This is a genomic window from Burkholderia sp. COPS (assembly GCF_019425585.1).
Lineage (GTDB): Bacteria > Pseudomonadota > Gammaproteobacteria > Burkholderiales > Burkholderiaceae > Burkholderia > Burkholderia cepacia.
This window is the reverse complement of record NZ_WIXR01000021.1, coordinates 53658-109833: the sequence shown is the minus strand read 5'-3', so window position 1 is coordinate 109833 and position 56176 is coordinate 53658. Positions and strand designations below refer to the sequence as shown.

Genomic DNA, 56176 nt, shown 5'->3' with positions numbered 1-56176 from the left:
TCGCACCGACCGTGCCGCTCGCGCTGCGCGGCACCGTGCAGGCGGCGTCGTACGCGCCGTCCGGTTTGCCGGCCGCGCCGGACGACCTGCTCGCGCGCGTGTCGGCGCTCTACGAGGCCGACGCGCAGCTCGGCCCGTTGTGGCAATCGGCGATGGACGCGCGCGGCCTCGCCGGCGATGCGCATGCGCGGCAGGATCCGGCGGGTGTCGGCAAGCTCGCCGCGACGTTCCTCGCGCGCGACGACGGTCCGCGCATCGCGATGATCGAAACGGGCGGCTGGGACACGCACAGTGCGCAGAACGCACGGCTCGCGAATCAGCTGAAAGCGCTCGACACGATGCTCGCCGCGCTGCGCGACGGCCTCGGGCCCGCATGGCAGCAGACCACGGTGCTGGTGGCGACCGAGTTCGGCCGCACGGCCGCCGCGAACGGCACGGGCGGCACCGATCACGGGCAGGCGTCGGTCGCGATGCTCGCGGGCGGCGCGGTCGCGGGCGGCCGCGTGATCGCCGACTGGCCGGGTTTGCGGCCCGGCGACCTGTACGAAGGGCGTGACCTGAAGCCGACCGCGTCGCTCGACGCGCTGATCTCGGGCGCCGCCGCCGAAAGCCTGCGGCTCGATCCGCACCGCACCGCGTCCGCGCTGTTCGCCGAAAGCGGCGCGATGCGGCCGATGAGCGGGCTGATTCGCGGCACGGCGTGATGCACCGGGTTGCCGCTTCCGCGCCGATTCATTCACGACACAAAAGGGAGAATGCAAGATGATGAAGATCCGCTCCGTTTCGCTCACCGTGCTGGTAGCGGCCAGTGCGACGTTGATGTCCGCCTGCGTGGTCGAGCCCGTGCGGCCGCCGCAGCCGGCGCCGGTCGTCGAGGTGCCGCCGCCGATGCCCGCGCCGGGCTATCGCTGGGCGAAGGGGCATTACCGGTGGGCCGGCAATCACTGGGCGTGGGTGCCCGGGCACTGGGTGGGCGTGTACTGATCGGGCGTGACGTGCCGCGCGGCGTGCGGCGAGGGTGCGGGGAAGCGGCGCTGCGTATTGAACTGCGATGCGCGTTGCCCTAAGCTGCCGGATCGTGGCGACGGGCAACCGGCGACGGGCATCCGGCGACGCGCATTCCCGTTCGTCCGCCACGGCGAGCCGATCCGCGGCCGCCGGTTTCTTCGTTACGGCACCCACATGAAAGCATGGCTCGTTGCGCTGGCCGTCGTCGCCGGCATGACCGGCGCGCACGCCGCGTCGTTCAACTGCACGAAGGCGTCCACGTTCGTGGAGCGTGAAATCTGCACCAATCCGACGTTGTCGCGTCTCGACGATGCGCTCAACGCGGATTTCCAGCACATGCTCTACGACTTCAGCAACTATCCGGTCGAGGATCCGCCCGAGTACGAGCAGTTCATGGCGACGCAGAGGGCGTGGCTGAAGACGCGTAACCGCTGCACGACGACGCAGTGCCTGATCGACAGCTACCGCAAGCGCATCGACGTGCTGTGCGGCCAGATCGACGTGCCGGCGAAAAGCGACCGCGCGAAATGCCGCAGCAACAACGGCCTGGGCGGGCTCGAACTCGATCACTGAGCGCCGGCGTGGCGTGCGAGCCGGGAGCCGCCAGGCCGGTGCGCGCCTACCATCCGATCCGGTGCTTCTCCTCCGTCTCGCGATGCCGCCAGTCGTCGTCCGCATGCAGGTACTGGCTCGTCGTCGTGAGCGACACGTGGCCGAGGTTGTCGCGCACGAGTCGCAGGTCGACGCGGCCGTCGGCCATGTGCGAGCCCGCGCTGTGGCGCAGCCAGTGCGCGGATGCCTGTTCGAGCACGCGTGCCTGCTGCTCGCCGGCTTCGCCGTTCGCACGCAGCCGGTCGGCCGCTTGCCGGAACACCTGCTTCACGATCCGGTGCAGCGCCGCGCGCGTGAGCGGCTTGTGCGCCTGGCCGACCGGCAGCACGAGCGGCGTGGGCTCGCCGTCGGACGGCAACGCGGGCAGGCCGTGCGCGCGCCGGTAGCGCGACAGCTCGGTCATCATTTCGTCGGTCGCCGGCACGAGCCGCTGCCGGCCGCCTTTGCCCGTCACGTCGAGCCACCAGCGGTCGCGCCCGTCCGCGTCGCGCCGGCAGAAGAACTGGCCCATCGTCGTGTCGGCCGCTTCGGTGATGCGCAGCCCGCCGAGATACAGCAGCGTGAACAGCCACCGCGCGCGGTCCGCATGGAAGCTCGCCCGCGCGTCGTCGCGCGGCATCGCGGCGATCGCTTCCTTGACCGACTGCCACAGCGGTTGCGCGAGATGGCGCGTGACGCGCGGTGCGGGCCGGCGTTGCCGCTGGCGCGACAACGCGAGCGGATTGCCGGCCAGGTAACCGGCCTGCACGAGCCACGAGAACATCACGTTCAGGATCACCAGCGCCTGCCGCTGGCTGGCCGCCGACAGCGGCCCGTAGAACGGCCGCCAGCGCGGATCGTCGCGCGGATGCTTGCGTCCGCCGTTCGCGCACCACAGCTCGGCCGGCGCGGGCGCGAGCAGGAACTGCCGGTAGACGATCAGATCTTCGTGCGTGAGCGACGACAGCGGCTTGCCGCACGCGATCAGGGCCCACAGCAGCAGGCGCTCGGCTTCCTTGCGGTAGTTCTGGAACGTGGTCGGTGTGTCGACGAAGCGCGCGAGCCAGGCGCGCACCGCGTCGAGGTCGTTGGTCGCGGCAATCTGCGGATGCGTGCCGGTCGAGCGGTTGGTGCCCGTGCGTCCATCGAGCGCGGCCGGCACGGTCAGCGCATCGATCGGCAGCGGGCGCAGCGCGGTGTCGGACGGAACGGGTGAGGTCATGCGAAGCGGGGTGCGCTGAGCGGATCGTACGCGTGGAGGCGGGCGGACGAACGCGGCGCGATCAAGCCAGTCGGGAAGCGTCGATGGTACACGATCATCACACGATGAACCCGCCGTCGACGGCGATTGCCAGACGGGCAATGAAGCGCGCGGCGGGCGCGCACAGCCGCGTCATCGTTTTCGCGATGTGGCGGTGACTCGCCGCGCCGCGCCATCGGCATGGCTGGTGTGCGTTGCGCGTTGTCGTCGCGGTTTTCCGGGCGGCCGGTGCTCGTCGAACGGGCGTTGCCGCCGTGGCACACGCGGAAACCGCACTCGATTCCGTCGGGCTTGCGCAGGCCCGTGCTGGGCTTGCGCAGGCCCGTGCTGGGCGAGATACGACGGCGGGGCCGCGGGCGCCGTGGACATCCGGGTTGTCTCCTGTTGCGGGCACCGGGCCGGCAGGGCTGAACAGGCCGCGTCGCCGCCCGGCGTGCACGTGCGAGCCGCTGGCGGTGATGCGCGCGGCTGAACCGGATCACGGTAACGTACCGGCGCGCGCGCGGCGTCCCACGAATGAAGGTGGCGGCCCGATTTCTGTAAGGTGTTTGTGAACTTTCTTGCGGCGAGGGTTTCTAATCGGCCCGCCAACGCTCCCTGAGGAACATCAGATGATTCGCCAATCCAGAACGCTGCTCGGCGCGGCCGTCATTGCCGGCAGCACGCTCGTCGCCGGATGCCAGACCGACGCGGTCGCCACGGCGCCGAACGCGGTGCGCCCGGCCGACGACGGCAAGCCGGTGACCAGAACCGTCCAGGTCGCGCCGCAATCCGCGCGATGCACGGGCGTCGCGCCGATGGAGTGCCTGCAGGTGCGAAACAGCCCGAACGAGCCATGGAGCCTGTGGTACGCGGGCATCGAAGGCTTCGCGTACCAGCCCGGATACCTGTACACGCTCGAAATCGACGAATACCGCGTGGCTCAGCCGCCGGCCGACGGCTCGTCGATTCGCTGGGTGCTCAAGCGCGTCGTCGGGCGCCGTCAGGTGAACTGACGGCCGCGCTCACGCGGACGGGCGCGCTGCGGCACCGGCCGCTGGCGCGACCGTGTCGATCCGCCGGAACACGACGGACGACAGCAGCGTCACCCCACCCATGCACGCGAACGACAGCATGAATCCGTGCGCCATCGAGCCCAGACGGGCGCCAAACAGGCTGACGAGGCCGCCGCCGATCGACACGCCGAGCCCCATCGCCAGCATCTGCATCATCGTGAACAGGCTGTTGCCGCTGCCGGCGTCGGCATGCGACAACCCCTTGAGCGTCACGCCGTTCATCGCCGCGAACTGCATCGAGTTCGCGGTGCCGAACACGATCAGCAGCGCGCTTTCCAGTAGCGGCGCGGGCCGCACCGACACCAGCGCGAACCCCGCGATCGCGCACCCGACGATCCCCGTATTCACGACCAGGAACGTCGCATAGCCGAAGCGCTTCACGAGCGGCGCGATCCAGCGTTTCGCGATGACCCCTGCGATCGCGGCCGGCAGCATCATCAGCCCCGATTGCAGCGGCGTATAGCCGAGCTGCACCTGCATCAGCAGCGGCAGCATGAACGGCACCGAGCTCGTGCCGATCCGGCACAGCAGGTTGCCGAGCAGCCCCGAACCGAAATTCGGCTCGCGGAACAGCCCGAGCCGGAACAGCGGCTGCGCGCGGCGCCGCGCATACGGCAGGTACGCGAGCGCGCTCGCCAGCCCGAGCGCCGCGAGCCCGGCCGCCCATGCGGCGCGATGCGCGGGCATCGGCGGGTCGATCGCGAGCGACAGCGCGATCATCGCGACCGACAGCAGCGCACAGCCGACGAAATCGAAGGGCGGCGGTTGTGTCGCCTGGTCGTGCGGCAGGTAGCGCTGCACGGTGAGGAAGCCGACCACACCGACCGGCACGTTGACGATGAACACCCAGTGCCACGAAATCGCCTGCGTGAGCCAGCCGCCGAGCGTCGGCCCGACGATCGGGCCGAGCTGGCCTGCGGTCGACACGAACGCGATCGCCGCGACGTACTGTTCGCCCGGCACGCGGCGCAGCACGGCGAGCCGCCCGATCGGCAGCAGCATCGAGCCGCCGATGCCCTGCAGCGCGCGCGCGGCGACGAGCTGGCCGAGCGTATGCGACGCCGCGCAGGCGATCGATGCGAGCACGAACACGAGAATGGCAATCGAGAACACGCGGCGCGTGCCGAACCGGTCGGCCAGCCAGCCGGACGCCGGCGTGAGCATCGCCATCGTCAGCGTATAGACGACCACGACGGGCTGCATCGCGAGCGGCGACGCGTGCAGGCTTTGCGCGATCGAAGGCAGGGCGGTGTTGACGATCGTCGTGTCGAGCGACTGCATGAAGAACGCAGCGGCGACGATCCAGAGCAGCGCGGAGTGTGTGGGTTCCCGGGACATGGCGAATTCGATGGTGCAAAGGCCGGCGCGGGCGGCGCGTCGGCACGGCGCCAGCCGGTCTTCAAGCGCACGATGGTACCGATTCCGGCGGTCATCGGGAAGCTGCCTGATGACGTTGACTGTCATCGGAAACAACGATGACAATGCGGGATGCTCAATCCCGTCTGGCTCAAGACGTTCGCGACCGTCACGAACTGCCGCAGCTTCACCGAAGCGGGCCGGCAGCTCGGGCTCAACCAGTCGAGCGTCAGCGAACACATCCGTCGTCTCGAGGAAAGCGTCGGGCGGCGTCTGTTCGTGCGCGACACCCATTCGATCGCGATGACGGCCGATGGCGAGGCGCTGCTCGTGCATGCGAACGTGATCCTGCAGGCGCTGAACCGCGCGGAATCGCAATTCCGCAAGCCGAGGCTGCAGGGCCTGGTGCGGCTCGGCGCGCCGGACGATCTCGCGCTCGTCGCGTTGCCGGACGTGCTGGCCGGGTTTCGCGCCGCGCACCCGGACGTCGCGCTGGAGATCACCACCGGCATGACGAGCCGGCTCTACGAAGGGCTGGACGCGGGGGCGCTCGACCTGATGATCGGCAAGCGGCGGCTCGGCGAGCGGCGCGGCACGCCGCTCCTGCGCACGCGGCTCGAGTGGGTCGCGCGGCCCGGCACCGTCGTCGATCCGGAGCGGCCGCTGCCGCTCGTGCTGGTCGCCGAGCCGAGCGTGACGCGCGCGATCGTCCTGAACGCGCTCGCCGAGAAGGGCATCGGCTGGGAAGTCGTGTGCTCGAGCAGCAGCCAGCCGGGCTGCATCGCGGCCGCGCGCGCGGGGCTCGGCTTGACCGCGACGTCGCACTATTTGTCGACGGGCGGGCTGGCGCCGCTGGTCAACGGCGGCGCGCTGCCCGTGCTGCCCGACATCGAATTCATCGCACTGGCAGCGAAGCGGCTCAGCCAGCCGGCGCGCACGCTGCTCGAATTGCTGGAAGCGAGCGACCTGAGCACGCCGGGCGCGAACGCGTAACGGGCTCGCCACGCGCGACGCGCCCGGTTCCGGCGCCCGCGCAACGCGATGTGATGTGCTCCGTCACGCGGCCATCATGCGACCGTCATGCGGCCCGCTTCTGCGAAATCACCAGCAGCGCGCCGTTCTTGTCCTCCAGCACCGCGCGGTATTCGTGCGGCCCGGCCTGCACGGGCACGCGCACCGACGCGCCGGCCTTCACGACCCGCGCCATCGCCGCATACAGGTCGTCGTCCTCGTCGACGCGCAGCGTGAGCGCCGCGCGCTCGACGATCTGCTCGTCACCCGCGACCAGCGCGATCGTCAGCGGGCCGCCGTCGAGCGCGCAATAACGATCGCCGTCGCGGAACTTCACGTTCAGGCCCAGCCCGTCGACGAACAGCGGCAGCGCCGTGTCGATGTCGTCGACGGGATACAGCAGCATCGAAACCTTCATCCCGGATCTCCCTTGTCTTGATGTGGGCGGCGTGCAACGTGCCGCCGTTCGATGCTAGCGCGCCGTTCGCGCGCTCACGCAGTCCGATCGGATGACCGTGAAACCCCTCTGTCCCCGCACGCGTGCCGATACTCCGAACAGACGATGCCCGCGCCCGGCCGCGCGCCGACACTCCCATCCGTGGACCGTCGCTATTCGTCCGTATCGTGCGGGCGGGCTGCGCGACCCCGACTCGTCCAACATACATGGAGACGCACGCAATGAAGTTTTCCCTCATCTACGAAGCCCAGACCACCGACGCATCGCGCGAGGGCGACCACCGGGTGTTCAAGGAGACGGTCGAACAGGCGCTGCTCGCCGAGCAGGTCGGCTTCGACACGATCTGGTGCGTCGAGCACACGTCGCTGACCAACTATGCGCACATGAGCGCGCCGGAAACCTTCCTTGCGTACCTGGCCGGCCGCACGACGCGCATCGGCCTCGGCCACGGCGTCGTATGCCTGCCGCCCGCGATGAACCACCCGATCAAGGTCGCCGAGCGCGTCGCGCTGCTCGACATCCTGTCGGGCGGCCGCGTGCATTTCGGTGTCGGCAAGGGCGGGAGCCAGCAGGAAGCAGGCGCGTTCGGCTACGACCTCAACGAGCTGCAGCCGATGATCGACGAATCGATGTACCTCGTGCCGAAGATGTTCGTGCAGGACGAGATCGAGCACGACGGCAAGTACATCAAGATCCCGAAGCGTCCGATTCACCCGAAGCCGTTCCAGGATCCGCACCCGCCGATGTACCTCGCGTGCACCAACACCGACGCGCTGCTGCGCGCCGGCCAGCGCGGGATGGGTGCGCTGGTGCTCGGTTTCGGCGGCCCCGATGAAGTCGCGAAGAAGAACGCCGTGTATCGCGAAGCGTGGGCGAACCGCAAGCCGGAAGACCAGGTCGGTTTCCGCCCGACCCAGCACCTCGCGGCGCTGTGCCCGACGGTCGTGATGGCCGACGGCCAGGCCGCCCGCAAGATCGGCATCCGCGGCCAGCGCTACTTCATGGAATCGCTCGCGTACTGGTACACGGGCGGCGAGCGTCCGGACCCGGCGAAGTGGGGCGACGACCTCGTGCAGGCCGACACCGGCGAGATGGTGATCCGCTCGCGCTTCGCGTCGGAGGAAGTCGTCGTGAACTTCGCCGATCCGGCGCTCGCGATGATGAACCCGAACCACGCGTACGGCACGGTGGACGACTGCATCGGCTATGTCGGCCGCCTGCAGGAAGCCGGCGTCGACGAAGTGCTGTTCCTGTGCCAGATGGGCACGGTGCCGCACGAAGCGCAGATGGAGACGATCCGCAATATCGGCGAGCACGTGATCCCGTTCTTCAACAAGGAGAAGGAGCGGGCCTGCGCGTAAGGCGGGGCGGGCCGCGCCCGTCGTCCCGTCCGGTCGGACGATGCGGCGCGGTCGCGCGAAGCCGACCATCGGTGGTGGCGAGCATCGCCCGCGGCCAGGCCGCGCAGAACAACCATGAACGAGAGCGGGGCGGGCGCCGCGGCGCAGCCTCCGTTCCACAGGAGACATTCGTGCATCGCGACAACGATTCGAACGCATTGGCCGCCACGCTGGTCGCCCGGGCCGAGGCGCTGGCGCCGACGCTGGCCGGCCGCGCCGCGCAGGCGGAAGCGCAGGGCCGCATCCCGGCCGAGACGATCGCCGACATGCAGGCCGCCGGCTTCTTCAAGGTGCTGCAGCCGAAGCGCTACGGCGGCTACGAGCTCGATCCGCAGGCCTTCTTCGACATCCAGATGGCACTCGCGCGCGGCTGCATGTCGACCGCGTGGGTGTACGGCGTCGTCGGCGTGCACAACTGGCAGCTCGCGCTGTTCGACGAGCGCGCGCAGCAGGACGTGTGGGGCAACGACCCGGCGACGCTGATCGCGTCGACCTACATGCCGGTCGGCCGCGTCACGCCGGTCGACGGAGGCTTTCGCCTGTCGGGCCACTGGAAGTTCTCGAGCGGCAGCGAACTGTGCGAATGGGTGTTCCTCGGCGCGCTGGTTCCGCCAGCCGAGGCTGGCCAACCGCCCGAATACCGCACCTTCCTGCTGCCGAAATCCGACTACCGGATCGAGCAGGACTGGGACGTGCTCGGCCTGCGCGCGACGGGCAGCCACGACATCGTCGTCGACGACGTGTTCGTGCCCGCGTACCGCACGCACAAGGCCATCGACGGGATGATGGGCACGAGCCCGGGCCTGGCCGTCAACGACGCGCCGCTGTTCAGGCTGCCGTTCGCGCAGATCTTCGTGCGCGCCGTGTGCACGTCGTGCATCGGCGCGCTGCAGGGCGCGCTCGACGATTTCATCGGTTATGCGGCCACGCGCGTGTCGGCCAACAGCGGCGCGAAGACGACCGACGATCCGGGCGCGCAGAACGCGTGCGCGAACGCGGCCGTCGCGATCGACGAGATGAAGGTGCTGCTCAGGCGCAATTTCGCGGAACTGATGGCGTCGGTGACGGGCGGTCCGGCCGTGTCGATCGAGCGCCGCGTGCATTTCCGCTACCAGTCCGCGCAGGTCGCCGAGCGCTGCGCGCAGGCGGCGAACGCGCTGCTGCGCTACGCGGGCGGCAACGGCATCTATCACCGCAATCCGCTGGTGCGCCGCTTCCTCGACCTGCATGCGGCCCGCGCGCATTACGCGAACAACGTCGACCGTTTCGGCCAGAACCTCGGCGCCGTGATGCTCGGCCGCGAGAACACCGACTTCTTCATCTGACGGAGACGCGATGAACGACCCGCAAGCACAGCAATACGTGTTCGACGTGGTGGTCGTCGGTTCGGGCGCGGGCGCGCTGCTCGCCGCGTGCCGCGCGGCCGACCGCGGCCTGTCCGTCGTCGTGATCGAGAAGACGGCGCTGTACGGCGGCACGTCGGCCGTGTCGGGCGGCGGGATCTGGGTGCCGTGCAACCACCATATCGCCGAGCTGGGCGCGACCGATTCGCGCGAGGCCGCGCGCGGCTACATCGAAGCCTGCGTGGCCGGCGCGTCGACGCCCGAGAAGCTCGACACGTATCTCGACCGCGCGCCGGAGATGCTGCGCTACCTCGAATCGAAGACCCCCGTGCGCTACCAGTCGCTGCCGAAGTACGCGGACTATTTCCAGAAGGTGCCGGGCGCGATGCCGGGTTATCGCGCGCTCGATCCGCTGCCGTTCGACGGCGCGCTGCTCGGCGACGAGCTCGACCGGCTGCGGCCGCCGTCGCCCGGCACGCTGATCGGCGGGCGCGTGGCGGTGACGTCGAAGGAAGCGCACACGCTGTTCTCGCGCGGGCCCGGCTTCATGAAGCTCGCGATCGCACAGTTCGGCCGTTACTGGCTCGATATCGGGATGCGCCGCCGCACGCGGCGCGACCGGCGCCTGACGCTCGGCAACGCGCTGATCGGCGGGCTGCGCCGCGCGCTGCTCGAGCGCAACGTGCCGGTGTGGCTCGACACGCCGATGCGCGACCTGCTCGACGTGGACGGCCGCGTGACGGGCGTGCGCGCGCAGCGTTTCGGGCAGCCCGTGACGATCGCCGCGCGACGCGGCGTGATCCTCGGCGCGGGCGGTTTCGAGCGTAACCAGCCGATGCGCGAACGCTACCTGCCGCAACCGACGCAGGCGCAGTGGAGCGCGACGCCGCCTGCCAACACCGGCGATGCGATCGCCGAAGGCCATCGGCTCGGCGCCGCGCTGGCGCTGATGGAGCACGTGTGGGGCGCACCGACGGTCGGGGTCGCCGGCGAGGAGAAACAGCGCGCGCTGTTCGTCGAGCGCAACCTGCCGGGCTGCGTGATCGTCAACAGCCTCGGCAAGCGCTTCGTCAACGAAGCCGCGCCGTATTCCGAATTCGTGCCGGCGATGTATCGCGACCATGCGCGCACCGGTGCGAGCGTGCCTGCATGGATGGTGTTCGACGCGCGGTTTCGGCGCAAGTATCCGTGCGGGCCGATCATGCCGGCGTCGATGATGCCCGATGCGCGGATTCCGGCGGCGTTTCGCGACGTGCTCGTGAAGGCCGACACGATCGACGCGCTGGCCGCGCGCATCGGCGTCGACGCGGCCGGGCTGCACGACACGCTGCGCGACATGGCGCGCTACGCGGCGACCGGAATCGACGAGGCGTTCGGCAAGGGCGACAACGCGTTCGACACGTACTACGGCGATCCGCGGAACGAGCCGAACCCGTGCCTCGGGCCGGTCGACCAGGCGCCGTTCTACGCGGTGCGGATCGACGCGGGCGACATCGGCACGAAGGGCGGGCTCGTCACCGACGCGCTGGCCCGCGTGCTGCGCGCCGACGGCGAGCCGATCGCCGGCCTTTACGCGATCGGCAACACCAGCGCGTCGATGATGGGCGCGAGCTACCCCGGTGCGGGCTCGACGCTCGGCCCGGCGATGACCTTCGGTTTCATCGCCGCCGATCACCTGGCCGCGCACGCGGCCGACGCCGGCGGCCAGCCGGCCCGGCCATCCACGACTGAACTTGACGGAGTCCAAAGATGAGCGATCTCACCCCCCATCCGCTGCGCACCGACATGCTGCTCGCGATGCGCCGCCTCGCGCGCTCCGTCACGGTCATCAGCAGCGCGCACGACGGCCGGCGCTACTCGATGTCCGCGACGGCGGTCGACTCGCTGTCGACCGATCCGCCTTCGCTGCTGATCTGCATCAACCGCACCGCGTCGCTGTATCCGCCGCTCGATGCGGGCGCCCCGTTCTGCGTGAACGTGCTGTCGGCCCGCCACGAAGGCATCGCGATCGACTGCAGCGGCCGGCTGAAGGGCGAAGCGCGCTTCACGACCGGCGACTGGCACACGTCGCCGCACGGCGTGCCCTATCTGCGCGATTCGCAGGCGAGCCTCGTATGCGAGCAGGACGGCCGCTTCGAATACGGCACGCATACGGTGTTCATCGGGCGCATTCGCGAAGTGCTGATGTGCGGTGACGTCGATCCGCTCGTCTATCTCGACGGCGCCTACACGACGCCCGGCGCGCCGGTGGCCCGTGCGGCCGCGTGACGTGAGGAGCCGGCGATGAGCGATTCGCGCTTCCATCGGCTGACCGTCGCCGAAGTGATTGCCGAAAGCGACGACGCGTGCTCGTTCGTGTTCGACGTGCCGGCCGCGTTGCGCGACGCATTCGCGTACCGGCCCGGGCAGTTCCTGACGCTGAACGTGCCGTGCGCGGACGCGGCCGTTGCGCGCTGCTATTCGCTGTCGAGCGCGCCCGGCATCGACGCCGCGCCGAAGATCACCGTCAAGCGCGTGCGCGACGGCCGGGCGTCGAACTGGCTGTGCGACCGAGTCCAGGCGGGCGACACGCTCGAGGTGCTGCCGCCGGCCGGCGTGTTCACGCCGCGCGCACTCGACGGCGACCTGCTGCTGTTCGCGGGCGGCAGCGGCATCACGCCCGTGCTGTCGATCCTGAAATCGGCGCTCGTGCACGGGCGCGGGATGCTGACGCTGATCTACGCGAACCGCGAAGAGCGCTCGGTGATTTTCCGCGACGAACTTCAGCAGCTCGCGCAGCGCCATCCCGGGCGCGTGCGCGTGATCCACTGGCTCGACAGCGTGCAGGGCATTCCGCAGCAGCGCCATCTCGAGGAACTCGCGCGGCCGTTCAGCCGGCAGGAGACGTTCATCTGCGGGCCCGCGCTGTTCATGGAGAACGCGCTGGCCGCGATGCTCGGCCTCGGGCTGCCGCGTGCGCGCGTGCATGTCGAGCGGTTCGCGTCGTTGCCCGATGCACCGGCGCAGGCCGCGACTACAGCGACTACGGCGGCAACCTCGTCGCCCGGCGACGGTGCGGCGATCGAGACGGTGCTCGACGGCGACGCGTTCGCGTTCGACAGCGCGCCCGGCGAAACGCTGCTCGACGCGATGCTGCGCGCGGGTGTGCCGGCGCCGAATTCCTGCCGGATGGGGCAATGCGGCGCGTGCATGTGCCGGATCGAGCGCGGCGAGGTCGCGCTCGACAGCAACCACGTGCTCGACGACGACGAGATCGCGGCCGGCTGGACGCTCGCCTGTTGCGCACGGCCCGCGAGCGATGCACTGCGCGTGGTGTTTCCCGACTGAGCCGACGCGCGCCGGCGGCGCGCACGGCCACCCTGATCTATGACGATGGACAACGAAATCCTGACCACGCCCGCGCTGATCGCGCGGGCAGCCGCGCGCCACGGCGCGCATCCGGCGATCGAGTCGGAGCACGGCCGGCTGACCTACGCGGAACTCGACACGGCCCGCCTCGACGCAGCTCGCGCGCTGCTCGCGAGCGGCATCGAGGCCGGCGACCGCATCGCGGTATGGGCGCCGAACCTGCCGCAATGGATCGTCGCGGCGCTGGCGATCCACACCGTCGGCGCGATTCTCGTGCCGGTCAACACGCGGATGAAGGGGATGGAGGTGGGCGGCATCCTGCACGACGGCGGCGCGCGGCTGCTGTTCTGCTGCGGCACGTTCCTCGGCGAATCCTATCCGGCGATGCTCGCGCCGCACCGCCCCGCGACGCTCGAACGTGTCGTCGTGTTCGATGGCGAACCGCCGCGCGGCGCGCATGACGAGACCTGGAACGCGTTCCTCGCGCGCGGCGCCGAGGTGCCGCTGGACGCGGTGCGCGAACGCGAGGCACAAGTGACGCCCGACACCGTGATGGACCTGATGTTCACGTCCGGCACGACGGGCCGCCCGAAGGGCGTGATAACCGCGCACGGCCAGAACCTGCGCGCCGCGCAGGCATGGGCGGCGATCGCCGGCGTGCGTCCTGACGACCGCTACCTGATCGTCAATCCGTTCTTCCACACGTTCGGCTACAAGGCGGGCTGGCTCGCCGCGCTGTCGAGCGGTGCGACCGTGCTGCCGCATCTCGTGTTCCAGCCGGCCGACGTGCTGCGGCGCGTTGCCGTCGACCGCATATCGGTGCTGCCCGGCCCGCCGACGCTGTACTACGCGCTGCTCGACGCGCCCGATCGGGCGACGCACGACCTGTCGTCGCTGCGGATCGCGGTCACGGGCGCGGCGGCGATCGCCCCGAGCCTGATCGAACGGATGCGCGCCGAGCTCGGCTTCGAGACGGTGCTGACCGGCTACGGGCTGACCGAATCGTGCGGCTTCGCGACGCTGTGCCGTCAAGGCGACGATGCGCAGACGGTCGCCTGTACGTCCGGCCGGCCGATGCCGGATGTCGAATTACGTATCGCGGGGCCGGGCGGCACGCCGCTCGGGCCAAATGAGACCGGCGAGATCTGGGTGCGCGGCTACAACGTGATGCGCGGCTATTTCAACCAGCCGGACGCGACGCGCGAAACCGTCGATCCCGATGGCTGGCTGCATACGGGCGATCTCGGCTGCGTCGATGCGAACGGCAACCTGAAGATCACCGACCGCATCAAGGACATGTTCATCGTCGGCGGCTTCAACTGCTATCCGGCCGAGATCGAGCGGCTGCTCGCCGCGCATCCGGCGATTGCGCAGGTCGCGCTGGTCGGCGTGCCCGATACGCGGCTCGGCGAGGTCGGGCACGCGTATGTCGTGCTGCGGCCGGGCGCGCATGCCGACGCCGACGAACTGAACGACTGGGCGCGTCGCAACATGGCGAACTACAAGGTGCCGCGCTATTTCACGTTCGTCGGGCAACTGCCGACGAGTGCAGCCGGGAAGGTGCTGAAGTACCGCCTGCGGGCGGGGACCGAGGCGGCGGCCTGAACGCCGCCGCCGTACACGAACGGGATGAACGCATGAACGACAACGGGTTTCCGCAGGGTGCGGTGCTGGTGTTCGGCGGCAGCGGCGGGATCGGGCAGGGTGTCGCGCTCGAGTTCGCGCGGGCCGGCGTGCCGGTCGCGGTGGGCTACCGCAGCAAGGCCGACGTGGCCGAGCGGGTCGCGCGCGACATTCGAGGCGAGGGTGTCGCGGCCACCACGCACTGCGCGGACGTGACCGATCCCGCACAGGTCGACGCCGCGCTCGCGGCCGCGATCGGCGCGCATGGCCGCGTGCACACGGTGGTCTGGGCGGCCGGGCCGTTCGTGAACCAGCGTCATATCGGCGACATGACGCACGACGACTGGCGCCGCGCGATCGATGTCGAGACGATCGGCTTCTTCGTGGCGGCGAAGGCCGCGCTGCCGCACTTCCGTGCGTCGGGCGGCGGATCGTTCGTGACGCTCGGGTCGGCCGGGCATCTGCGCTGGCCCGACCGCGACGGGCTGTCGGTCGCACCGAAGGCGGCGAACGAGGCGCTGGTGAAAGGGCTGGCGCGCGAAGAAGGGCGCTACGACATTCGCGCGAATTCGATCCTGGTCGGCGTGATCGAGGCCGGGATGTTTCCGGTGCTGCTCGAACAGGGGCAGTTCGACCAGGCGTGGATCGACGAGACGCAGAAGATGCTCGCGCTCAAGCGCTGGGGGAAGGCGCACGATGTCGGGCGGGCGGCGGTGTTCCTGGCGTCGGATCGGGCTGGGTACATTACCGGGCAGCAGTTGAATGTTTCCGGTGGGTATGGGTTGTAGCGGCATGCCGAAGCGGCAAATTCATTCGGACAACCGTATCTGAACGGTCGGTAGTTTTGCGCGCGGATATCGCGCGCGCCAACCCTTCCGAAAATCATCGACGACGCAGGCCGATATACCGATCGGCTCGCGTATCGCATCCGTGCCGGACACGGACAGATGGATGCGCACGCATCGGTATTCACCCTGCCTCGTCACGCACGATCGCACATCGGCATCGCGTGCGCCCGCCCAAAGGTCACACTTTTGCAACGCTTTTCCGACGTATTCCTCTGCACACGATTGATCGTCATGGCGACGCGCGTGCGCTGACGGCCGTCCGGCCTCGTTCCGCAGGCGTTGCGCGATCGACGCGCAATTCCGCCAATCGCGCCTTTCGGCCCGGCGCGCCGGATACGGATACGTTCCTGAAACATTTCCCCACCATTGCGCCCCGCGTCGCCGCCCGTGCGACGCGGACACGCTTTTCCCGCTTCGATTCGCGCCGCATGGCACGTGCCTTGCGGTTGACCCGGTGCCGCTGGCGCAAACGAATTTCGCGAGAACGACGAACGCGTCGGCGGCATGCAACGACATCGAAACAAACGGGGAATCGGATCGGGCCGCGGGCGTCGCCTGTCGCGGCGTACCTGCCGCGCATGTCGTATCGGTCATGCGCATGGGCAACGTGTTCCCGATCCGTCGAACAGCAAGCGTGCTTGCGAGGTGTCGTGCCGGGGTTCGCATCACGCATGACGGCGCTGGCCGCATGCGTTGGCGAGGCGCGCCCGGCACATGTCGGGGGAGGCGCCCGTGAAAACGACAGTGAACCAATGGGCATTCGTCGCGGTGGTGTTCGCCGCGAGTGCGCATGCGCAGGAAATCTACCTGCAGGGCGGCACGCAGGGCGTCGGCATCGGCGCGGCCGTGAGCTTCAATTCGATGCTCGGTGCGCATGCGGATTTCAATGCGATCGATCTTTCGCATGACTTCACGGTGGCCGGCAATCGCTATCAGGACGACCTGAAGCTGCGCCAGGGCGGCTTGTACGCGGACATCTTTCCGTGGCGAGGCAGCGGCTTCCGCGCGACGCTCGGGCTACGCTTCAACGACGACGAGCTTCGCGGCGTATCGGTGCCGACCAATGGCACTTATGTGTTCGGCGGCAAGCGTTATCCGGCGATGCCGGGGATGTACGCGGTGGCCGAAGCGCGCTATCCGACCGTGATGCCGTACTTCGGGATCGGCTACGGGCACCGGCCGGCGTCGAAAGGGCTGGGATTCGTCGCCGATCTCGGCGTTGCGTACGGGATACCGAAATGCTCGTACACGCTGTCGCCGGAACTGGCGGCCGCGGCCGGGCCCGCGAAGAGCCAGATCCTGGCCGCGAGCGGGCTGGATTCGCTGCGGCAGGTGATGTCGCGCTACCGGTGGTATCCGGTGTTGCAGATCGGGATTTCGTATCGGTTCTGAGCGGCGGGGCGTCGTTGCGTGTGCCGGGCGGGGAATGGCCGGCATCGCCGATCAGGCCGGGCCAACGGATGTCGGCACGCGAGGGCCGACGACCCTCGCGAGCACCGCGCGCGGAGTCGGTGAATGCATCCGTCCCGCATCGACCGGCGCGCGCCCGCGCAGGCCGTTCAGCCGTGAATAGCCGATCGGCCGTCTTTCCTGCCGTTCCGATCCGGCTTACCTTTCAAACAGCAGTTCGACGTGTCTGGCGAGCGGCGCATGCCGAAAGGGGGCATGCGGTTCGTTGCCGTTCGCTGACGCCGACCACCGTCCTCCTTCCGTTGCTGGCGATGATAGCAATGATTGCAATTCCCGGTCATGGCGCTATCATTGATATCAATCTGGATGGAGGGAACCATGGCAAATCTACTGGTACGTAACGTGGATGACAATATCGTTCAGAGCCTGCGTGAGCGGGCTGCGGCAAATGGCCGGAGTGCCGAGGCCGAACATCGGGCCATTCTGGCCGATGCGCTCGGCAGGCCGAAGCGAAAGACATTTGCGCAAGTGCTGATGAGCATGCCCGATGTCGGCGAAGACGCGGATTTTCAACGTATTCAGGATTCCGGCGAGGCCAGGCGTGTATTTGATTGATACCAACGTCATCAGTGAAATCAGGAAGGGCAAGCGAACCAACCGTGGCGTGCGGGCGTTCTTCCGGCAGGCCGCGGCGGACGCCAGCCCGCTTTACCTGTCCGTCGTGACAGTTGCTGAACTTCGCCGCGGCGTCGACCTGATCCGTCATCGCGGCGATCACCCCCAGGCGTCGGCGCTCGAGGCCTGGGTGGCAATGATCCTGGCCGGCTATGCACCGAACATCCTGCCGGTCGACATCGAGATCAGCCAGACGTGGGGGCATTTGCGCGTGCCCGATCCGACGCACGAACTCGACAAGCTGATCGCGGCCACCGCGCTGATCAACGATCTCACCGTGGTTACGCGCAACGTCGCGGATTTCGCCCGCACCGGCGTCAGGTTGCTGAACCCGTTCGACTGATCCGGGTTGCCGCGTCGCGGCACCCTGTACCGGCTTCCCCTCTCCTTCCGCATGCATGGCCCGTTCCGCCGGGCTGCCGCGCGCGTCTGCGCCGCTCCGATTCCCCGCCGCCTCTCGTCCCAACAGACGATGTAACACCACCCCCGACCGGCCAGAATCCTTTCACGAACAACGGATTCTGAACCAGGAGGAGGCCGACATGATCGATGTCCGTGCGCTTGGCTATGTCGTCGTCGAGGCGACGCGCGTCGATGCGTGGCGCCGCTACGCGGAAGACGTGCTGGGCATGCAGGCGCTCGACGCGCCCGACGGTGCGTTGTACCTGAAGATGGACGAGCGCGATTTCCGCTACGTGATCGTCCCCGGCTCGACCGACCGCTATTTCGCGTCGGGCTGGGAACTGCGCGACGGCGCCGCGTTCGACGCCGCGCTTGCGGTGCTGCAGCGGGCCGGCGTCGAGCCGATCCGCGCGACGCCCGCCGAAGCCGCGCTGCGCCGCGTGCAGGCGATGGCGTGGTGCACCGACCCGTCCGGCAACCGCCACGAGCTGTACTGGGGCGCGCGCTGCGATTTCCGCCGTTTCGTGTCGCCGCTGGGTGTTGCGCACTTCGTCACCGGCGACATGGGGCTCGGCCACGCAGTGCTGCCCGCGCCGCAGTTCGACGCGACCGATGCGTTCGTGCGCGGCGTGCTCGGCTTCGAGCTGTCCGACATCTATCGCGTGAAATTCACGCCCGATCCCGCCGAACCCGAAAAGCGCATCCACTTCATGCACTGCCGCAACGCGCGCCATCACAGCCTCGCGCTGTTCGAGATGGCCGTGCCGTCGGGCTGCGTGCACGTGATGGCCGAAGTCGACTCGATGGACGAAGTCGGCCGCGCGCTCGACCGCGTCGCCGCGCACGACGTGAAGATGTCCGCGACGCTCGGCCGTCACTGCAACGACCAGATGATCTCTTTCTACATGAAGACCCCCGGCGGCTTCGATCTCGAATACGGCTTCGGCGGCCTCACGGTCGACTGGTCGAAGCACGCGGTGTTCGAGGCCACCAAGGTGAGCCAGTGGGGCCACGATTTCAGCATCGGATACCGGTAAGCCAGCACGATGACGATGAAACCTCTCGACAAGACGATGTCCGCGCGCGACGTGGTCGCGCAACTCGCCGACGGCATGACGATCGGCATCGGCGGATGGGGGCCGCGGCGCAAGCCGATGGCGCTGGTGCGCGAAATCGCGCGCTCGAACCTGAAGGATCTGACGATCGTCGCGTACGGCGGCGTCGATGTCGGGCTGCTGTGCGCGGCCGGCAAGGTACGCAAGGTGGTGTTCGGCTTCGTGTCGCTCGACGTGATCCCGCTCGAACCGCAATTCCGCCGTGCGCGTGAACAGGGCCGCATCGACGTGCTGGAACTCGACGAAGGGATGCTGCAGCTCGGCCTGCGCGCGGCCGCCGCCCGGTTGCCGTTCCTGCCGACGCGTGCCGGGCTCGGCACCGCGCTGCTCGATCACGCGCCGCAACTGCGCACGGTGCAGTCGCCGTACGACGACGGCGAAACGCTGCTCGCGATGCCGGCGATCGGCCTCGACGTCGCGCTGCTGCACGTGAACGCGGCCGACCGGATGGGCAACACGCGTATCGACGGCCCCGATCCGTTCTTCGACGCGTGGATGGCACGTGCCGCGCAGCGTTGTTACGTGTCGGCGGAAACGGTCGACGCGTCGCTCGCGAGCGAAGACCTCGACGCAGCGAAACGCAATCCGTTCGAGCGCTCGCTCGTCACCGGCGTCGTGCACGCGCCGGGCGGCGCACACCCGACGTCGTGCGGGCCGGCCTACGGCTGGGACCTGCCGCACCTGCGCGCGTACTGCGCCAGCGCGGAAGACGATGCGAAGACGGCGGCGTACCTGCGCGACGTGGTCGGCCAGGACGAACGCCAGTACCTCGAAGGCGTCGGCGGGCTGTCGCACGTGACGACGCTGCCGTTGCCGATTCTGTAAAGGAGCGCCTGTGAGCGAATCTCTCGACCATTCCCTCGCGGAACTGATGATCGTCGCGTCCGCGCGACTCTGGCGCGACGACGGCGAAGTGCTGGCGACCGGCATCGGCACGGGCCCGCGGCTCGCGGCCGGCCTCGCGCGGCTTGCGTACAACAACGGGCTGATGCTGACCGACGGCGAAGCGTATCTCGTCGAGGAGCCGGTGCCGCTCGGCCCGCGCCCCGACGGCTACCGCGTGAAGGCGAGCGGCTGGATGACCTACGAACGCGTGTTCGACTGCCTGTGGCACGGCCGCCGCCATGCGCTCGTGATGCCGACGCAGATCGACCGTTTCGGCCAGGCCAACATCTCGTGGCTCGGCGACGACTACGCGCGCCCGAAAACCCAGCTGCTCGGCGCGCGCGGCTTCCCCGGCAACACGACGAACCACGCGAACTCGTTCTTCGTCAGCGGCCACGGCAAGCGCACGTTCGTCGAAGGCGAAGTCGACATGGTGTGCACCGTCGGCCACAACCCGGCGCGCCGGCTGCCCGGGATGAAGACCTTCGTCGACCTGCGCAGCATCGTCACCGACCTGTGCGTGATGGATTTCGGCGGCCCCGACCACGCGATCCGCGTGCGCTCGCTGCACCCGGGCGTGAGCTTCGACGAGGTGCAGGACGCGACGGGCTTCCCGTTGATCGCGCATCCGGAGCTCGGCACGACGGCCGCGCCGAACGCGGACGACCTGCGCATCGTGCGCGCGCTCGATCCGCACAACCTGCGCGCGACGATCGTGCGCAACAATCCGGCGCCGCGCCGGGGATGAGGCCCCACATGGAAGCGACCCAGATGACGTTCGGCGACGGTGTCGTCGACTACGCGGTCGACGGCGGCGTCGCGACGATCACGATGAACCGCCCCGAGTATCACAACGCGCAGAACTCGAAGATGACGTATGCGCTCGACGCGGCGTTCCGGCGCGCGGCGCACGACGACGCGGTGAAGGCGATCGTGCTCGCGGGCGCCGGCAAGCATTTCTCGGCGGGCCACGATATCGGCACGCCGGGCCGCGACATCCACGAGTCGTTCGATCGCGCATCGCTGTGGTACGACCACGTCGACAAGGACGGCGGCGAATTCCTCTATGCACGCGAGCAGGAGGTCTACCTCGGGATGTGCCGGCGCTGGCGCGACCTGCCGAAGCCGACGATCGCGATGGTGCAGGGCGCATGCATCGCGGGCGGGCTGATGCTCGCGTGGGTGTGCGACCTGATCGTCGCGTCCGAGGATGCGTTTTTTGCCGATCCGGTCGTGCGAATGGGGATTCCGGGCGTCGAGTATTTCGCGCATGCGTACGAACTGAACCCGCGCATCGCGAAGGAATTCCTGTTCCTCGGCGAACGGATGCCGGCCGAGCGTGCGTACCAGATGGGGATGGTCAACCGCGTCGTGCCGCGCGAACGGCTGCACGACGCGACCTATGCGATCGCCGCGAAGGTCGCGACGATGCCGCGCCTCGGGCTCGCGCTGACCAAGCAGGCACTGAATCACGTCGAGGAACTGCAGGGCAAGCGCGCGGCGATGGATGCGGCGTTCGCGTGGCATCACTTCGCGCATGCGCACAACGAGCTCGTGAGCGGCGACCGTCTCGGCGGCTACGACGCGCGCAGCATGGCCAGTTCGCAGCGTCAGCCGAACGGCGTTGATCGCGGCGACGCGTCCGCACCGGTCGCCGTCAACGGAGCGGCCGCATGAGTACGACGCTTCAAAGCCGGCTGCACACGCCTTTGTGCGAGCTGCTCGGCTGCCGTTATCCGATCGTGCAGACCGCGATGGGCTGGGTGGCCGACGCGCGGCTCGTCGCGGCGACCGCCAACGCCGGGGGCTTCGGCTTCCTGGCCGGCGCGACGCTCGAACCCGAGCAGGTCGAGGCCGAGATCCTGAAAGTGAAGTCGCTGACGGACAAGCCGTTCGGCATCAATTTCCACATGTTCCAGAAGAACGCGCAGCAGGTCGTCGAGCTGGCCATTCGGCACCGGCTGCGCGCGGTGAGCTACGGCCGCGGGCCGGATGCAAAGACGATCCGCCGCTTCAAGGACGCCGGCATCGTCTGCATGCCGACCGTCGGCGCACCGAAGCATGCGGTGAAGGCGGTCGAGCTCGGCGCGGACATCGTGACGGTGCAGGGCGCTGAAGGCGGCGGCCACACGGGCTCGGTGCCGACCACGCTGCTGCTGCCGAAGGTGCTCGACGCGGTGCGGGTGCCGGTGGTCGCGGCCGGCGGGTTCTTCGACGGGCGCGGGCTGGCTGCCGCGCTCGCGTATGGCGCGGCCGGCATCGCGATGGGCACGCGCTTCCTGATGAGCGCCGAATCGCCGGTGCCGCGCGAGACGCTCGAACGCTACGTCGCGGTCGGCGACCCGGCGCGCATCCGCGTGTCGGATGCGCTCGACGGGCTGCCGCAACGGATGATCGACAACCCGTACCTGCTGAAGCTCGAGCGCTTCGGCCCGCTGCGCCGCACGCTGTTCGCGCTGAAGACGGCCGACGCATGGCGCCGCCAGAACGGCCTGAGCACGGGCGACATGCTCGGTCTCGCGATCAAGGCGCTGCGCTCGCACGACTACACGGCGAGCCAGACGCTGATGGCGGCGAACGCGCCGTTCCTGATCCAGCGCGCGATCGTCGAGGGCCGCCCCGATGAAGGCGTGCTGCCGAGCGGCCAGGCGGCCGCGATGATCGGCGCGATCGAACCGTGCGACGCGCTGATCGCCCGGATCGTCGCGGAAGCCGGCGAGCGACTCGACGCACTGGCCGCGCTGCGCGGCACGGCGGCAGCGCAGGCCGCATGAACAACATCACAGGGAGGCAATGGAGATGACAGGATCCAACCAACCGGCCGGCGCGATGCCGTTCCGGATCGATCGCGCCGACGGCATCGCCGAGCTGGTGATCGCCCATCCGCCCGTGAACGCGCTCGACGCGCAGGGCTGGCATGCGCTCTCCCGCGCGCTCGATGCGCTCGGCGAGGACGACGAGGTCCGCGTGGTCGTCGTGCGCGGCGAGGGGCGCGGCTTCTGCGCGGGCGTCGACATCAAGGAGCTGGCCGCGCATCCGGAGCGGATCGTGGCGGTCAACGCGGGCAATTACGAGACGTTCCGCGCGGTGCACCGCAACCCGAAGCCGGTGATCGCGGCCGTGCACGGTTTCGTGCTCGGCGGCGGGATCGGCATCTGCGGCGCGGCGGACATCGTCGTTGCGGCCGACTGCGCGCGCTTCGGCGTGCCCGAGATCGACCGTGGCGCGATGGGCGGCGGTGCGCACCTGCAGCGGCTGTTCGGCGTGCAGAAGGTACGCGCGATGTATTTCACCGGCGAGATGATCGATGCGGCCGAAGCGTACCGGCTCGGTGCGGTCGAGCAGGTCGTGACGCGCGACACGCTGCGCGACGCGGCGCTCGCGCTCGCCCGCAAGATCGCGGAGAAGAGCCCGGCGATGGTGCGGCTCGCGAAGGAGGCGCTGAACGGCGTCGAGGACGGCGATCTCGAGGACAAGTACCGCTGGGAGCAGGGCTTCACGCTGCAGGCGTACATGACGAACGATTCGACCGAAGCGCGCGCCGCGTTCGTCGAGAAGCGCGACGCGCGTTTCGATGCGCAGGCCGCCGCCGAGGAGGCACGCGCATGAACCTGACCTACACGCCGCAGCAACAGGCGTTTCGCGCGGAGATCCGCGAATGGCTCGCCGCGCACGTGCCGCGCGAGCGGCTGCCGAGCTTCGACACCGAGGAAGGCTTCGCCGCGCACCGCGAATGGGAGCGCACGCTGCACTCGGGCCGCTGGAGCATGGTCACGTGGCCGCGCGAGCTGGGCGGACGCGGCTGCGACCTGATCGAGTGGCTGATCTTCGAGGAAGAGTACTGGCGTGCCGACGCGCCGATGCGCGTGAACCAGAACGGCATCTTCCTGCTCGGCCCGACGCTGATGGATTTCGGCACTGCGGAGCAGAAGGCGCGTTTCCTGCCCGCGATGGCGGCCGGCGAGCACGTATGGGCACAGGGCTGGTCGGAGCCGAATGCAGGTTCCGACATGGCCGCGATTCGCACGACGGCCGCCCGGATTGGCGACGAATACGTGTTGAACGGCCAGAAGATCTGGTCGACGCGCGCGGTGTGGGCCGACTGGCTGTTCGGGCTGTTCCGCAGCGACCCGGAATCGTCACGCCACCACGGGCTCACGTTCCTGATGGTGCCGCTGTCCGCGCCGGGCATCACGGTGCGGCCGATCCGCCAGCTGAACGGGCAGACGGGCTTCGCGGAAATCTTCTTCGACGACGTGCGCGTGCCGGTCGGGAACCGGCTCGCGGCCGAAGGCGCGGGCTGGCAGGTCGCGATGGCGACGGCCGGCTTCGAGCGCGGGTTGATGCTGCGTTCGCCCGCGCGCTTCCAGCGCACCGCGCAGGCACTGCGCGACCTGTATCTCGCCCATCGCGACAGCGCGGATCGCGATCCGACGCTGCGCGAGCGCGTGGTGCAGGCGTGGATGGATGCACAGGCGTATGCGCTGTCGACCTACGCGACTGCGAGCCGGTTGCTGAAGGGCGGCCATATCGGCGCGGAGTCGAGCACCAACAAGGTGTTCTGGTCGGAGCTCGACCTGCGCATGCACCAGACCGCGCTCGACATTCTCGGCGCGCACGGCGAGGTCGCCCCGCAGACGGCCGCGCAGCACGCGACGCTCGGCCACTGGCTCGACGGCTTCCTGTTCGCGCAGGCCGGCACGATCTACGCGGGCACCAACGAGATCCAGCGCAACATCGTCGCCGAACGGATGCTCGGCATGCCGCGCGCATGACGGCGCCGGCGCCACCCTCACTGAACGGACATCGTATGGATTTCGTATTCGATGAAGACCAGGAAGCGCTCGCGGACAGCGTGAAGCGCCTGCTGATGACCGAGATGACGCCCGAGCTGATCCGCGAGCTCTGGGCCACGCCGACCGGGCGTTCGGACGACCTGTGGGCGCTGTTCGCGTCGCAGGGGCTGACCGCCGTGTCGGTGCCCGAGGCGCACGGCGGCCTCGGCCTGAGCGAAGCGGAATGGGCGCTGCTCGCGCAGACCTACGGTTACTTCGGCAGCCCCGAGCCGCTGCTCGACACGGCGCTCGTCTCGGCCGGCGTGCTTGCGCGGCTGCCGGCGAGCGACTGGCGCGACGCGCTGCTGCGCGACATCGCCGAAGGGCGCGCGCGCGTCGCGCTCGTGCATCCGGCGAACCCGTATGCGGCCGACGTGCACGTCGCGCAGACGCTCCTGTGCGAGCACCGTGGCGAGCTGCACCGCGTCGATCCCGCGCAGTGCGCGTGGCGCGCGGTGGACAGCGTCGACCCGTCGCGGCGGCTGTTCACGCTCGACTGGGAGCCGTCGGCGGCCACGCGCATCGCAAGTGCGGACGAAGCCGCGCCGCTGCTGGACCGTGCGCTCGACCACGGCGCGTTCGCGGTTGCCGCGCAACTGCTCGGCCTCACGCAGCGCGTGCTCGACGTCGCGATCGACTACAGCGCGCAGCGCAAGCAGTTCGGCAAGGCGATCGGGTCGTACCAGGCGCTCAAGCATCTGCTTGCCGACGTCGCGATCCGCTACGAGTTCGCGCGGCCGGTGGTCGCGCGCGCAGCGCAGGCGATCGCCGACGATCACCCGCAGCGCGCGGTGTTCGTGTCCCACGCGAAGCTCGCGGCGACGTCGGCCGCGCAGCTCGCCGCGCGTCACTCGATGCAGGTGCACGGGGCGATCGGCTACACGTGGGAGCTCGACCTGCAGATCTTCATGAAGCGCATCTGGGCGCTTTCCGGCAGCTGGGGCGACAACGCGTTCCACAAGGCCCGCGTGGCCGACGCGATCCTCGGCGACGCGTTGCCGATCGGCCCCGCGCAGACCTTCGACCTCGAGGAATCCAACTGATGAGACAAGCCTATATCGTCGACGCGCTGCGCACGCCGACCGGCCGCCGCAAGGGCGGGCTCGCGCACGTGCATGCGGCCGACCTCGGCGGCTTCGTGCTGAAGACGCTCGTCGAGCGCAACGCGATTCCCGCCGACGAATACGACGACGTGGTGTTCGGCTGCGTCGACACGATCGGCCCGCTCGCGGGCAACATCGCGCGCACCTGCTGGCTCGCGGCCGGGTTGCCGCTGCAGGTGCCGGGCGTGACGATCGACCGCCAGTGCGGCTCGTCGCAGCAGGCCGTGCATTTCGCCGCACAGGCCGTGATGAGCGGCGTGCAGGACGTGGTGGTCGCGGGCGGTGTGCAGACGATGACGCAGATCCCGATCTCGTCCGCGATGACCTGCGCGGCGCCGCTCGGCTTCGACGACCCGTTCTCGGGCAGCACCGGCTGGCGCGCGCGCTTCGGCGATGCGCCGGTGTCGCAGTTCGTCGCCGCGCAGCGGATCGCCGATCACTGGAACCTGTCGCGCGACGCAATGGAGCGCTATGCGCTCGAAAGCCATCGCCGTGCGGTCGCCGCGATCGAGGCCGGGCATTTCAAGCGGGAAATCGTGCCGCTCGAAGGCGTGCTGCACGACGAGACGCCGCGCCCCGACACGTCGCTGGAAAAGATGGCGACGCTCGAGCCGCTGACACCGGGCGGCTCGCTGACGGCCGCCGTCGCGAGCCAGACCTGCGACGCGGCCGCCGCGTTGCTGATCGTGTCGGAGGACGCGTTGAAGCGCTACGGCCTCACGCCGCGCGCGCGCATCCATCACCTGAGCGTGCTGGGCGACGATCCGCTGTGGATGCTGACCGCGCCGATCCCGGCGACGAAGGCCGCGTTGAAGAAGAGCGGGCTCGACTGGTCGCAGATCGACGTCGTCGAGATGAACGAGGCGTTCGCGTCGGTCGCGCAGGCGTGGCTGGCCGATACGCGTTTCCCGCATGAAAGGACCAACCCGAACGGCGGCGGCATCGCGCTCGGTCATCCGCTCGGAGCGACCGGCGCGCGGCTGATGACGACGCTGCTGCACGAACTGGAACGCACCGGCGGCCGTTACGGATTGCAGACGATGTGCGAAGGCGGCGGCCTCGCGAACGTCACGATCATCGAGCGCCTGTGAGCGCGTCACTTTCACGATCTCACGATCCAAGAGGCACCAGCATGGGAATCTGTAACGGACGCACCGTCATCATCACCGGCGCGGGCGGCGGGCTCGGGCGCGAATATGCGCTCGCATTCGCGGCCGAAGGCGCGGCGGTCGTCGTCAACGACATCCGGCACGAGGCCGCGCAGGCCGTGTGCGACGAGATCGCACGACGCGGCGGCAACGCGCTTGCGAATGCGGACGACATCACGCGCGTCGAAACGGCGCAGCGGATCGTCGACGCGGCCCGCGAAGCGTTCGGCGATGTGCACGTGCTCGTCAACAACGCGGGCATCTGCCGCGACAAGATGTTCACGAGCATGACCGAAACCGACTGGGACGACGTGATGCGCGTGCATCTGCGTGGCCACTTCTGCCTGTCGAGCGTGCTGGCGCGTGTGTGGCGCGACGCGGCGAAGGCCGGCCACGCGGTCGACGCGCGGATCGTCAACACGAGTTCGGGCGCCGGGCTGCAAGGCTCGATCGGCCAGTCGAACTACGGCGCGGCGAAGGCCGGCATTGCCGCGCTCACGCTGATGCAGGCGGCCGAGCTGCAGCGCTACGGCGTGCGCGTGAACGCGCTCGCGCCGGCCGCGCGCACGTCGATGACCGAAGGCGTGTTCGCCGACATGATGAAGAAGCCCGAGGACGGCGGCTTCGACTATTTCGACCCGGCCAACGTCGCGCCGCTCGTCGTGTGGCTCGGCAGCGCGCTGTCGGCCGACGTGACGGGCCAGGTGTTCGAGGTCGCGGGCGGGATGATCGCGGTCGCGGAAGGCTGGCGCACGGGCCCGAGCGTCGACCGCGGCGCGCGCTGGGCGGCGGCCGAGGTCGGCCCGGCGGTCGCGCGGCTGCTCGCCGACGCGCGGCCCGCGCAGCGCGTGTACGGGAGCTGAGCATGGATCTGGCGCTCACCGACGAACAGGCGATGATCCGCGACGCGGCCGCCGACGTGCTCGCCGAACGCAGCGCGTCCGCCGACGTGCGCCGCGCACTCGAGCAATCGGCCGGCCGCGACGATGCGCTGTGGGCTGCACTAGCAGGCGAACTCGGCTGGAACGCGCTCGCGCTGCCGGAGGCGGCGGGCGGGCTCGGGCTCGGCGCGGTCGAGCAGACGGTGCTGATGGAACAGCTGGGCCGGCGCATCGCGTGCGTGCCGTATTTTTCGACCGCGTGCCTCGCGGCGACCGCGCTGGGCGGCTGCGACACGTCGCTGGCGACCGGCTGGCTCGCGAAGATCGCCGAAGGCGCGTGCAGCGCGACGCTGGCGCTGCCGTTCGACTGGCTATTCGGCGAGCCGGGTGGCGCGCGGGTCGGCCGGCCATATGGCCGGCCGGGTGCCAATGCGTTCGGCGCATCTTTCGGCGACTCGTTCGACGAACCGTCCAGTGCGCGACTGCTTCCGTTCATCGCGGAAGAAACCGCGGCCGGCTTCGCATTGTCCGGCGTCGCAGCACAAGTGCTCGACGGTGCGCGCGCCGACCTGCTGCTGGTTCCGGCGCGGATCGCGAACGAAGGGCAGTCGGTCGGCCTGTTCGCGATCGACATGACCACCGGCGCGGCCGGCGTTGCGGTGACGCCGCTCGACACGCTCGACGCGACGAGGCCGCTCGCACGGATTGCGCTCGACGACGTGCGCGTGAGCCGCGACACGCTGATTGCGGGCCGCGACGCGGCGCAGGTGCTCGAACGCGCCGCATGGTTCGCGGCGCTCGCGCTGGCCGCCGAACAACTCGGCGGCGCACAGCAATGCCTCGACCTGACGCTCGACTACACGAGCCAGCGCGTGCAGTTCGGCCGCGCGATCGCGTCGTTCCAGGTCGTCAAGCACCGTTGCGCGCAGATGATGGTGCTGATCGAATCGGCGCGCTCGGCCGTGCTCGGCGCCGCGCACGCATGGGACGCGGAAGCCGGCAGCGTGGCGCCGGGCAACGCATTGCGTGCCGACATCGCCGCGGCGAAATCCGCCGCGAACGACGCGTACGCGTTCTGCGCCCAGGAAGCGATCCAGTTGCACGGCGGCGTCGGCTTTACGTGGGAATACGACCCGCATCTCTACTTCAAGCGCGCGCAGGCGTCGGGCGCGCAGTTCGGCAGCACGCCGCAACTGCTCGAATGGATCGCATGCCATGCGATCGAAGGCGGCGCATCGCAGCGTGGCGAAGCGTTCGAGCCACCGGCTGCAGCCGCATCCCGCCCGTCCGCCGCACGCGCAGGAGCCCTTCAATGAACAGCGAAACGCGCGAACAGCAATTGCGGCACGAAGTGGCCGACTGGGTGCAGTCGCACCTGACCGGCGAATTCGCGTGCCTGAAATACCGCGGCGGCCCCGGCGACGAGGAAGCGTTTCCCGACCTGCGCAAGGCATGGGAGCGGGAACTCGCGCAGGGCGGCTGGACCGGCCTCGGCTGGCCGACCGCCGCCGGCGGGCGAGGCTTCTCGGTGGCCGAACAGGTGATCTTCCACGAGGAATACGCGCGCGCCGGAGGCCCGGGAAGGATGGGCCACATCGGCGAAGGGCTGCTCGGGCCGACGCTCGTCGCCTGCGGCACCGACGACCAGCGCGCGCGCTTTCTGCCCGGCATTCTTGCCGGCACGCAGTTCTGGTGCCAGGGCTACTCCGAGCCGGGCGCGGGTTCCGACCTGGCCAACGTGCGCACGCGTGCCGAACAGGATGCGGACGGTACGTGGCGCGTCCACGGCCAGAAAGTCTGGACGTCGCTCGCACACGATTCCGACTGGATCTTCGTGCTCGCGCGCACCGATCCCGCGTCGAAGGGCAACAAGGGGCTGTCGTTCCTGCTGATGCCGCTCGACCAGCCGGGCATCGAGATCCGGCCGATCAGGCAGCTCAACGGCGGTGCGGAATTCAACGAGGTGTTCTTCGACGGCGCGCGCGCGGAAGCACGCGACCTCGTCGGCGCGCCCGGCGACGGCTGGCGGATCGCGATGACGCTGCTCGGTTTCGAACGCGGGATGTCGACGCTCGGCCAGCAGATGCAGTTCGTCCGCGAACTCGAATGGGTGATCGACGCCGCGCGCGAATCGGGCGCGGACCGCGACCCGGTGCTGCGGCAGCGGATCGGCCGCGCGTGGGCCGGGCTGCGCGTGATGCGCTACAACGCGCTGCGCATGCTGTCCGGCGCCGACGACGCCGATGGCGGTGGCACCGCGCCGCTGCGCCGCGAGGCACTGATCTACAAGTATTTCTGGTCGAACTGGCACCGCGACCTCGGCCAGCTTGCGATGGATGCGCTCGGGCCTCGCGCGAACGTGATCGATCCGGCCGACGAGAAGCTCACCCATCTGCAGCGCGTATTCCTGTTCTCCCGTGCGGACACGATCTACGCGGGTACCAACGAAATCCAGCTCAACATCATGGCCGAGCGCGGGCTCGGCATGCCCAGGGAACCACGAGGCACAGCATGACCGAACCCCAGATCCAGAAAGCGCCGGCCTACGTGCCGGGCCACCAGCTGCTCGCCGGCAAATCGGTGCTGATCACGGCCGCCGCCGGCGCCGGCATCGGCTTCGCGGCCGCGCGCCGCTGCGCGGAGGAAGGCTGCCGCGCGCTGTTCATCTCCGACATCCACGAAAAGCGCCTCGAACAGGCGGTTCAGACACTGCGCGCCGAAACGGGGCTGCAACAGGTCTATGGCCGCCTGTGCAACGTCGCGGTGGAGGCCGACGTGCAGGCGCTGGTCGCGGAGGCCCAGGACAAGCTCGACGGCGTCGACGTGCTGATCAACAACGCGGGGCTCGGCGGGGCGACCCGCATCGTCGATATGGACGATGCCGAATGGTCGCGGGTGATCGACATTAGCCTCACCGGGACGTTCCGGATGACGCGCGCGATGCTGCCGCACATGCAGGCCCGCGGCCGCGGCGCGATCGTCAACAACGCATCGGTGCTCGGCTGGCGCGCGCAGGCGGAACAGGCGCACTACGCGGCGGCGAAAGCGGGCGTGATGGCGCTCACGCGCTGCGCGGCGCTCGAGGCGTCGCCGTACGGCGTGCGCATCAACGCGGTCGCGCCGAGCATCGCGATGCACGATTTTCTGAAGAAGTCGGCCCCGGCCGACCTGCTGAATCAACTGGCGTCGCGCGAAGCCTTCGGGCGCGCCGCCGAAGTCTGGGAGGTCGCGAACGTGATGGTGTTCCTTGCAAGCGATTACGCGTCGTACATGACGGGCGAAGTGCTGTCGGTCAGCAGCCAGCACGCATGATGAGCACGACCCTCGACCCCGTGCGCGCGACGCCCCGCGTGTTCGCGCATCCCGGCGAACTCGCGGCGGCCGTCGGCGACACGCTCGGCGCGAGCGCGTGGCTCGCGATCGACCAGATCCGCATCGACGGCTTTGCCGACGCGACCGGCGATCACCAGTGGGTGCACGTCGACCCGGTGCGCGCGAAGGACGGCCCGTTCGGTGCGTGCATCGCGCACGGCTACCTGACGCTGTCGCTCGTCAATCATTTCCTGCCGCAGATCGTGCGCATCGACGGCGCGCGGCTCGGCGTCAACTACGGCTGCGACAGGATCCGTTTCCCCGCGCCGGTGAAGGTCGGCGCGCGCGTGCGCGGCGTCGGCGAGCTGCTGCGCGTCGAGCCGCTCGACGGCGGCGTGCAGGCATGGATTCGCGTGACCGTCGAGATCGAAGGCGAAGCGAAACCCGGCTGCGTGGCCGACACGATCAGCCGTTACTACTTCTAGATTCAGAGAGCCAGCTCATGGAAGACGCAGTCATCGTTTCCGTCGCACGCACGCCGATCGGCAAGGCGTTTCGCGGCATGTTCAACGACACCGAGGCGCCCGCGCTGGGCGGCCACGTGGTGCGTACTGCGCTCGAGCGCGCGGGCGTCGCGCCGGCCGACGTCGACGACGTGCTGATCGGCTGCGCCGCGCAGCAGGGCACGCAGGGCTACAACATCGGCCGCCTGTCGGCGGCGGCGGCCGGGCTGCCGGCATCGGTGCCCGGCATGGCGATCGACCGCATGTGCTCGTCGGGCCTGATGTCGATCGCGAGCGCCGCGCGCAGCATTGGCGCGGGCGATGCGCGGATCGTCGTCGCGGGCGGCGTCGAGTCGATCTCGCTCACGCAGAACAAGCACAAGAACGCATATCGCGCGCGTTCGCAGGCCGTGCTCGACCACCAGCCGGCCGCGTACATGGCGATGATGGAGACGGCCGAGATCGTGTCGCGCCGCTACGGGATCTCGCGTGCGGCGCAGGATGAATTCGCGCTGCAGAGCCACCAGCGCACGGCCGACGCCCAGGCGGCCGGCCGCTTCGATGCGGAAATCGCGCCGCTCGACGTGCGGCGCGCGCTGTTCGACAAGGAAGGCAACCCGGCCGGCCACGAGGATCTGCGTGCGGCGCGCGACGAAGGCGTGCGCGCCGATACGACGGCCGAGCGGCTCGCGGGGCTGAAGCCGTCGTGGAGCGGCGGCAAGGCCGTGGAGCAGGGCGAGTTCGTGACGGCCGGCAATGCGTCGCAGCTGTCGGACGGCGCGGCGGCCGTGGTCGTGATGTCGCGCAGCGAGGCGCTACGCCGCGGGCTGACGCCGCTCGGCGCGTTCCGCGGCCTCGCGGTGGCCGGCTGCGAGCCGGACGAGATGGGCATCGGCCCGGTGTTTGCGATTCCGAAGCTGCTGGCGCGCTTCGGCATGACCGTCGGCGACATCGGGCTGTGGGAGCTGAACGAGGCGTTCGCGTGCCAGGCGCTGTACTGCCGCGACACGCTCGGCATTCCCGACGACCGGCTGAACGTCGACGGCGGTGCGATCGCGCTCGGCCATCCGTTCGGGATGTCGGGTACGCGGATGACGATGCACGCACTGCTCGAAGGCGCGCGGCGCGGCGTACGGCACGCGGTCGTGACGATGTGCATCGGCGGCGGGATGGGTGCCGCCGCGCTGTTCGAGGTCGGCGCATAGCGCACGTAGCGCACGTCTCGGACGTAGCGGACGTAGCGCACGTAGCGGCACTCGGATGGGCCGCGCCGCGCACGCGGCGAACCATTCACGAACGACGATTCGAGGTCGCGGCCATGACCGGCGGCCCGGAGACTTGCAGGCGACGGTCGCCGGCGCGCACGCGCCAACGGCTGTCGAACGCAGAAACAGGAGACAAGCCATGAAACGAACCTTGCCCGGACTCGCGATGTCGGCGCTCGTGCTCGGCGCCGCGCTGTTCGCGTTTTCGCCGCGCCCGCTGCCGGCGTTCCCGGTCACCGCGATCCATGCGGACCGGCTGCAGATCAACGGGCTCGCCCGGGCCGGCGCGCGCATCGTCGCGGTCGGCGAACGCGGCGTGATCCTGCTGAGCGACGATTCGGGCGCCCGCTGGCGGCCGGCGTCGGTCACGCCCGACCAGGCATCGACGCTCACGCAGGTGCGTTTCATCACGCCGACGCTCGGGATCGCGGTCGGCCACGACGGCCGGATCGTCCGCAGCGACGACGCCGGCATGCACTGGCGTGAAGTGCACATCGACCATGCGCATTCCGATCCGCTGCTGTCCGTGTGGGGCGCGGCGGGCGGCCCGCTGTTCGCGGCCGGCAGCTTCGGCCAGCTGCTGCGCTCGGACGACGCGGGCCTCACGTGGCAGCCGCTGAAGACGCCGGCCGGCGACCGTCACCTCAACGCGATCGTCGGCGACGGCCACGGCAACCTGCTGGTCGCGGGCGAGAGCGGCACGCTGCTGCGCTCGACCGACAACGGCGCCACGTGGGACAAGCTGCCGTCGCCGTACGCCGGTTCGCTGTTCGGCGCGCTGATGCTCGCGAACGGCGACTGGGTCGCATACGGGATGCGCGGCAACGTGGTGCGCAGCACCGATCGCGGCGCGACCTGGACGCATGTGGACAGCCACGTGCCGGTGTCGTACTTCGGCGCGACCCAGCTCGCCGACGGCGAACTCGTGCTGGTGGGCCAGGGCGGCGCGATCGTCGCGTCGCGCGACGGCGGGCTGACCTTCGACGTGCGCAAGCTCGGCGGCGTGCAGAGCCTCGCGGCCGTGCTCGACATGGGCCACGGCGCGCTGCTGCTCGGCGGCGAGGCCGGCGTCGCGCCGCTGGCCGGCGCGCCTGCGTCGACGCCGTCGCCGTCCTGACGCCGGCCGCCCGCACCGCCAGCTTCCGTTCGTTTCGCATCGTCCGTCCCGACCCGAGAATTCCATGAACGACCTGTCACGTCCTCCTGAAGCCGTTTCCGCGTCGCGTCTCGCCGCGTTCGTCGAGCGCTGCGCCGACACGATCATCCGCCGGCGCAAGCTGCTGATGCTGCTGTGCGTCGCGGTGACGCTCGCGCTCGGCTTGTCGGCCACGCGCCTGAAGCTCGATCCGGGCTTCAACAAGATGATCCCGATGCAGCACCCGTACATGCAGGTGTTCGAGCGCTATGCGGGTGCGTTCCCCGGCGCGAACACGATCCTCGTGAGCCTGCGCTGGAAGGGCGACGGCGACATCTACAACCAGACGTTCATGGACGCGCTGCGCCACGCGACCGACGACGTCTTCTTCATCCCCGGCGTGAACCGCTCGCGCGTGTTCTCGCTGTTCACGCCGAACGTCCACTACACGGAAGTGACCGAGGCCGGCTTTCGCGGCGACGTGGTCGTGCCCGGCCAGTTCTCGAGCGCGAACCCGGACGATCTCGCGAAGGTGCGCCGCAACGTCGCGCGTTCGGGGCAGATCGGCCGCCTCGTCGGCAATGACCTGAAATCGGCGCTGATCCGCGCGGAACTGCGCGAGACCGACCCGGCCACCGGCAAGCGGCTCGACTACAGCGCGGTCGCGCGCCAGCTCGAGGAAATCCGCGCGCGTTATGCGAAGCAGGGCATCGACGTGAACATCATCGGTTTCGCGAAGCTGGTGGGCGACGTCGAGAACGGGATCGCGGGCGTGATGGCGTTCTTCGCGCTCGCATTCCTCGTGACGGCCGCGCTGCTGTTTGCCTACACGCGCTCGCTGAAGACTACCGTGCTGGCGCTCGTCGTCGCGCTGCTGCCGGTCGTGTGGCTGCTCGGCGCGCTGCCGCTGCTCGGGCTCGGCATCGACCCGATGTCGATCCTCGTGCCGTTCCTGATCTTCTCGATCGGCGTGTCGCACGCGGTGCAGATGACCAACGCGTGGAAGCAGGCGCTGGTGCGCGGCGCGTCGCCAGCCGACGCCGCGCGCGACGCGTTCCGCAAGCTGTTCGTGCCGGGCACGGTCGCGCTGCTGACCAACGCGCTCGGCTTCATGGTCATCATGCGGATCAGGATCGACATCGTGCGCGAGCTCGGCATTACCGCGTGCCTCGGCGTGCTGCTGATGATCGTGACGAACAAGGTGTTCCTGCCGATCCTGCTGTCGTACACGCGCCTCGAACGCGGCACCTTGGCACGCGCGCAGCGCACGGCGGCGGCCGGCGGGAGCGGAAGATGGTCGCGCTTCGCGGTATTCGCGCGGCCGGCGCCCGCGCTCGGCGTGTTCGCGGTGGCGCTGGCGCTGCTCGCGTACGGCACGCTCGAGTCGCGCAAGCTGGAGATCGGCGACATCGGCACCGGCGCGCCGGAGCTGCGCGCGAACTCGCGCTACAACATCGACAACGCGGCGATCACGCACCAGTACAACATCGGCGTGGACGTGCTCTCGGTGATCGTCGAGACGACCGGCTTCGACGACGCGTGCCTGCATTACCCGGTGATGAGCGCGATCGAGCAGTTCGAGATGAACATGCGCGGCGTGGCCGGCGTGCAGTCGGTGACGAGCGTGTCGTCGCAGGGCAAGGTGTTCATCGCCGCGTTCAACGAAGGCAACCCGCGCTGGGCCGCGCTGCCGCGCTCGAGCGACGGGCTCACGCAAGGCTCCAACGCGTTCGACCCCGACAACGGGATGAACACCGCGAACTGCAAGGCGATCCAGGTCCTGATCTACACGAAGAACCACGAAGGCACGACCATCGCGCACATCGTCGACGAGATCAAGCGTTTCGCGGCCGAGAACCCGACGCCGAACGTCGCGTTCCGGCTCGCGGGCGGCAACGTCGGCGTGATGGCGGCGACCAACGAGGCGGTCGGCGACGCGGAGATCGCGATGCTGCTGTCGATCTTCGGCGCGATCGCGCTGCTCTGCGCGGTCACGTTCCGCTCGTGGCGCGCGGTGCTGTGCATCATCGTGCCGCTCACGCTCGTGTCGATCCTGTGCAATGCGGTGATGGCGCTTCTCGGCATCGGGCTGAAGGTCGCGACGCTGCCGGTGATCACGCTCGGCGTGGGCGTGGGCGTCGACTACGGGATCTACCTGTACGAACGCCTGCAGCACGACCTCCGCCACGGCGCGACGCTGCCGGACGCGTTCGCCGACGCGATGCGCCAGCGCGGCACGGCCGCGCTGTTCACGGCCGTCACGATGTTCATCGGCGTCGGCACGTGGGCGTTTTCCGCGCTGAAGTTTCAGGTCGACATGGGCGTGCTGCTCGCGTTCATGTTCCTCGTGAACCTGTTCGGCGCCGTGTTCCTGCTGCCCGCGCTCGCCGCGTGGCTCGGCGTCGAGCGTGCCGAGCGCCGCGTGCAGCACGCGCATGCGCAGCCGTCGCCGGCGGCTCCGGCAACGCTGAAACCGTCGCCCGCGCTCGAACCCGGCAACCCGATGCGCTGACCGGCGCCCCCATTTTCCCCTGCGCGCGGCCGGCCGCCGCGCGTTGTCCACAAGAGGAGTCAACCCACATGTCCGCACGCCCTTACAAGATCGAAGCCCAGCCGCTCGCGCAGCGCTATGCGCGCGGCTGGCACTGCCTCGGGCTCGCCCGCGACTACAAGGACGGCAAGCCGCACACGCTGAACGCCTTCGGCCGCAAGCTCGCCGTGTTCGCCGATTCGACCGGCAAGGTCAACGTCGTCGACGCGTACTGCCCGCACATGGGCGCCGACCTGAGCCTCGGCACGGTGCAGGGCGACAACCTCGTGTGCCCGTTCCACGGCTGGGCGTGGAGCGGCGAAGGCCAGTGCGCATCGATTCCGTACTGCAAGCGGATCCCGCCGAAGGCGCGCATCGGCGCATGGCCGACCTGCGAGGAAAACAACCTGCTGTTCGTCTGGAACGACCCGGAAGGCAACGCACCGCCGCCCGAAGTCGCGATTCCGCGCCTCGACGTGTGCTTCTCCGACGAATGGTCGGGCTGGGTCGTCGACAAGATGGTGATCCAGGCCAACTGTCGCGAGCTGGTCGACAACATCTCGGACGTCGCGCACTTCGCGACCGTGCACCGCGCGCCGATCGACTATTTCGCGAACCTGTTCGAGGGCCACAAGGCGACGCAGCTGATGGTCGGCCGCAGCGAGAAGCTCGGCGGCGACGCCCTGACCGCGCTGTCGACGTATTTCGGGCCGGCCGTGCACATCACGCAGATGACGGGGCAGAGCGGCGGGCAGCCGATCCACTCGGTGCTGCTGAACTGCCACGTGCCGATCGACATGAACAGCTTCGAGCTGCGCTACGGCGTGATCGTGAAGAAGGTGGCCGGGCTGTCCGACGAGCAGAACACGGAGATCGCGAACGCGTACGTGAAGGAAGCGCAGCGCGCGTTCTACGAGGACGTCGACATCTGGCACAGCAAGACGCGGATCGACAACCCGCTGCTGTGCGAGGGCGACGGGCCGCTGTACCAGATGCGCGACTGGTATTCGCAGTTCTACCTCGACGTGGCGGACGTGCGGCCGACGAGCGTCGCGCGCAAGGCGTTCGAGATGCGGATTCGCGAAGGCGATGCACCGCCGGCGCTGCATCACGTGTTCGAGCCGCGGTAAGAACCGGCCGGCCGTCCGCCGGCCGGAAAGCGGGGGCGCATCGAAATGCGTCCCGTCGGCCGGCAACACCCGCCACGCAAGGCGCACGCGGCGGGTGTGCTTGTGCGCCGCATCAAAATGACTTGACGAAACGGCCGCTACCGCGTAGTGTCCATGGCCGAAGTGTTCAAGAAGTTCGATTGCTCATCATTGGCCGCACTCCGTGCGGCGGTCGTTGGTCTCTCCCTCTTTTGAGTCTTTCTGTGCCCGTTGCGGGCGCATGTTCAATTATTCGTATTAAGGAAGTATTTGTGGATACCGGTACCGTCAAGTGGTTCAACGAAACCAAGGGCTTTGGTTTCATCTCCCCGGACAACGGCGGCGACGATCTGTTCGCCCATTTCTCTGAAATTCGCGGCACGGGCTTCAAGACCCTGGCCGAAGGCCAGAAGGTCAGCTTCGAAGTGAAGCGCGGCCCGAAGGGTCTGCAAGCGTCGAACATCACGCCGCAGTAAGCCGCATCGGCAGCGGCCGCCAAACGGTGGCCGTCGCCGGACGGATTGGCGCGCACGGCGCCGCTTCGGCGGCAGCCGGCGCGTTTCCGATGCGCACGACCGATGCATCGCGACATTCACGATGCATCGGTCGTGTCGCCTCCCTCATCGCATGCCTGTACGGCGTGCGACGCAACGCCCTCGCGAAGCGCCCGCCGCTTCGCCAGCGCATCACCGCTTCAACGCATCAACCCGAGCAGACCGCCGCCATGCCTTGCCGGCGCGGTCCCGACTTGCGCGGCGCCGTATGCGCCGCCGCCACCGACCGCCTGAACGCCGCAACGCGCCGGGCTCCGATCGCAAGACAGGCCCATGGCCCGTCTGAACGAACCGATCCCCGGCAGCCTGCCGGCCGCCGTCCCATTGCGGGACACGGCGCCGGGCAGATCGCCGCGGCTGCGGTCAATTACCTTGTCTGGAGGAATTGGTTTGGCAAAAGAAGAACTGCTGGAACTGGACGGAATCGTCGACGAAGTGCTGCCGGACAGCAAATACCGTGTCACGCTGGAAAACGGCGTCGTGGTGGGCGCATACGCGTCCGGCCGCATGCGCAAGAACCACATCCGCATTCTCGCGGGCGACCGCGTGACGCTGGAACTGTCGGTCTATGACCTCACCAAGGGCCGCATCAACTTCCGGCACAAGGACGCGAATTCGCCGCGTCCGCAGCGCACCGGCGGGCCGCGTCGTTAAGCGGTAACGATCGGCGCGCAACCGCGTGCCGATCGAATCCCGTCCGGCCTCCACGGCCGGACGAACCGGATGAACGGCCCGTTGCTTGCCGTTTACCGGCCGCCGGCGGCGTCATCATGCCGCAGCGGCCCACATCGCCTTCACCGGCCGCCGCGCGTGCGTCAACGCTCAGGCAGCCGCGTCCCGCAGGAAATCCTCGATGACCATCGCGAAATACGGCGGGCACTCCTGCATCGGGTAATGCCCGCTATTCGGTATCGTCGCGACCCGCGCGTTCGGGTGCCACGCGAGGAACGTCGCCTGCATCGCCGCTTCGTCGAGCCCCGGATCCTTGTCGCCGACGATCACCAGGAAGCGCGTCTCGAGCCCGCGGATATCGTCGACGAAATCCGTTCCGGTCAGCATGTCGAGATACGCGAGCCGGCAGGCCGGCGCCACGCGCTCGCGGTTCTGCCGCAGTTTCAGGTCGGCCCAGCGCGCCGACAATCCACCCGTCACGAATCGCATGAGCCGGCGAAACGCATCGTCATCGACGGCCGTGCTCGCGAAGAACGCGCGTGCGTCGTCGTTCAGGCGGTTGCCGGCGGCCGACACCGGGCACACGGCGATCGCGCTCTTGATGCGGGAGGGCGCATCGGCGGCGAGCCGTTGTGTCGCCATGCCCGTCATCGAATGGCCGATCACGTGAAAGCGCGGCCAGCCGAGACGGTCCGCGAGCGCGAGGCAGTCGGCCGAGATCTCGTCGACGGTGCAGGTGCCGCGCAGGTGGATGGATTCGCCGTAGCCGCGCAGGTCGACGAACACGTACGTGAATGTCGATTCGTCGAGATACGGGAGCAGCGCCGCGTAGTTCGTATGGTCGCCGAGCCAGTCGTGCAGGACCATCACGCATTCGGGGCCGGTACCGTGCCGCAGGTAGCCGAGGCCGTCGTGGTCGGCGTTCGAGCGGGAGGCGAGGGTGTCGATACGGTTCATTTCAAGGCGTTTCCTTTTGGTGGGTGAACCAAAACGAAACGCCCTCCCGGCGGACCGGGAGGGCGTCTTGAAAGTGCGTCGATCGTATCGGGCCGATCGGCGAAAGTCAACGTTCGATGCACCGTCCCCCCCGATACGTCGATGCGGCGCGCATTGGCCGTTGTCGTCCGACAGCCGCAACGCGATCGTCAGCCCGATGTCGTGACGCGGAAAACCGCGCCGGCCGGCGGCTGACCGCACGCGCGGCGACGCGATTCGCGTGCGGCTCGCGTATGGCTTTACGTGCGGGCCGGCGCGGTCGTACACTCGTCGGCAATTCGCGGCCCGCGCCGCGCGTGCGGCTTTCAATCCCTTCAGCGTCTTTCAGCGGGCCAACGGCCGTGCCAGCCGGACTTTCGTCGCGCGACGCCAGGAGGCGCCATGAGTGCAGACGCAGCCCCCGCATCCCCGTCGGTTCAGGACCGCATCCGGCACGTGTTCGTGCTGATGCTCGAGAACCGCTCCTTCGACCACCTGTTCGCGCTGTCGGGCTACCCCGGCATCGTCGCCGCGTCGCCGGGCAACAGCAATGCGTATGGCGGCGCGGTCTATCCGTTCGGCGGCGGCGCGCCCGACCGGATGCCGACCGATCCGTGCCACGAATTCACCGACGTGCTCGAGCAGCTCTGCGGCGCGGGCGTGCCGTTCGTGAAAGGGCAGGCCTATCCGCCGGTCCGCAATACCGGATTCGTGTCGAACTACGCGACGTCGCGTTCCGAAGGCAAGCCGCCGCAGCCGGCCGACGCGGGCAAGATCATGCAGGGCGTCGACATCGCGACGCAGGCCCCGTCGCTGCACGCACTCGCGAACGCGTTCGTGCTGTGCGACGCGTGGCACGCGTCGATGCCCGGGCCGACCTGGCCGAATCGCTTTTTCCTGCACGGTGCGTCGTCGGCCGGGCTCGACCATTCGCCGACGAGAGAAGAAATGGCCGGATGGGACGCGTTCGACGGTTTCCCGTATCCGAAGGGTTCGATCTTCGCCGCGCTCGGCGACGACAACTGGCGCATCTACCAGGACCAGACGGGCAATCCGCTCGGCCACGTGCCGCAGGTGGCGTCGCTGAAGGGCATCAGCTTCTTCGACATCGACGACCTCGCGCATTTCGAGGCTGATCTCGCGGCGGGCTATACGGCGCGCTATACGTTCATCGAGCCCGGTTACGGCGACATCGTGCACGGCACCTACCAGAACGGCAGCTCGCAGCATCCGATGGACGGCCTCGCCGGCGGCGACCAGCTCGTCGCGCGCGTGTACAACGCGATCCGCAATTCGCCGGTGTGGAACACCAGCCTGCTCGTGATCTGCTACGACGAGCACGGCGGCTTCTACGATTCGGTCGGGCCGGGCGCTGCGCCGCCGCCGAACGATGGCGCGGCGGCGACGCTGAACGCGAGCGGCTTCGGGTTCGACGTGTACGGCGTGCGGGTGCCGGCGATCGTGATTTCGCCGTGGGTCGCGGCCGGGCAGGTCGACCATACGGTGTACGACCATGCGTCGGTCGCCGCGACGCTCGAGCGGCTGTTCGGCCTGGCGCCGCTGACCGACCGCGATCGTCTCGCGAACGACCTGCTGGCGCTCGTGACGACTACGTGCCGGACGGATTGTCCGCAAAGGATCGGAACATGAGTACGACACCGGATCCGCGCGATGCGCTGCCCGTGCGCGACGGCACGAGCCTGATCGCGTACCTGCACATCCTGAAGAAAGCGCATGCGGCGCTGGTCGGCCATGACAAGGCCCATCAGCGCTTCAGCGAGATCGTGACGCGAGGGCAGGCGCGGCAATACATCGAGGAACTGATGCCGTCGCTGCTGCAGGCGCGCGAAGCGCATCGGCGGCGCAGGCACGGCGGGAAGCATCGGTGATGCGGCGAGCGGCATCGATACCGAAGGCGCGAGCGCGCACAGCAGCGACGCGACGGTGAAGGGGGCCGTGCCTGCGATGAAGATGCGGCGCCGGATGTGCAAATCGGTGAGCAGCCGGCCCGTCGGCAGCAGTGCCGCGCAAGCGAGGTTGTCGTTGCCGACAACCCGTTGCACTGCGCCGACGCAGGCGTTCGCTTACGCCGCCACCTCCCGCGCCCGCACCATCGTCAGCGCCGCATCCTCGATCATGTCCTCCTGCCCGCCGACGAGCCGCTGCCGGCCCAGTTCGACGAGGATGTCGCGTGCGGGAATCCCGTACTTCGCTTCCGCACGCTTCGCGAACAGCAGGAACGACGAGTAGACGCCCGCATAGCCGAGCGTCAGTGCATCGCGGTCGAGGCGGATCGGCGCATCCATGATCGGCACGACGAGATCCTCGGCGACGTCCGAGATCGCGAACACGTCGACGCCCGTCTCGATCCCCATCCGGTCGCATACCGCGACGAACACTTCCATCGGCGTGTTGCCCGCGCCGGCGCCGAGGCCGGCCGCGGCCGCATCGATCCGGTTCGCACCGGCCGCCACGGCCGCGACCGAGTTCGCGACACCCATCGCGAGGTTGTGATGGCCGTGGAAGCCGAGCTCCGTCTCCGGCTTCAGCGCGTCGCGCACCTGGCCGATCCGCGCGGTCACGTCGTCGGGCAGCATGTGGCCGGCCGAATCGGTGATGTAGATGCAGTTCGCGCCGTACGATTCCATCAGCTTCGCCTGCACGACGAGCTGCGCCGGCGACGACATGTGCGCCATCATCAGGAATCCGACCGTATCGAGGCCGAGCGTGCGCGCGAGGCCGATGTGCTGTTCCGATACGTCCGCTTCGGTGCAGTGCGTCGCGACACGGATCGTGCCGACGCCGAGTTCGTGCGCCATGCGCAGATGCTCGACGGTGCCGATGCCGGGCAGCAGCAGCGCCGACACCTTCGCCTGCTTCAGCTCCGGGATCACGGCGCCCAGGTACGCCTCGTCGGTGTGCGCGGGGAAACCGTAGTTGACCGAGGCGCCGCCGAGCCCGTCGCCGTGCGTGACCTCGATCAGCGGCACGCCGGCCGCGTCGAGCCCGCGCGCGATGCTGCGCATCTGGTCGAGCGTGATCTGGTGGCGCTTCGGGTGCATCCCGTCGCGCAGCGACATGTCGTGGACGGTGATCTTCTTGCCTGCAAGTGACATCGTGTGACTCCTCGACTCAAGCGGTGGCGGCCGTCGCGGCCAGCATCTGTTCGGCGAAACGCTCGGCCGTGGCGGCCGCGGCGGCGGTCATGATGTCGAGGTTGCCCGCGTACTTCGGCAGGTAGTCGCCGAGCCCTTCGACCTCCATGAACACCGACACGCGATTGCCGTCGAACACCGGGCCGTTCTTCAGCGTATAGCCGGGCACGTAGCGTTGCACTTCCTTGACCATCGCATGCACGGACGCGGTGATCGCGTCGACGTCGGGCGGGCCGTCGGTCAGGCAGTGGATCGTGTCGCGCATGATCAGCGGCGGCTCGGCCGGGTTGATCACGATGATCGCCTTGCCCTTGCGGGCGCCGCCGACCTGTTCGATCGCGCCGGACGTCGTGCGCGTGAATTCGTCGATGTTCTTGCGCGTGCCGGGGCCGACCGAGCGCGACGATACCGTCGCGACGATCTCGCCGTACGCGACCGGCTGCACGCGCGACACCGCGTACACCATCGGGATCGTCGCCTGGCCGCCGCACGTGACCATGTTCACGTTCATCTGCGCGCTGTCGAGATGCGCGTCGAGGTTCACCGGCGGCACGCAGTACGGCCCGATCGCGGCGGGCGTCAGGTCGATCATCTTCACGCCGAGCGCGGTGAGCTTGTCGGAGTTGTCGCGGTGCACGTAGGCCGACGTCGCGTCGAACGCGATGCGGATATCGTCGGCGGCGACGTGCGGCAGCAGCCCGTCAACGCCCTTGTCGGTGGTCTTCAGGCCGAATTCGCGGGCGCGCGCGAGGCCGTCGGAGGCCGGATCGACACCGACCATCCACACGGGTTCGAGCACCGGCGAGCGGCGCAGCTTGACCAACAGGTCGGTGCCGATGTTGCCGGGCCCGATCAGTGCGCATTTGATTTTCTTCATCAGGATGGTTCCTTTAGATAAAGCGGACGTCGCAAGTGCCGATGCCGGAGATATGCATCGACAGTGCGTCGCCGGCCGTGACCGGAATCAGTTTCGCGAGCGAGCCGGACAGCACGATCTCGCCGGCAAGCAGCGGCACGTCGTACGCGGCGAGCGTGTTCGCGAGCCACGCGACCGCGTCGGCGGGATGGCCGAGCGCCGCGTCGCCGCGGCCTTGCGCGACGGGCTCGCCGTTCTTCTCGATCGTCATCTCGCACGCGGCGAGATCGAGCGTGCGCGGGTCGACGCGCGTTTCGCCGAGCACGTACACGCCGCACGACGCGTTGTCGGCGACAGTGTCCTCGATGCGGATCGCCCAGTCGCGGATGCGCGAGTCGACGATCTCGAAGCAGGGCGCGACGGCGGCCGTCGCGGCGATCACGTCGGTGCGGTCGATGCCGGGGCCGCGCAGGTCGCGCGCGAGGATGAACGCGATCTCGCCCTCGGCGCGCGGCGCGATCAGCGAATCGGCGGCGATCGCCTCGCCGGCCGCGTAGTGCATGCCCGACAGCAGGATGCCGAAATCGGGCTGGCGCACGTTCAGCATGTCCTGCACGGCCTGGCTCGTCACGCCGATCTTCTTGCCGACGACCGCCTCGCCGTGTTCGACGCGGCGTTCGATGAAGCGCTGCTGGATGCGGTACGCGTCGTCGAGCGACAGGCGGCGCGCCCGGCCCGACAGCGGCGCGACCGGTGCGCGCGCGTGCCATGCGGCGTACAGCTCGTCACCGAGCGTCGTATGCAGGCGGGAAGACATGAAAGGGCCCTCGAATGGAAATGGCCGCCGTCACGGGCGGCGTGGTGCGCCGGAGCGGGGCTCCGGCGCGTGGGTCACGGGCATGCCGCGTCGGTCGGTCGATCAGTTGCCCGAACTGCGGATCGCGTCAGGCGAGAAATACGCCTCGTTGAACTGCGGGCTGTTGTCGAGCTTCGGCATCGGGCCTTCGTTCGTCAGGCGGTCGGCCATGTACGCGCCGGAGATCAGGTCGTGGAAGAACACCGCGCTCGGGTAGAACACCTTCGCGTCGTAGGCGTACAGCGACGTCGCGACGTTGGTGCGCCACAGCTGGCCGCGCGCGTCGTAGTTGTCCGCGAGCAGCGATTGCCACGAATCCTCGTCGATGTACAGCACGCGCTTCGCGTACTGATGACGGTAGCCGCTCTTCAGCGTGGCCTGCAGCACCCACACGCGATGCAGTTCGTAGCGGATGTAGCTCGGGTTCTCGTGGCCCTTGGTCAGCAGTTCGCCGTACTTCACCGCGCTGTCCATCACCTTGTAGTTGTTGTACGGCACGTAGATCTCGCGCTTGCCGACGATCTTCCAGTCGTAGCGATCGCCGGGGCCGTTGTACAGGCGGTCGTCGTCGACCGTGCGGAAGCCGCCCGGGCCCTGCGGCTGGTCGTAGCCGTATTCGGGCGCCTGACGCACGCGCCGCGTGCCGGGGTTGTACATCCACGTGCGCGACGAGTTGTCCGCGCCGGCCTTGTCCCAGTTCGTGAAGCCGACGATCAGCGAGCCGCGGTCGGACAGCGGCAGCTCCGTCGCGTTGCGGTAGTACGTGCGGTTGTTCAGGTCGCTCTTGACGTCGTACTTGCCGACGTTGCGCGGCGAGTAGATGTCGTAGCGCACCTTGCCCCACGCGATGTTGCCGTCGGAGTAGACGACTGCCTGGTCGTAGGTGGCCTGCTCGGTGCCGATCGACGACGAGAAGCGCTGGTTCCACAGCAATTCGGCGGCGGTCTTCGGGATCGGATAGGGCACCGTCGGCGGCGCGTTCGTGAGGCCGTTCGCGTCGGGTGTCATCGTCGAGTCCGGCGCATAAGTGCGAATGTCCTTGTAGACGGAATCCGGGTAGCGGAAGTCGCGGTGGCTCGGGTAGACGACGATCTTGAACGTGGCCGGATAGCGCTTGAACATCGCCTTCTGGCCGTCGGTCAGGTGCTCGGCGTACTGCGCCATGTTCTCCGCGGTGATCGTCGCGACCGGCTTCTCGCTCGCGTACGGATCGGGGTAACGGCTGCCGCGCTTGTACTGCACGTCCGGCGGCGTGCCGAGCCACTTGCCCGACCACTCGGGCACGCCGCTGTCCTTGCTCGCGGCGCGCACGGCGCCCATCGGGGTCAACTGGCCGTCGAGCGCCTTCAGGTCGTCCGGCGTGACCTTCGGGTACGACGCCGTCGCGGCGAGTGCGCACGCGGCGATAACCGAGGCGCGCAGGAGGGGGAGACGAATTCGCTTCATGACAAATCCTCTTGCTGAGTGACGAGCGGCCGGGCCGCTCAGAAGTGATAGGTCGCCGTGGCCAGCACGTAGTCGCGATCCGCGAGCGGGCGCGTGACCGGGTTCGGCGAGCCGAGGAACTTCGCGTAGACGAGCGACAGCTGCAGGTTGCTCAGGCGCGTGAACGTCACGCCGGCCGTCACGCGGTGGTCGCCCTGGCCCGTCAGCGAGCCGAGCGCGCCGGCGAGCGGCGACGTGCCCGTCAGGTCGTGCGTGTAGGTCAGCGGCACGTCGAGATCCCAGCCGTTGAACACGTTCTTGTAGCTGAGCGTCCACGCGATCTCCATCGCGAGCGCGTTGCGCGAATTCGCGAGCGTGGTCGACCCGCCTTGCTCCGAGATGCTGCCCGCGTGCACGTACGTGAGTTCGCCGATCAGCGACTGCGAATTCGCGAGGAAACTCGGCCCGATCGAGTAGATGCCGGACAGGTTGGTCTGCAGCACGTTCGCGCGCGTCGACTGCGGGCCCATAGCGGTATTGACGAGCACGGCCGCGCCCTGGCGGTACGACACTTCGCCCGCGACGTTCACGGGGCCGACCTGCGTCGAGAAGCTCGCACCGGTCAGCTTGATGTTGTTGAAGTAGGTCTGCTGGTACTGGAGCGTCGGGAAGTACGTCGTGACGACACTCGGGTTCATGTCGTTGTAGTGCAGGTGATACACGCCCAGCTCCGTGTCGCCGAACACGCGGAAGCGCGCGCCGATCCCCCACTGGTTGCGTGCGCTCGGCTTGTCGTCGGCGCCGCGCGGAATGATCATCCCACCCGGGCCGATGATGAACTGCGCGCCCGGGCCAACCACGTCCGAATAGCTCCAGTAGGTGCCCGGCGCGGTGAGGCGGTTCTCCTTGAACGCGAACTGGTAGTACGCGAGCAGGCTGAAGTTCGGCGTGATCTGCCACTGCGTCGAGATCTGCGGCACCGGCAGCAGGATGTCCTTCACCTCGGCGCCGGCCATGTACGACTTGGTCGCGTCGGCGGGGCCCTGCGCGCCCGCGATGTTCGGGAAGAACAGGCTTTCGCCCCACGCGACCACTTGATCGCCGACCTTCACGTTCAGGCTCGTCGAGCCGATGTGGAACGTGTTGTACGCGTACGCGGCGAGCAGCGTCGTGTGGCCGCCCGACCAGTAGCGCGCGTCGCTCGTGAAATTGTTGTACTGGCCCGACTGGTTCACGGTGCCCGGCGCGTCGTTGTAGTTCGGGCGGTGGTACGCCTGGTCGTAGAACGTGTCGGCCCGCACGAACACACCCCAGTCGTCGTGCTTCAGGTTCACTTCGCCGAGCAGGCTGACCTGGTTCTCGATCAGCTTGTTCTTCGCAAAGTTGCGATCGCCGTCGTCGCCGTTGATGTTCGCCGGCGTGAGGAGATTGCCGCTCGGTGCGCGGGTGCGCATGCCGAGGCCGTAACTGAGCGTGAACGTGTAGTCCAGCGTCGTGTCGGCGCCCAGCTCGATCGTGCTGCCGGCGTGCGCGTTGGGAACGGCGCACGTCAGCAGCGCGGCGGCCAGCGTCGACAGCGTGGCGGTTGCCCGCTTGCCGGTACGGCGCGAAATCCGTTGATGCATGGTGTCTCCTCTTGGGGGTATCGACGACGGTCGACTATGTGTTGTCGTGAGAGGCAGAGTAGGGAGATCGCGGTAGCAGGGAATCGTCAAAATGAACTAGATGACTTCCCTAGGACTGGCAACGATCGCGCGAGGCCGCGTGCGCGGCGCGTGTCATCGCGCGTCCGCCTGTGCCGCCGACAGGAACGCGGGCCGTTCGCCGCCGCCGTCGAGCCGCAGGTTCGCGCCCGACGTGTACGACGCGCCGGGCGACGCGAGAAAGAGGCACGCGGAGGCAACGTCGTCGGGTGTCGCGAGGCGGCCGGCGGGAATCGTCGCGCGGATCGCGTCGAGCGCATCGTCGTCGCCATAGTGGCCTTCGGTGGCCGATTCCGTCTGCACGAGGCTCGGGCTGATCGCACACACGCGCACCCGCGGCGCCCACTCGACCGCGAGCGACGTGACCGCATTGACGAGGCCCGCTTTCGCGGCGCCGTACGCGGCCGTGCCGGGCGACGGCCGCGACGCGCTGACGCTCGCGATGAACAGCATCACGCCGCCCTCGCGCTGCGGCTGCATGATCGCGTTCACGCGCTGCGCGAGCTGCAGCGGTGCGGTCAGGTTCAGCCGCACGATCGATTCGGTGAAGCGCGGCGACGCATCGGCTGCAAGCGCGAACGGCGAGCCGCCCGCGTTGTTGACGAGCACGTCGAGGCCGCCGGCCTCCGCGCGGATGGTTGCGAGCATCGCGTCGACCTGCTCGATGTCGCGCAGGTCGGCCGCGACGAATGCCGCCGTGCGGCCGCCGGCCGCGGGCGGCGTGTCGGGTGCGCTGCGTCCGCAGACGAACACGCGTGCCCCCGCCGCGAGAAACCGTTCGGCGATGCGCCGCCCGATGCCCTTGGTGCCGCCCGTCACGAGCACTGTCTTGCCGCTGTAGTCGAATCCGTTCATCGTCTGCCTCCGTTTCGGTGGGCCGATGATAGGAAGAAGCGCGCGCGGCTTCGTAGTCTGAAAGGACGATGCCGGCCGGCGCCGGCGACGCAATCATCGTGGTCAGGCATCCATCGAACGACGAAGGAGACAACCCGCGATGACGATCCCCACGACGCCGCCGGCCGGCATCTTCACCGACGTGCCGGGCGGCCTGCGCCTGCACCATTACGAGGCGGGCGAAGGCCGGCCCGTGGTGTTCATCCACGGCAGCGGCCCGGGCGCCAGCGGTTTCAGCAATTTCAAGCACAACGTGCCCGCGTTCGCGGCGGCCGGCCATCGCGCGATCGTCGTCGACCTGCCGGGCTACGGGCAGTCCTCGAAGCCGTCCGACGTCGCCTATACGCTCGATTTCTTCGTCGGCGCGCTGCATGCGCAACTGGACGCGCTCGGGATCGGGCCGGCCGTGCTGCTCGGCAACTCGCTCGGCGGCGCGATCGCGCTCAAGTACGCGCTCGATTACCCGGACGAAGTCGACGGGCTGATCATGATGGCGCCGGGCGGCGTCGAGGATCGCGATACCTATTTCCGGATGGAAGGCATCCAGCGGATGGTGAAGCTGTTCACCAATCGCCAGATGAATGACGACACGATGCGCGAGCTGCTGACGCTGCTCGTGCACGATCCGGCGATCGTCACCGACGCGCTCGTGGCCGAGCGGATGAAGGTGTGCGTCGAGCAGCCGACCGAAGTGCTGTCGACGATGAGCGTGCCGAACCTGACCGGTGCGCTCGGCGACCTGCGCTGCCCGGTGCTGGGTTTCTGGGGAACGGACGACCGTTTCAATCCGGTCGGCGGCGCGCTGAAGTTCCTCGAACACTGCCGCGACGCGCGTTTCGTGCTGATGAACCGGTGCGGCCACTGGGTGATGGTGGAACACGCCGACTATTTCAATCGGGAATGCCTCGATTTTCTTGCGGCGCGGAATACGCGATAACGCCGGATGCCCGCGAGGGCCTGCCCCGATGCGGGCGGGCCGTCTGATCACATACATGGAGACGACATGAAGCTCATCGAAGACCTGTTCGACCTGCGCGGCAAGGTGGCCGCGATCACCGGCGGCGCGCGCGGCATCGGCGCGGAGACCGCGCGCACGCTGGCCGCGGCCGGGGCGAGCGTCGCGATTCTCGACGTGCTGTCGCAACCGGCGGAAGCGCTCGTCGAGGAAATCCGCGCGCAGGGCGGCCAGGCCGCGTTCTGGGCGCTCGACGTGACGCAGGAGGCCGACGTGGCGCGCGTGTTCGGCGAAATCGTCGCGCGCTTCGGGCGCCTCGACGTGCTCGTCAACAACGCGGGCATCGAAGGCCACAACGTGCCGACGCACGAGCTCACGCTCGCGCAGTGGCAGCGCGTGCAGGACGTGAACGTGAACGGCGTGTTCCTGTGCACGCGTGCCGCGATTCCGCATATCGACGCGGCCGGCGGCGGGTCGATCGTGAACCTGTCGTCGATGTACGGGATCGTCGGCGGCCCCGACGTGCCCGCGTATCACGCGTCGAAGGCCGCGGTGCGGATGATGGCGAAGGTCGACGCGATGCTGTATGCGGCGAAGAACATCCGCGCGAACTCGGTGCACCCCGGCTATATCCGCACGCCGATGCTCGAGGACGCGTTCCGCCAGATGGGGCAGGACCCGGACAACGTGTTCGGCTACCTGCAGACGCACGTGCCGATGGCGAAGATCGGCAGCCCGCGCGACATCGCGGCCGGCATCCTGTATCTCGTGTCGCCGGCCGGGCGTTACGTGACGGGCGCGGAGCTCGTGATCGACGGCGGTTATACCGCGCGCTGACGCGGCTATCGCACCACAAGGGAGACGCGCAGTTGAAAGTGCTCGTGGCAGTGAAACGCGTGGTCGACGCGAACGTGAAGGTCGGCGTGAAATCCGACCGGACGGGCGTCGACATCGCGAACGTGAAGATGTCGATGAACCCGTTCGACGAGATTGCGGTGGAGGAGGCCGTGCGGTTGAAGGAGGCCGGTGTCGTGACCGAAGTGGTCGCGGTGTCGGTTGGCGTCGCGCAGGCGCAGGAAACGCTGCGCACGGCGCTCGCGATCGGCGCGGATCGCGCGATCCTCGTCGAATCGAACGACAGCGTAGAACCGCTGGCCGTCGCGAAGGTGTTGAAGGCGCTGGTCGACAAGGAGCAGCCGTCGCTCGTGATTCTCGGCAAGCAGGCGATCGATGACGATTCGAACCAGACCGGGCAGATGCTGGCCGCGCTGGCCGGTTTGCCGCAGGCGACGTTTGCATCGAAGGTGGTGGTGGCCGACGGGCGTGCGACGGTTGCGCGCGAAGTCGACGGCGGCGCGGAAACGCTGTCGCTTCGACTGCCGGCCGTGGTGACCACCGACCTGCGTTTGAACGAGCCGCGCTACGTGACCTTGCCGAACATCATGAAGGCGAAGAAGAAGCCGCTCGAGATCGTGCAGCCCGGCGACCTTGGCGTGGATGTGACGCCGCGTTTGAAAGTGCTCAACGTGAACGAGCCGCCGAAGCGCGCAGCCGGCATGAAGGTGCCGGACGTGCAGACGCTGGTCGCGAAGCTGAAGACCGAAGCCAGGGTGCTGTAACAGGGAACGCAACGAAATGACGATTCTGGTAATTGCGGAACACGACAACGCATCGATCAAGGCCGCGACACTCAATGCGGTGGCGGCTGCGCAGGCGCTCGGCGCGGCAGGTGGCGGTGACGTGCATGTTCTGGTCGCGGGCCACGACGCGCAAGGCGCGGCCGATGCGGCAGCGAAGATCGCAGGTGTGTCGAAGGTGTTGCTGGCCGATGCGCAGCAACTGGCCGACGGCCTCGCGGAAAACGTCGAGGCGACCGTGCTGAACATCGCGAAGGACTATTCGCACATCCTCGCGCCGGCGACCGCATACGGCAAGAACATCGCGCCGCGTATCGCCGCGAAGCTGGACGTCGCGCAGGTCTCCGAGATCACGGCGGTCGTGTCGGCCGATACCTTCGAGCGCCCGATCTACGCGGGCAACGCGATCGCGACGGTGCAGTCGGGCGACCCGATCAAGGTCATCACGGTGCGTGCGACGGGTTTCGACCCGGTTGCAGCGGAAGGCGGCAGCGCGGTGGTCGAGAAGATCGAAGCGGCGGCAGACGCCGGCAAGTCGCAGTTCGTGAGCCGTGAGGTGACGAAGCTGGACCGTCCGGAACTCACGAGCGCAAGCATCATCGTGTCGGGCGGCCGAGGTCTGGGCAGCGGCGAGAACTACACGAAGGTGCTGGAGCCGCTGGCGGACAAGTTGAGCGCAGCGCTCGGCGCCTCGCGCGCGGCAGTCGACGCCGGCTACGTGCCGAACGACTACCAGGTCGGCCAGACCGGCAAGATCGTCGCACCGCAGCTGTACATCGCGGTGGGCATCTCGGGTGCGATCCAGCATCTGGCCGGGATGAAGGATTCGAAGGTGATCGTCGCGATCAACAAGGACCCGGAAGCGCCGATCTTCAGCGTGGCCGACTACGGCGTGGTCGGCGACCTGTTTACGCTCGTGCCGGAAGCGGTCGCGGCGCTCTGACGATGCCGCTGTTCGAATTCAACGGGATGCGGCCGCGCGTCGATCCGTCCGCGTACGTCGACCCGAGCGCGGTCGTGATCGGCGACGTGACGATCGGCGCGCGCTGCTACATCGGCCCGCATGCGAGCCTGCGCGGCGACTTCGGTGCGATCGTCGTCGAGGACGGCAGCAACGTGCAGGATGGCTGCGTGCTGCACGTCGGGATCGGCGAGACGTGCCGGCTCGGCGTCAACAGCCACATCGGTCACGGCGCGATCGTGCATGGCGCGACGCTCGAACCCGACACGATGATCGGAATGAATGCGGTCGTGATGGACGGCGCGACCATCGGCGCCACGACGATCGTTGCCGCGTGCGCATTCGTGAAGGCCGGCTACGACGTGCCGCGCGGCGTGCTGCTCGCGGGCATGCCGGGGCGGGTCGTGCGTCGGCTGAGCGACGCGGAGATCGACGCGAAGGCGAACGGCACGCGGATTTATCAGCAGCTGGCAGCGGATTGCCTGAGGACGATCAGGCGGATCGACGCGTGAGCGAAAGGCATCCGGGGGCAGGATGCGACGGATTGCCGGGCAGGTTGCCGTTGCCGTAAGATCGGCACTGGCTTTCCACCGGCATTCGCGTCACATGAAAAAGAACGTCCGTTTGCGGCTCACGGTCATCGCGTCGGCTTTTGCCGTCTACAGCGTTTATATGCACATCCAGCAGCTCATCAGCGGCTGCGTGTGGGTCAGGGGCCATCAGCGCTGCAGCTTCGAAAACAGCGCGAATTTCGAAGGCTGGATGGATCTCGACCTGATGATCGCCTGTTGCTGGGTCGCCGCGGCGGTGGTGGGCTGGATTTCCGTCGTGCAGGCCACGAAGAAGCCGGGTTGAAGGCGGGTAGTTCTGTCGCGCGAATCCGGTTTCTGTCAATCCGTGACAACGATCATCGGCGCCGCGCCGTCCGCGATCGACACGCATCTGCGGCTGCTCGAGGAGGCGACCGGCGTATCGTTGCTCGAGCGCGCGCCGCGGGGGCTGCGGCCGGCGTTGTGCTTTTCCCCTCCGCGCCGGGATAATGATCCGGCGTCGCGCACGCTGCGCGAGGGGAGGCTCCCATGCAATTTCCGACGGGATCGGTGGTCGCGCTCAGTTCGGCCGCCGCGACGATGTTTTCGATGGGCATGCTGTTTCTCGGCTACTGGGGATTGCACGAGCCGTTGCCCTGGCGGTTCGGCGATTACGTCGTGATCGTGCTCGCGCTCGCGGGTTTCGCGTGCCTCGCCAGCGTGCCTTTTCTCGCGACTTCGCCGATGAAGACCGCCGGCGACGAGTCGCGGATGCTCGTCGCGCGGCGCGTGTTCCTGTGCGGCGCAAGTGCCGTGTGGTGTGCGATCGTCGCGTCGCTGGTCGTGTGACGTGCGGGCGTGACGTCTGGATCTGAGCGGCCGTCCGCGAGCCGGTCGGCGCGCCATGCGCGCCACCGGAATTCGCGGGTTTCTCCCGTCGTATCGGTCATCCGTTCCCGCTTTGATTTCCCCGATGCCGTGCACTAGATTCGAAGCGTTCATGTGTTACAGCGCGCGAGGTGAAGCCATGACGCCGTGGGAGATTCAGGGCACCGAAATGATGAGCTGCAATTGCTCATACGGATGCCCTTGCCAGTTCAATGCACCGCCGACTCACGGCGGATGCGAAGCAATGGGTGCGATTTCGATCGACAGCGGCCACCATGGCGACGTGGTGCTCGACGGCGTCAGGATCGCGGTCGTGTTTCAGTGGCCGGGGGCGGTCCACGAAGGCCGGGGCAAGTGCCAGCCGATCGTCGACGAGCGCGCGAGTCCGGCGCAGCGCGAAGCGGTGCTGAAGATCATGACCGGTCAGGATACCGATCCGTTTGCGACGATGTTCGCGGTATTCGCGTCGACGCTCGAGCACGCGTTCGAGCCGATCTTCACGAAGATCGATTTCGACGTCGATGTCGATGCGCGGCACGGCCGGATTCATGTCGACGGCGTGTTCGACGTCGCGGGCGATCCGATCCGCAACCCGGTGACGGGCGCCGAGCATCGCGCGCGGATCGACCTGCCGAACGGTTTCGAGTACGAACTCGCCGAGATCGGTTCGGGCACCGGGCGCTCGCAAGGCAACATCGTGCTGAACCTCGACGGAACCTATGCGCAGTTCGCGCGGCTGCACCTGAACAACCACGGGCTGATCCGGCATCGCGCGGCGGCATGACCCCGTTCGACACCTGGCTCGGGCGCGAGCGCGTCGTCATGCTGCTCGGCATGGCCGCGCTCGTCGGCGTGTGCTGGTTCTACCTGTGGACCGGCGCGGGCACCGGCATGTCGGCGCTGCAGATGACGGCGATCGCGCTCTTTCCGCATCGGCTGACGGGCGACATGGGCAGCATGGATCCGTCGCTGCCGACCGTGATCGCGATGTGGTGGGTGATGATGATCGCGATGATGACGCCCAGCGCGGCGCCGCTCGTGATGCTCTACCGGCGTGTGCTAACGCATCGCGGCGCGGACGGCGCGGCGGCTGCGTTGACGTCGCTGTCGCTGCTGGCCGGCTATCTGGCCGCGTGGTTCGCGTTCTCGGTCGGCGCGGCGTTGCTCCAGCAACTGCTGCAGCCGGCCGGGCTGATCTCCGCGATGATGCTGTGGTCGAAGAGTGCGGTGCTTTCCGCGGCCGTGCTCGCGCTGGCCGGGCTCTATCAATTCTCGCCGCTGAAACGTGCATGCCTTCGGCAATGCCGCGCGCCGGCCGCCTTTCTGGTTGCGCACTGGCGTCCGGGCATCGCCGGCAGTTTCCTGCTCGGTGCGCGACACGGGATGTATTGCGTCGGGTGCTGCGGGTTGCTGATGGCGCTGCTGTTCGTCGGCGGCGTGATGAACGTCGTGTGGATCGCCGCGCTGTCGGTGTTCGTGTTCGCGGAAAAAATCCTGCCCGGCGGCGAGCGCGCCGGGCGCGTGCTGGGCGTCGTGCTGATCGCATGGGCCGGTGCGACGTTGTTCGTTTGAGCCGGGCATCCGCGTCGCGGCTTCGATGAACAACGGGAATGTCTTCGAGGCTGCGGGGGACGATCGATGAATACCTGCTTTCACGCTTTCGCCGCGTGGTGCGCGGCGGCAGTCGTCGCGATGCCGGCGTTCGCGGGCAGCGACATGCCTGCGATGAGCATGGGGAGTTCGAAGATGTCGGCGCCGGATGCGGCGCTGACCGATGCCGAGGTCAAGGAGATCGATGCCGGGCGCGGGCTGGTCATGTTGAAGCATGGCCCGCTCGACAACGTCGGGATGCCGCCGATGACGATGGCGTTCAAGGTCGGCGATGCGGCGATGCTGACGTCGCTTCATGTCGACGACAAGGTCAGGGTGCGCGTCGAAAGCGTGAACGGCACGCTTACGATTGTGAAGATCGTGAAGCGTCCGTGACGACGCGTGGCATGTGCAATGTGCCGGGACCGGCGGTGTGCGGTCCCGGTCGTTTTTTTGGGGGAGTCGTGCTACGTAACGCCGGATCGGTGTTACGTCGGTGCTGCCGGAACGCACGGCCGGATTGAACGCTGCGGATGGAGGCGCGGGCGATGTGCTGCGCGGGAGTATGGCGTCGGCAGGGGCGCTGCGGTGCGGCGGCGGGATCGTTACCGGAACCGACGGGCATGGCACGGTAGATGCTTGCAGGAAGGATCGCGCTGAATTGCAGACGGGGGCTTCCATGCAAAATCATTTCATCAAGGCAAACGTTGCGCTCGCCGCGATTGCCGCGGCGTGTGCGCTGGCGGCGTGCGGCGGCAGCGATGTCACGGCGCCGAAGCCGGGTGGCAACAACATCGGAACGAGTACGAGCGGGACGGGTGGTACGAGCGGGACGAGTGGGACGAGCGGCACGAGTGGCACAAGCGGCACAAGCGGC

The 56176-nt window shown here is 68.6% G+C and carries 58 protein-coding genes and 1 pseudogene (1 of these 59 running past the window's edge); 47 read left to right on the top strand and 12 right to left on the bottom strand.

What is annotated here, in order from left to right; all coding sequences use genetic code 11:
* From FOZ70_RS20550 to FOZ70_RS20540, 3 genes are all read left to right on the top strand, one after another.
* A protein-coding gene (locus FOZ70_RS20550; RefSeq protein ID WP_219706606.1) for a DUF1501 domain-containing protein crosses the window boundary here: on the top strand, positions 1 to 704 show its 3' portion. The gene continues 460 nt to the left of window position 1, outside the view; the window shows 704 of its 1164 coding nt (coding positions 461-1164); its start codon lies beyond the left edge, outside the window; the stop codon is at positions 702 to 704.
* A gap of 61 nt (positions 705 to 765) precedes the next feature.
* On the top strand, positions 766 to 984 hold the full coding sequence (locus tag FOZ70_RS20545) for a YXWGXW repeat-containing protein (protein ID WP_027791772.1): 219 nt from the start codon (positions 766 to 768) through the stop codon (positions 982 to 984).
* 198 nt (positions 985 to 1182) lie between these two features.
* The gene (locus FOZ70_RS20540; protein ID WP_219706605.1) at positions 1183 to 1581 is read left to right on the top strand and encodes a lysozyme inhibitor LprI family protein; all 399 of its coding nucleotides are present in this window, start codon (positions 1183 to 1185) and stop codon (positions 1579 to 1581) included.
* Positions 1582 to 1627: 46 nt separating this feature from the next.
* On the opposite strand, the gene FOZ70_RS20535 is transcribed toward FOZ70_RS20540, so the two are convergent.
* Positions 1628 to 2821 carry a tyrosine-type recombinase/integrase gene (locus FOZ70_RS20535; RefSeq protein WP_219706604.1) on the bottom strand — a complete coding sequence of 398 codons (1194 nt, stop codon included), beginning with the start codon at positions 2819 to 2821 and terminating at the stop codon, positions 1628 to 1630.
* A gap of 650 nt (positions 2822 to 3471) precedes the next feature.
* Here FOZ70_RS20535 and FOZ70_RS20530 point away from each other — a divergent pair.
* Positions 3472 to 3855 carry a DUF4377 domain-containing protein gene (locus FOZ70_RS20530; RefSeq protein WP_104766223.1) on the top strand — a complete coding sequence of 128 codons (384 nt, stop codon included), beginning with the start codon at positions 3472 to 3474 and terminating at the stop codon, positions 3853 to 3855.
* A 9-nt stretch (positions 3856 to 3864) separates the two neighbouring features.
* Here the strand turns inward: FOZ70_RS20530 and FOZ70_RS20525 are convergent, their stop codons facing one another.
* Complete coding sequence (locus FOZ70_RS20525) at positions 3865 to 5253, bottom strand: DHA2 family efflux MFS transporter permease subunit (RefSeq protein ID WP_060052437.1); 1389 nt, start codon at positions 5251 to 5253, stop codon at positions 3865 to 3867.
* A 150-nt stretch (positions 5254 to 5403) separates the two neighbouring features.
* Between FOZ70_RS20525 and FOZ70_RS20520 the strand changes: the two genes are divergently transcribed.
* Positions 5404 to 6264, top strand: coding sequence for a LysR family transcriptional regulator (locus FOZ70_RS20520; protein ID WP_021159414.1), 861 nt, complete (start codon positions 5404 to 5406; stop codon positions 6262 to 6264).
* An 85-nt stretch (positions 6265 to 6349) separates the two neighbouring features.
* Here FOZ70_RS20520 and FOZ70_RS20515 read toward each other — a convergent pair whose 3' ends face one another.
* Entirely contained in the window at positions 6350 to 6700 is a 351-nt protein-coding gene (locus FOZ70_RS20515) for a VOC family protein (RefSeq protein WP_011355015.1), read from the bottom strand.
* Between the two features lie 260 nt (positions 6701 to 6960).
* Between FOZ70_RS20515 and FOZ70_RS20510 the strand changes: the two genes are divergently transcribed.
* From FOZ70_RS20510 to infA, 30 genes are all read left to right on the top strand, one after another.
* Positions 6961 to 8100 (top strand): LLM class flavin-dependent oxidoreductase, encoded by a 1140-nt coding sequence (locus FOZ70_RS20510; protein ID WP_011355016.1) that lies wholly within the window; start codon positions 6961 to 6963, stop codon positions 8098 to 8100.
* A gap of 170 nt (positions 8101 to 8270) precedes the next feature.
* Positions 8271 to 9464, top strand: a complete 1194-nt coding sequence (locus FOZ70_RS20505; RefSeq protein ID WP_219706603.1) for an acyl-CoA dehydrogenase family protein — start codon at positions 8271 to 8273, stop codon at positions 9462 to 9464.
* Positions 9465 to 9474: 10 nt separating this feature from the next.
* The gene (locus tag FOZ70_RS20500; RefSeq protein ID WP_219706602.1) at positions 9475 to 11235 is read left to right on the top strand and encodes an FAD-dependent oxidoreductase; all 1761 of its coding nucleotides are present in this window, start codon (positions 9475 to 9477) and stop codon (positions 11233 to 11235) included.
* Positions 11232 to 11750 carry a flavin reductase family protein gene (locus FOZ70_RS20495; protein ID WP_021159417.1) on the top strand — a complete coding sequence of 173 codons (519 nt, stop codon included), beginning with the start codon at positions 11232 to 11234 and terminating at the stop codon, positions 11748 to 11750. Before FOZ70_RS20500 ends, FOZ70_RS20495 begins: the two co-directional genes overlap by 4 nt.
* A gap of 15 nt (positions 11751 to 11765) precedes the next feature.
* Complete coding sequence (locus tag FOZ70_RS20490; protein WP_219706601.1) at positions 11766 to 12809, top strand: ferredoxin--NADP reductase; 1044 nt, start codon at positions 11766 to 11768, stop codon at positions 12807 to 12809.
* 39 nt (positions 12810 to 12848) lie between these two features.
* Entirely contained in the window at positions 12849 to 14435 is a 1587-nt protein-coding gene (locus FOZ70_RS20485) for a FadD3 family acyl-CoA ligase (protein WP_276573444.1), read from the top strand.
* Between the two features lie 32 nt (positions 14436 to 14467).
* Complete coding sequence (locus FOZ70_RS20480; RefSeq protein ID WP_219706599.1) at positions 14468 to 15241, top strand: SDR family oxidoreductase; 774 nt, start codon at positions 14468 to 14470, stop codon at positions 15239 to 15241.
* 774 nt (positions 15242 to 16015) lie between these two features.
* On the top strand, positions 16016 to 16693 hold the full coding sequence (locus FOZ70_RS20475; RefSeq protein ID WP_059487948.1) for a hypothetical protein: 678 nt from the start codon (positions 16016 to 16018) through the stop codon (positions 16691 to 16693).
* 396 nt (positions 16694 to 17089) lie between these two features.
* Positions 17090 to 17326, top strand: coding sequence for a hypothetical protein (locus tag FOZ70_RS20470; RefSeq protein WP_021159426.1), 237 nt, complete (start codon positions 17090 to 17092; stop codon positions 17324 to 17326).
* On the top strand, positions 17313 to 17729 hold the full coding sequence (locus FOZ70_RS20465; protein WP_230962748.1) for a type II toxin-antitoxin system VapC family toxin: 417 nt from the start codon (positions 17313 to 17315) through the stop codon (positions 17727 to 17729). The genes FOZ70_RS20470 and FOZ70_RS20465 overlap by 14 nt, the downstream gene beginning before the upstream one ends.
* A gap of 199 nt (positions 17730 to 17928) precedes the next feature.
* On the top strand, positions 17929 to 18825 hold the full coding sequence (locus FOZ70_RS20460; protein WP_219706598.1) for a VOC family protein: 897 nt from the start codon (positions 17929 to 17931) through the stop codon (positions 18823 to 18825).
* A gap of 9 nt (positions 18826 to 18834) precedes the next feature.
* On the top strand, positions 18835 to 19728 hold the full coding sequence (locus FOZ70_RS20455) for a CoA-transferase (RefSeq protein ID WP_219706597.1): 894 nt from the start codon (positions 18835 to 18837) through the stop codon (positions 19726 to 19728).
* Positions 19729 to 19738: 10 nt separating this feature from the next.
* Positions 19739 to 20536, top strand: coding sequence for a hypothetical protein (locus FOZ70_RS20450; RefSeq protein WP_059854028.1), 798 nt, complete (start codon positions 19739 to 19741; stop codon positions 20534 to 20536).
* A gap of 8 nt (positions 20537 to 20544) precedes the next feature.
* Positions 20545 to 21465, top strand: coding sequence for an enoyl-CoA hydratase (locus FOZ70_RS20445; RefSeq protein ID WP_219706596.1), 921 nt, complete (start codon positions 20545 to 20547; stop codon positions 21463 to 21465).
* Positions 21462 to 22562: a nitronate monooxygenase gene (locus FOZ70_RS20440; RefSeq protein ID WP_059553537.1), complete on the top strand. Its 1101-nt coding sequence runs from the start codon at positions 21462 to 21464 to the stop codon at positions 22560 to 22562. Before FOZ70_RS20445 ends, FOZ70_RS20440 begins: the two co-directional genes overlap by 4 nt.
* A gap of 19 nt (positions 22563 to 22581) precedes the next feature.
* Positions 22582 to 23397 (top strand): enoyl-CoA hydratase family protein, encoded by an 816-nt coding sequence (locus tag FOZ70_RS20435; RefSeq protein ID WP_219706595.1) that lies wholly within the window; start codon positions 22582 to 22584, stop codon positions 23395 to 23397.
* Complete coding sequence (locus tag FOZ70_RS20430) at positions 23394 to 24563, top strand: acyl-CoA dehydrogenase family protein (RefSeq protein WP_219706594.1); 1170 nt, start codon at positions 23394 to 23396, stop codon at positions 24561 to 24563. The genes FOZ70_RS20435 and FOZ70_RS20430 overlap by 4 nt, the downstream gene beginning before the upstream one ends.
* Positions 24564 to 24598: 35 nt before the next feature.
* Entirely contained in the window at positions 24599 to 25666 is a 1068-nt protein-coding gene (locus tag FOZ70_RS20425) for an acyl-CoA dehydrogenase family protein (RefSeq protein ID WP_060226097.1), read from the top strand.
* On the top strand, positions 25666 to 26817 hold the full coding sequence (locus FOZ70_RS20420) for an acetyl-CoA C-acetyltransferase (protein ID WP_060072503.1): 1152 nt from the start codon (positions 25666 to 25668) through the stop codon (positions 26815 to 26817). The genes FOZ70_RS20425 and FOZ70_RS20420 overlap by 1 nt, the downstream gene beginning before the upstream one ends.
* Positions 26818 to 26858: 41 nt before the next feature.
* Positions 26859 to 27737, top strand: coding sequence for an SDR family oxidoreductase (locus FOZ70_RS20415; protein WP_059484836.1), 879 nt, complete (start codon positions 26859 to 26861; stop codon positions 27735 to 27737).
* A gap of 2 nt (positions 27738 to 27739) precedes the next feature.
* Positions 27740 to 29071, top strand: a complete 1332-nt coding sequence (locus FOZ70_RS20410) for an acyl-CoA dehydrogenase family protein (RefSeq protein WP_219706593.1) — start codon at positions 27740 to 27742, stop codon at positions 29069 to 29071.
* Complete coding sequence (locus tag FOZ70_RS20405; protein ID WP_059622845.1) at positions 29068 to 30270, top strand: acyl-CoA dehydrogenase family protein; 1203 nt, start codon at positions 29068 to 29070, stop codon at positions 30268 to 30270. Before FOZ70_RS20410 ends, FOZ70_RS20405 begins: the two co-directional genes overlap by 4 nt.
* Positions 30267 to 31067, top strand: coding sequence for an SDR family oxidoreductase (locus FOZ70_RS20400; protein ID WP_219706592.1), 801 nt, complete (start codon positions 30267 to 30269; stop codon positions 31065 to 31067). Before FOZ70_RS20405 ends, FOZ70_RS20400 begins: the two co-directional genes overlap by 4 nt.
* The gene (locus FOZ70_RS20395) at positions 31067 to 31552 is read left to right on the top strand and encodes a MaoC family dehydratase (protein ID WP_027791722.1); all 486 of its coding nucleotides are present in this window, start codon (positions 31067 to 31069) and stop codon (positions 31550 to 31552) included. The genes FOZ70_RS20400 and FOZ70_RS20395 overlap by 1 nt, the downstream gene beginning before the upstream one ends.
* Positions 31553 to 31569: 17 nt before the next feature.
* Entirely contained in the window at positions 31570 to 32775 is a 1206-nt protein-coding gene (locus tag FOZ70_RS20390) for an acetyl-CoA C-acyltransferase (RefSeq protein ID WP_059707409.1), read from the top strand.
* Between the two features lie 199 nt (positions 32776 to 32974).
* On the top strand, positions 32975 to 33952 hold the full coding sequence (locus FOZ70_RS20385) for a YCF48-related protein (protein WP_059588894.1): 978 nt from the start codon (positions 32975 to 32977) through the stop codon (positions 33950 to 33952).
* Positions 33953 to 34016: 64 nt separating this feature from the next.
* Positions 34017 to 36482 carry an MMPL family transporter gene (locus tag FOZ70_RS20380; RefSeq protein ID WP_060072492.1) on the top strand — a complete coding sequence of 822 codons (2466 nt, stop codon included), beginning with the start codon at positions 34017 to 34019 and terminating at the stop codon, positions 36480 to 36482.
* Between the two features lie 68 nt (positions 36483 to 36550).
* Positions 36551 to 37630, top strand: a complete 1080-nt coding sequence (locus FOZ70_RS20375; protein ID WP_021159445.1) for a Rieske 2Fe-2S domain-containing protein — start codon at positions 36551 to 36553, stop codon at positions 37628 to 37630.
* Between the two features lie 290 nt (positions 37631 to 37920).
* Complete coding sequence (locus FOZ70_RS20370; RefSeq protein WP_006483056.1) at positions 37921 to 38124, top strand: cold-shock protein; 204 nt, start codon at positions 37921 to 37923, stop codon at positions 38122 to 38124.
* 468 nt (positions 38125 to 38592) lie between these two features.
* On the top strand, positions 38593 to 38856 hold the full coding sequence (gene infA, locus FOZ70_RS20365) for a translation initiation factor IF-1 (RefSeq protein WP_027791717.1): 264 nt from the start codon (positions 38593 to 38595) through the stop codon (positions 38854 to 38856).
* A 168-nt stretch (positions 38857 to 39024) separates the two neighbouring features.
* Here infA and FOZ70_RS20360 read toward each other — a convergent pair whose 3' ends face one another.
* Positions 39025 to 39831 (bottom strand): alpha/beta hydrolase, encoded by an 807-nt coding sequence (locus FOZ70_RS20360; RefSeq protein WP_219706591.1) that lies wholly within the window; start codon positions 39829 to 39831, stop codon positions 39025 to 39027.
* A 420-nt stretch (positions 39832 to 40251) separates the two neighbouring features.
* Between FOZ70_RS20360 and FOZ70_RS20355 the strand changes: the two genes are divergently transcribed.
* Both FOZ70_RS20355 and FOZ70_RS20350 read left to right on the top strand, forming a co-directional pair.
* A complete protein-coding gene (locus FOZ70_RS20355) occupies positions 40252 to 41499 on the top strand; it encodes an alkaline phosphatase family protein (protein WP_219706590.1) in 1248 nt (415 codons plus the stop codon).
* Complete coding sequence (locus tag FOZ70_RS20350; RefSeq protein WP_021159448.1) at positions 41496 to 41738, top strand: hypothetical protein; 243 nt, start codon at positions 41496 to 41498, stop codon at positions 41736 to 41738. The genes FOZ70_RS20355 and FOZ70_RS20350 overlap by 4 nt, the downstream gene beginning before the upstream one ends.
* Before the next feature lie 12 nt (positions 41739 to 41750).
* On the opposite strand, the pseudogene FOZ70_RS38120 reads toward FOZ70_RS20350, so the two are convergent.
* The 7 genes and pseudogenes from FOZ70_RS38120 to FOZ70_RS20320 all read right to left on the bottom strand — a co-directional run.
* Positions 41751 to 41930, bottom strand: a pseudogene (locus FOZ70_RS38120) (MFS transporter); the annotation flags it as partial.
* Positions 41931 to 41933: 3 nt separating this feature from the next.
* Positions 41934 to 42965, bottom strand: a complete 1032-nt coding sequence (gene dmpG / locus FOZ70_RS20345; RefSeq protein WP_048025108.1) for a 4-hydroxy-2-oxovalerate aldolase — start codon at positions 42963 to 42965, stop codon at positions 41934 to 41936.
* Positions 42966 to 42981: 16 nt separating this feature from the next.
* Entirely contained in the window at positions 42982 to 43881 is a 900-nt protein-coding gene (locus tag FOZ70_RS20340) for an acetaldehyde dehydrogenase (acetylating) (protein ID WP_021159450.1), read from the bottom strand.
* A 13-nt stretch (positions 43882 to 43894) separates the two neighbouring features.
* Positions 43895 to 44677, bottom strand: coding sequence for a 2-oxopent-4-enoate hydratase (gene dmpE / locus FOZ70_RS20335; protein WP_219706589.1), 783 nt, complete (start codon positions 44675 to 44677; stop codon positions 43895 to 43897).
* Between the two features lie 102 nt (positions 44678 to 44779).
* Positions 44780 to 46162: a DUF1329 domain-containing protein gene (locus FOZ70_RS20330; protein ID WP_060217389.1), complete on the bottom strand. Its 1383-nt coding sequence runs from the start codon at positions 46160 to 46162 to the stop codon at positions 44780 to 44782.
* A gap of 38 nt (positions 46163 to 46200) precedes the next feature.
* Positions 46201 to 47766 carry a DUF1302 family protein gene (locus FOZ70_RS20325; RefSeq protein WP_165580609.1) on the bottom strand — a complete coding sequence of 522 codons (1566 nt, stop codon included), beginning with the start codon at positions 47764 to 47766 and terminating at the stop codon, positions 46201 to 46203.
* A gap of 153 nt (positions 47767 to 47919) precedes the next feature.
* The gene (locus FOZ70_RS20320) at positions 47920 to 48699 is read right to left on the bottom strand and encodes an SDR family oxidoreductase (protein ID WP_219706588.1); all 780 of its coding nucleotides are present in this window, start codon (positions 48697 to 48699) and stop codon (positions 47920 to 47922) included.
* A 139-nt stretch (positions 48700 to 48838) separates the two neighbouring features.
* Between FOZ70_RS20320 and FOZ70_RS20315 the strand changes: the two genes are divergently transcribed.
* From FOZ70_RS20315 to FOZ70_RS20270, 10 genes are all read left to right on the top strand, one after another.
* The gene (locus FOZ70_RS20315) at positions 48839 to 49675 is read left to right on the top strand and encodes an alpha/beta hydrolase (RefSeq protein WP_048025117.1); all 837 of its coding nucleotides are present in this window, start codon (positions 48839 to 48841) and stop codon (positions 49673 to 49675) included.
* Positions 49676 to 49741: 66 nt separating this feature from the next.
* On the top strand, positions 49742 to 50530 hold the full coding sequence (locus tag FOZ70_RS20310; RefSeq protein WP_021159456.1) for a glucose 1-dehydrogenase: 789 nt from the start codon (positions 49742 to 49744) through the stop codon (positions 50528 to 50530).
* A 32-nt stretch (positions 50531 to 50562) separates the two neighbouring features.
* Positions 50563 to 51312, top strand: a complete 750-nt coding sequence (locus tag FOZ70_RS20305; RefSeq protein WP_059707428.1) for an electron transfer flavoprotein subunit beta/FixA family protein — start codon at positions 50563 to 50565, stop codon at positions 51310 to 51312.
* Between the two features lie 16 nt (positions 51313 to 51328).
* A complete protein-coding gene (locus tag FOZ70_RS20300; protein ID WP_059707430.1) occupies positions 51329 to 52273 on the top strand; it encodes an FAD-binding protein in 945 nt (314 codons plus the stop codon).
* A gap of 2 nt (positions 52274 to 52275) precedes the next feature.
* A complete protein-coding gene (locus FOZ70_RS20295; protein ID WP_027791703.1) occupies positions 52276 to 52803 on the top strand; it encodes a transferase hexapeptide repeat family protein in 528 nt (175 codons plus the stop codon).
* 94 nt (positions 52804 to 52897) lie between these two features.
* Entirely contained in the window at positions 52898 to 53146 is a 249-nt protein-coding gene (locus FOZ70_RS20290; protein WP_042978349.1) for a hypothetical protein, read from the top strand.
* A gap of 224 nt (positions 53147 to 53370) precedes the next feature.
* The gene (locus FOZ70_RS20285) at positions 53371 to 53670 is read left to right on the top strand and encodes a hypothetical protein (protein WP_021164379.1); all 300 of its coding nucleotides are present in this window, start codon (positions 53371 to 53373) and stop codon (positions 53668 to 53670) included.
* Between the two features lie 178 nt (positions 53671 to 53848).
* A complete protein-coding gene (locus FOZ70_RS20280) occupies positions 53849 to 54493 on the top strand; it encodes a DUF1326 domain-containing protein (RefSeq protein ID WP_059588880.1) in 645 nt (214 codons plus the stop codon).
* Positions 54490 to 55281: a DUF2182 domain-containing protein gene (locus FOZ70_RS20275; protein ID WP_059707432.1), complete on the top strand. Its 792-nt coding sequence runs from the start codon at positions 54490 to 54492 to the stop codon at positions 55279 to 55281. Before FOZ70_RS20280 ends, FOZ70_RS20275 begins: the two co-directional genes overlap by 4 nt.
* A 66-nt stretch (positions 55282 to 55347) precedes the next feature.
* The gene (locus tag FOZ70_RS20270) at positions 55348 to 55695 is read left to right on the top strand and encodes a copper-binding protein (protein ID WP_219706587.1); all 348 of its coding nucleotides are present in this window, start codon (positions 55348 to 55350) and stop codon (positions 55693 to 55695) included.
* 291 nt (positions 55696 to 55986) lie between these two features.
* Here the strand turns inward: FOZ70_RS20270 and FOZ70_RS38490 are convergent.
* A partial coding sequence (locus FOZ70_RS38490) for a hypothetical protein (protein WP_219706586.1) occupies positions 55987 to 56176 on the bottom strand: 190 nt, incomplete at its 5' end.

Coding starts and splice junctions, on each gene's coding strand:
- FOZ70_RS20545 (WP_027791772.1), top strand. CDS start 766: ATGAAGATCCGCTCCGTTTCGCTCACCGTGCTGGTAGCGGCCAGTGCG.
- FOZ70_RS20540 (WP_219706605.1), top strand. CDS start 1,183: ATGAAAGCATGGCTCGTTGCGCTGGCCGTCGTCGCCGGCATGACCGGC.
- FOZ70_RS20535 (WP_219706604.1), bottom strand. CDS start 2,821: ATGACCTCACCCGTTCCGTCCGACACCGCGCTGCGCCCGCTGCCGATC.
- FOZ70_RS20530 (WP_104766223.1), top strand. CDS start 3,472: ATGATTCGCCAATCCAGAACGCTGCTCGGCGCGGCCGTCATTGCCGGC.
- FOZ70_RS20525 (WP_060052437.1), bottom strand. CDS start 5,253: ATGTCCCGGGAACCCACACACTCCGCGCTGCTCTGGATCGTCGCCGCT.
- FOZ70_RS20520 (WP_021159414.1), top strand. CDS start 5,404: ATGCTCAATCCCGTCTGGCTCAAGACGTTCGCGACCGTCACGAACTGC.
- FOZ70_RS20515 (WP_011355015.1), bottom strand. CDS start 6,700: ATGAAGGTTTCGATGCTGCTGTATCCCGTCGACGACATCGACACGGCG.
- FOZ70_RS20510 (WP_011355016.1), top strand. CDS start 6,961: ATGAAGTTTTCCCTCATCTACGAAGCCCAGACCACCGACGCATCGCGC.
- FOZ70_RS20500 (WP_219706602.1), top strand. CDS start 9,475: ATGAACGACCCGCAAGCACAGCAATACGTGTTCGACGTGGTGGTCGTC.
- FOZ70_RS20495 (WP_021159417.1), top strand. CDS start 11,232: ATGAGCGATCTCACCCCCCATCCGCTGCGCACCGACATGCTGCTCGCG.
- FOZ70_RS20490 (WP_219706601.1), top strand. CDS start 11,766: ATGAGCGATTCGCGCTTCCATCGGCTGACCGTCGCCGAAGTGATTGCC.
- FOZ70_RS20485 (WP_276573444.1), top strand. CDS start 12,849: ATGACGATGGACAACGAAATCCTGACCACGCCCGCGCTGATCGCGCGG.
- FOZ70_RS20480 (WP_219706599.1), top strand. CDS start 14,468: ATGAACGACAACGGGTTTCCGCAGGGTGCGGTGCTGGTGTTCGGCGGC.
- FOZ70_RS20475 (WP_059487948.1), top strand. CDS start 16,016: ATGTCGGGGGAGGCGCCCGTGAAAACGACAGTGAACCAATGGGCATTC.
- FOZ70_RS20470 (WP_021159426.1), top strand. CDS start 17,090: ATGGCAAATCTACTGGTACGTAACGTGGATGACAATATCGTTCAGAGC.
- FOZ70_RS20460 (WP_219706598.1), top strand. CDS start 17,929: ATGATCGATGTCCGTGCGCTTGGCTATGTCGTCGTCGAGGCGACGCGC.
- FOZ70_RS20455 (WP_219706597.1), top strand. CDS start 18,835: ATGACGATGAAACCTCTCGACAAGACGATGTCCGCGCGCGACGTGGTC.
- FOZ70_RS20445 (WP_219706596.1), top strand. CDS start 20,545: ATGGAAGCGACCCAGATGACGTTCGGCGACGGTGTCGTCGACTACGCG.
- FOZ70_RS20440 (WP_059553537.1), top strand. CDS start 21,462: ATGAGTACGACGCTTCAAAGCCGGCTGCACACGCCTTTGTGCGAGCTG.
- FOZ70_RS20435 (WP_219706595.1), top strand. CDS start 22,582: ATGGAGATGACAGGATCCAACCAACCGGCCGGCGCGATGCCGTTCCGG.
- FOZ70_RS20430 (WP_219706594.1), top strand. CDS start 23,394: ATGAACCTGACCTACACGCCGCAGCAACAGGCGTTTCGCGCGGAGATC.
- FOZ70_RS20425 (WP_060226097.1), top strand. CDS start 24,599: ATGGATTTCGTATTCGATGAAGACCAGGAAGCGCTCGCGGACAGCGTG.
- FOZ70_RS20420 (WP_060072503.1), top strand. CDS start 25,666: ATGAGACAAGCCTATATCGTCGACGCGCTGCGCACGCCGACCGGCCGC.
- FOZ70_RS20415 (WP_059484836.1), top strand. CDS start 26,859: ATGGGAATCTGTAACGGACGCACCGTCATCATCACCGGCGCGGGCGGC.
- FOZ70_RS20410 (WP_219706593.1), top strand. CDS start 27,740: ATGGATCTGGCGCTCACCGACGAACAGGCGATGATCCGCGACGCGGCC.
- FOZ70_RS20405 (WP_059622845.1), top strand. CDS start 29,068: ATGAACAGCGAAACGCGCGAACAGCAATTGCGGCACGAAGTGGCCGAC.
- FOZ70_RS20400 (WP_219706592.1), top strand. CDS start 30,267: ATGACCGAACCCCAGATCCAGAAAGCGCCGGCCTACGTGCCGGGCCAC.
- FOZ70_RS20395 (WP_027791722.1), top strand. CDS start 31,067: ATGAGCACGACCCTCGACCCCGTGCGCGCGACGCCCCGCGTGTTCGCG.
- FOZ70_RS20390 (WP_059707409.1), top strand. CDS start 31,570: ATGGAAGACGCAGTCATCGTTTCCGTCGCACGCACGCCGATCGGCAAG.
- FOZ70_RS20385 (WP_059588894.1), top strand. CDS start 32,975: ATGAAACGAACCTTGCCCGGACTCGCGATGTCGGCGCTCGTGCTCGGC.
- FOZ70_RS20380 (WP_060072492.1), top strand. CDS start 34,017: ATGAACGACCTGTCACGTCCTCCTGAAGCCGTTTCCGCGTCGCGTCTC.
- FOZ70_RS20375 (WP_021159445.1), top strand. CDS start 36,551: ATGTCCGCACGCCCTTACAAGATCGAAGCCCAGCCGCTCGCGCAGCGC.
- FOZ70_RS20360 (WP_219706591.1), bottom strand. CDS start 39,831: ATGAACCGTATCGACACCCTCGCCTCCCGCTCGAACGCCGACCACGAC.
- FOZ70_RS20355 (WP_219706590.1), top strand. CDS start 40,252: ATGAGTGCAGACGCAGCCCCCGCATCCCCGTCGGTTCAGGACCGCATC.
- FOZ70_RS20350 (WP_021159448.1), top strand. CDS start 41,496: ATGAGTACGACACCGGATCCGCGCGATGCGCTGCCCGTGCGCGACGGC.
- dmpG (WP_048025108.1), bottom strand. CDS start 42,965: ATGTCACTTGCAGGCAAGAAGATCACCGTCCACGACATGTCGCTGCGC.
- FOZ70_RS20340 (WP_021159450.1), bottom strand. CDS start 43,881: ATGAAGAAAATCAAATGCGCACTGATCGGGCCCGGCAACATCGGCACC.
- dmpE (WP_219706589.1), bottom strand. CDS start 44,677: ATGTCTTCCCGCCTGCATACGACGCTCGGTGACGAGCTGTACGCCGCA.
- FOZ70_RS20330 (WP_060217389.1), bottom strand. CDS start 46,162: ATGAAGCGAATTCGTCTCCCCCTCCTGCGCGCCTCGGTTATCGCCGCG.
- FOZ70_RS20325 (WP_165580609.1), bottom strand. CDS start 47,766: ATGCATCAACGGATTTCGCGCCGTACCGGCAAGCGGGCAACCGCCACG.
- FOZ70_RS20320 (WP_219706588.1), bottom strand. CDS start 48,699: ATGAACGGATTCGACTACAGCGGCAAGACAGTGCTCGTGACGGGCGGC.
- FOZ70_RS20315 (WP_048025117.1), top strand. CDS start 48,839: ATGACGATCCCCACGACGCCGCCGGCCGGCATCTTCACCGACGTGCCG.
- FOZ70_RS20310 (WP_021159456.1), top strand. CDS start 49,742: ATGAAGCTCATCGAAGACCTGTTCGACCTGCGCGGCAAGGTGGCCGCG.
- FOZ70_RS20300 (WP_059707430.1), top strand. CDS start 51,329: ATGACGATTCTGGTAATTGCGGAACACGACAACGCATCGATCAAGGCC.
- FOZ70_RS20295 (WP_027791703.1), top strand. CDS start 52,276: ATGCCGCTGTTCGAATTCAACGGGATGCGGCCGCGCGTCGATCCGTCC.
- FOZ70_RS20290 (WP_042978349.1), top strand. CDS start 52,898: ATGAAAAAGAACGTCCGTTTGCGGCTCACGGTCATCGCGTCGGCTTTT.
- FOZ70_RS20285 (WP_021164379.1), top strand. CDS start 53,371: ATGCAATTTCCGACGGGATCGGTGGTCGCGCTCAGTTCGGCCGCCGCG.
- FOZ70_RS20280 (WP_059588880.1), top strand. CDS start 53,849: ATGACGCCGTGGGAGATTCAGGGCACCGAAATGATGAGCTGCAATTGC.
- FOZ70_RS20275 (WP_059707432.1), top strand. CDS start 54,490: ATGACCCCGTTCGACACCTGGCTCGGGCGCGAGCGCGTCGTCATGCTG.
- FOZ70_RS20270 (WP_219706587.1), top strand. CDS start 55,348: ATGAATACCTGCTTTCACGCTTTCGCCGCGTGGTGCGCGGCGGCAGTC.